Raw genomic sequence first — 56,442 nt, 5'->3', positions numbered from 1 at the left:
TTTCCCCACCGGAAGTTCGCGGCGCAAGCTTCGGACTGCGGCAATCTCTGGATACCGTCGGCGCCTTCCTCGGCCCCGTCCTCGCGCTGCTTTTGATGTGGTGGACATCCAATCGGTATGCCACGGTTTTCTGGATTGCGGTTATACCTGCCTTCGTAGCGGTCGGCCTCATCCTTTTCTTCGTCAAAGAACCTTCAAAATCCCCGAGCAATAGCGACGCGCGAGTTCCGTTACGGAAAGCCGATCTCTTGCGCCTCCCAAGCGCATACTGGCTTGTTACGGTGATTGCAGCGATTTTCACCCTCGCTCGCTTCAGCGAAGCTTTCCTGCTGCTCGATGCCCAGCGGCTCGATATTCCCGTCATGTTGGTACCGCTTGTGCTGATCGGCATGAATTTCGTCTATTCGATATCGGCATATCCGGTCGGAGTGCTTGCTGACCGGGTTGACCGCGTCACACTGCTTTTGATCGGCGTCGGGCTCCTGGTCGCGGCCGATCTGGCCTTGGCTTTCGTTCCTGGGCTCCCCGGCCTAGCACTTGGCGTTTTGCTCTGGGGCCTGCACATGGGCTTCACGCAAGGAATCTTTGCAACATTGGTTGCGGACGCCTCTCCGAGCGATCTGCGAGGAACGGCCTTCGGGTTCTTCAATCTCGTTTCCGGTATCGCCCTGCTATTTGCCAGCATCCTTGCTGGTGGACTGTGGGAATGGATCGGACCCGACAGCACTTTTGCCGCCGGCGCAGCGTTTGCATCCATAGCCGGCCTGACCTTGTTTGCTTTCAGAAAGCACCTCAAAAGCGCTTGAACTGTCTGGCCGCGATCACAATGCTGCCTTGATACTTCAGGCAGCTGTCAGTCGAATAAGGCATCCCGTCGCAAGACGACAGGAGACCAAATGTACAAACTCGACGCCGCCATTACCGGATGGATCAATAGCCTGTCCGGAAACAGCCTTCTCGACCATGCCTTGATCACCATCTCCAACCTCGGCGTCCCATTGCTCATACTGGCCGTGGCCGCCCAATGGTGGACCGGCCCCGAGCGGACGAAAACGCGCCACATCCTGATCGCTGCCGGCCTGACCTTTCTGATCGGTCTTGGGATCAACCAGGTCATTCTGCTTTTCGATCAGCGTATCCGGCCCTATGACGCCGGAGTCACTCGACTTCTGATCGAGCGCAGCAGCGATCCTTCATTTCCGTCGGACCATGCGACGGCGACCTTTGCGATCGCCGCGGCTTTCCTGATCCATAATCTGCCGAAACGCGGCCTTTTCTTTCTTGTGGCGGCAATTCTGGTGTCCTTGTCGCGCGTCTATCTCGGTACGCACTACATCAGCGACGTCATGGGCGGCGCGCTGACGGCGATCTTCGCGGCGGCCCTGGTCAAAGCCCTCTACAAGCCTGCGACAGGTGTCGACCGCTTTCTGACGAGTATCCTCTAACTGGAGGTCGGCGGCGGTCGGCGCTTGCCGGGAAAGGGACGCGGATCGGTTCGCCATCCGACGCCACTCTTTCAGGCTCTGCCGCAGACGCCCCATACGGACGTCTTCCTCAACTAGAGGCCTTGGCAATCCAAGATGCCAAATCCCAACAAGGCGGCATCGCGCAGCGCTTCTGCGTTCGCTGCGCTAATGCGGCCAGCACCACCGCCCCGCTTCCAGGTATCGTAACGCTGGCGACGAATGCGGCGGACATTGCCCTCTTCGCCGCGTTGCTTGCTGCAGCACTTGTTGCTTGCGGACGGATGGAGCGGAGCGAAGAGCGAGCACAGCTGACAGAATGATATCGAGCTCTAAGATGCGCGGTGAAAAACTTATGCGGCTTGATCGCAGCTCTGTTTCACGACCCGTTGCGAGCAATATTCAAGCTCGATCTCAAGAAGCCTCGTTGCCCGCGCCAGCGCGTCTTCCGCCTCGGCGAACAAATGTGACTTGTCGCCCATTCTGGCTGCGCCGTAATTTGTGGCGCGCAGCAAGACGAGATCAGCCAGATCGAGGCATTCCGGCGTTGGTTGGACGAGGTTCAGGCAATACCGCAAATTGATGGCCACCTCGAGGACGAATTCGGCGGCGGAAAAATCCAATACTGCGCCCGGCGGCGATGAGCGCGCCAGAAATATCCTCCAGTGTTGGGTCATCATAGTACCCCTCTCATCGGACCGAGCGCGCTGGTAGGGATGTATCGCGCGCGGCAATTTTTACAGAGACGTTATTGGGATCCGAAGCGCCGATTCTGCGTCGGCAAGACCCCGGCATGCCGCAGTCATATCGGCTGGAGGAGGACGCTTTCAATAATGAGATCATGCAATTGGGCTTCGGTCTGCCCCCATTTTCCGACGTTGGTCTGATCCTATGTCGGTAAAAGGTCCCGATCGTGATTGCTGAAGTCCAAGCCGGACATTATTCGTATGATAAAACTTGACCGCTCGCAGTCTTATGGCGATCTGATATTGAGATCAGAATCTCGTCAATCGGCGATGTAGAGCGGCACACTTTCGTGCCAGGGAACGATATCCGCTCGCCGCCAAATCCAGTTGGAGCCTCGGGAGGCTACAGGTGCAGTTGCGTCGAAAGCTTATTGCTGTCTTGCCATGTCTGTCGCTGACCTTGGTCAGCACGGCGCTCCCCTATACCGTGAAAATTCAAGGAGTATCCGCGAAAGTTGTACAGCAATTGGCGGAGGCCAAAGGGGGCAACGGCAATGGTGGCGGCAACGGGAACGGTGGCGGAAATGGAAATGGCGGAGGCAATGGAAACGGCGGTGGCAATAGCGGTAATGGCGGTGGCAACGGGAACGGCAGTGGTAATGGCAAAGGCAAGGGAAACGACAATGGCCAGTCGTCGAGCACCAAGAGCGTAACGCAAAGCCAGGTCGATTCCGATCAGTCTACCGATGAAGGCAATGGCTCCATGAGCGTCCGCCACAAAGATGGGATGAGCGAAAAAATACAGAGCGGACGCTACGTCATGCAGGATTCAAAGGGGCGTACGATCGTCAACCGCAATGCGACCATAGCCGACGAGCAGCGGCTCAAATCCTTCTTTCACTGACGGCGCTTTTCAAGCTCATCCCGGAAGGCCATCGCAGCTTCCGTTCGATTGCTTACTTCGAGCTTGGTGAAGATTTGCGTCATGTGATGCTTGATGGTTTTTTCATGTAGATCGAGTTTCAGGCCGATATGCTTGTTGCTCAGCCCCGCAGAGGCCAGTTCCAGCACTTCCCTTTCCCTGTCCGTCAGCGCGTTGAATGGATTGATCCGAGCGCGTGATCCGGTTTCCGAAATCAGACGAGCTGACAAGGTTGGCGCGACGTAGCTGTCACCGGCCGCGACGCTGCGAATGATATCCGCCAGCATCTGAGACCCAACGCCTTTCAGAACATAACCCTTCGCGCCGCTCTTGAGCGCAGCCATCACGTCATCGCTTGCCTCGGAGACCGTCAGCATCACGATCTTCTGATCGGGCATCTGTTCAAGTATGAGCGGGATAGCCTCCAGCCCTCCTCCCGGCATCGAGATGTCGAGAAGCAGTATGTCTGGATGGCACTCCGCGGCGATGCGCACCGCGTCTTCCTTGCTGCTACCCTCGCCGAGGACGCTAAATCCATCCATTTCAGTCAAGCTTCGGATGACGCCTTCCCTGAAAAGCGGGTGATCGTCTATGACTGCCAAACTGATTGCAGCTGTCATGCCTGCTCCATTTCTTCGATGTTCAAAGACATTCGAACGGTGGTTCCCCGGTTCGATGATAAAAGCTGAAAAGTACCACCAAGGCTTTCGACCCGATCCCTGAGGCCGGCAAGGCCCAGCTTTTGTGGGCCGACGTCTTTCGGATCAAACCCCTGCCCTTCATCGGCGACTTCGACGACGACCAGACCATCCTCGAAAGATTGCACGACCTTTTGCCCGATCCCGCCGGCATGGCGATAGCCATTGTTCAAGGCCTCCTGGACAAAACGATAAACGCATATCTTTGCGGAGGTGGATAGGTCAGCTGGTATATTGCCGGTGGAGAGCGCGACGTCGACACCGGTGCGCCGCTCGTGCGCGCGGATCGCGCGCTGCAGGAGATCGGCGAGGTTGTCCGTCTCGATGTGAGGGAGCATCAGCCCACTGCAGATACTCCTGATCTCGGTCATGGCGTCATCAAGGCTGGTCTTGATGGTGTGCAGCGACGCCTCACGCTCATTCGATGGGGTGGCGGGACTGGTCAGCGTCCGGCTGTCCAGACGCAGAGAGGCATAAGCGACCAATTGGGCTGGACCGTCATGCAGGTCGGCGCCGATACGGCGCAAATAGCTCTCGTTGAGTGCGGCTGAGCGCTGCGTTGCGCGTTGAACGCGGGCGCGAAGCGCCTTGTTCTGCTCCAGTAGCCTTGAGAGTTCTGCGATGCGGCCGTTAAGCGCCTTGCGCTGATTGTCTATGGTGCGACTGCCACGCAGGACGATGATCGATAGCAGGGCGAAGAATGTGAGCGTGAACAGGGCAACCACAAGCCAGCTCAACAGTCGGGCTTGATTGAGGCTCCCTTCGAAATCGTTGGCAACCTCGTAAAACTCGGAAACAGCGACGACCTTGCCGGACCAGGGTTGAAGCACCGGATTGTAGATCTCAAGGAGTGGCCTGCCGCTATCGCGCTCGGCAACACTTTCCACATCGTCGATCTGGTTGAACTTGGCAACCATTTGGCCTGAAAATGCAGTTTTGAGGCTGTCCGAAAGCGGGAACTGCTTGCCGGAGAGGTTTTTGTTGTTGGAGTAGAGGATCGTCCCGTCATCGCGCCATAATCGGAACGAAAACAACCGCTCACCAAGCGCTCCCTGGCCGAGCGTCTCGTCTAGGGCCCGCGTTACCGTGTCGTCGAGAGCCTTGGTGGTCTGCATATCGGGTAGTAGCGGGGCGATGACGCTATCGACGTAAAGCGCTGTCGTCGCCGCAGAATTGCGTGTCACGGCATTTTCGATCACACTGGCAACGATGGAGCCGACAACGAGCATTGCACAGATGGCGACGAAGCCGCCAGCCAGCAGGAACTGTCTCGCCAAGGATTGAGCGTTCCAACCTGCGATTAGACTTACCAGAGATAGCATGTGTTTACTGTTTGTCTGCAGAACTGGCATCGTCCGCACTGATCTCCCAACCCCCTATAGCTATCCCAGCAGGATGGGGTGTCAACTGCCGCAAGTCGGCATCACTCGTATCGTCACCGCAAGATGGCCTTGTTGCGCGGCACATACCATCTAGGAGACCATCGGGGATACTCAATCAGACTATGGTCCAAATAGGCAAGGCATAGGTCCGAGCGGTGTAGAAACCTGAGATTTCGGCAATATTGTAGTGCGCAGTGATTTGCTGGATACGCCCACCGCAACAGGTGGCGAGCTTTTTATGAAGGAAGTGCGCATGAAAATCCGTTCTGTCATTGGTGCTGCTGGCCTCGGTCTGGCGCTAGCTGTCGCTCCCATGGGAGGAGCCGCCGTTGGCTTCATACAAGCTGCTTTCGCAAAAGGTGGCGACGGCAACGGCGGTGGTAACGGCGGAGGCCATGGTGAAGGTCATGGCGAGGGAAAATCCGACCACGACAAGTCTGGCCGTGATCGCGACCGCGACGATGTAAGCAGCACTACCGCGAGCACGGCTACGACGCAGGGCACTTCCTCGCCGTTCACAACGCATCATTTTGACAGGGATTCCGATAGGCATTCCAAGGCCCATCATGCGAGCGCGAAGACACACACTGAAAAGTTCGAAGGCAGCCTCCATTCACTCAACAGGAACTACCACGCCTACTTGAACTCGAAGGATCCCAAGATGGCGGCTCTCTCGGCCTATGTGAAGGCATATGCCGAATTCGAAACGAAATACGGAACGACAGCCGTGCCCACAGATCCCGCGCTTAGCGACAACGCCTTGCGTTCGGCGCTGCAGCAGCTGTCGAACAAGCCGGTAACGAACCAGGAGCTCGCCGAAGCAAAGAGCATCCTCGGCGTCGGAACGAACACGGGAAAAATCGCGGAAGTTCGCGAGGCACTGGAAAGGAAAGCCGAAAATTCGGCCCCATCTCAGAGCGACACAGACGAGATTGAGACTGCCAACTAAGGCGCTGCAATAGCGGTTTCGGGGAGTGTGCCCATGGCGACAGTCCTCTGAGGCCACCCTCCAACGGACTGGCGTCGACGGACGCTACTCCATAGCCGGCCCGCCCGCCGGCTCTATCGCCGGGTCGGGCCTTTCCCCCCGGACCCCGCCCGATCCGGCGATAGCCTATGGTACTCTCTGCCGTTAGCAGCCTTGTTGCGCAGGCTCACGGCGATCAACACAGCCCCCTCGATTATCACGATTGCGATGGCAAGCCAGAAGCCAGTCTGGGTCACATCGCGTCCACTATGGCGCAAGACATAGCCGAGGCAGAGGAACGGCCCGTTCCACGTCAAACAACCAAGCGACGTCGCCGCGATGAAGGTCATGGGCTCGAGCCGCAGAGCACCAGCCGGCAGGGCCAGATAGATCCTGACAGCCGGGATGACCTGACCAGAAAATGTTACCCAGAAGTGGTTGCGGCGGTAGGCATCGGCCAGCCGGTCGTAGAAGGAGAGCTTGAGCAGCACGGATCCGCCATAGCTGGCGACGGCTCGCCTTACCCTATGCGGCCCAAACACCCAGCCGATACCATACCAGCCAAGCCCGCCGACGACCGAACCCGCCGTCACCGCCGCAATGGAGAGGGCGAGCATGGAGAGATCGGGCACCATCAGTCCCAGGAGCATCAAGAGGATGTACGACGGAAAAAGCGGGACGAATTTCTCGAGGATAGCGAGACAGAATATCCCTGCAAGTCCGAAGCTCATCAATAGCGTGACAGCGCCGGGCGCCTGTGCAATCAGTTCGTGCGCCGTCATGTGAGCGGTGCCCCCAGGGATCCGGCATCGCTCGGGACGCTGCAATCTCGCACTTTGGCGATCCGATGGACGGAAGCTGGCTGAAAAGTCCAGGCTGTGGGCATTGGTTTTTCCTCTCGAAATGAGGAAGTGAGGTCTTACACAGCCGGATTGCGAAAACCTGTCACGTAGAAAGACTTCTAAAATGAGCAAGGCGCGCTGCCTTCGGAGGCCTAAAAAACCGCGGCATCGAACCGGGTCTGCAAGGTTATCTCAATGGAGGGATGCTAATAGCGCGTGAATGCCCTATCGACGCGGGCAAGCGATGGAGTTCACTGAATGCGTGTGCTTTTGGTCGAGGACGAGAAACCTATGGCCGCTGTCTTGCGCAACGGGCTGGTGCGCCACGGCATGGTCGTGGACAATGTGGAGAACCTGGCGGACGCCGACACCGCCCTTTATGACGACGTTTACGACGCCGTGGTTCTGGATCGCAGATTACCTGACGGGGACGGCCTTTCGCTGGTGAAATCGCTGCGTGCGAGGGGCGATATCGTGCCGGTGCTGGTATTGACTGCGAAGGGCGACCTGCTCGATCGGATTGCCGGTCTCGACAGCGGCGCGGACGACTATCTTGGCAAACCCTTCGCCTTCGACGAGCTCTTGGCCCGGCTGCGCGCAATCCTGCGCCGTCCGACGCAACTGCAGCCCGATATCGTCAGACTTGGCCGCATGTCATTCGATTTCGCTCATCTTGAGGCGCATGTGGAAGATGTTCGCCTGCGTATGCCGCGCCGGGAATTGCTCGTACTTGAAGCTCTGATGCGACGCATGGGGCGCATGGTGCTGCGCGAGACGCTGATGGAGGCCGTTTTCGGCATGAACGATGAGATCGAGTCCAACGCGCTCGATACGCATATCTCCCGCCTCCGCCGCAAGCTCACCGACGCCCACGCCGGTGTCGCCATCAGCGGCATCCGCGGTGTCGGCTATCTCCTCAGTGAGACGACATGATGCGACAGCCTTCGCTGAAATGGCTGCTCGTCAGCAGGCTGGTGACGCTGCAGGCATGCATGATCGCGGCCGCCCTGCTCATCATCACGGCAGCGCTCTGGAGCACCGGCTATCTGCTCGATGATTATGAAGGTGCCAGCCTCGACGTACTGGCCGAGGCGACGGAGCGGGACATGGCTGGCGAATTGGTCCTGCGAGAGACCCCTGACCTCGTCAATCTTCGGACGGGGGCGCCCGACCTGTGGTTCGCGATCCGCGACAAACAGGGGCACCGTCTGCAAAAGGGCAGTATTCCGCCAGCCTATCTGCCTGCTATCGCGATGCTCGACCAGCTCAGCGACGCACGGCTGAGCAACCAGCCTGAATTGGCCGGTAAACCCGACGCGGTGATCAAATGGGTCGACAGCCCCGCGGGCCGGATCCAGATCCTGACGGGCACGAAAGGGCAGATGTCGGTGCAACGACTTGCAAGAGGTATTTCAGGCGGGCTCACCTCATTGATCCTGCCCGTCATCGTGTTGATGGCGCTCGCAACATCGCTCGCCACCCCGCTGGTGGTTCGCCGGGCGCTGGCCGGTCTCCGCCGGACCGTGGCACAAGCCGCTCACATCGAGTTCGACAAGCGTGGCACCCAACTGCAGGCGAGTGACGTGCCCATCGAGATCCGCGCGCTTGTGAGGGCAGTCAACGACGCGCTCATGCGCCTCGATGCAGGCTACGAGCGGCATCAACATTTTCTGGCCCAGGCAGCCCATGAACTGCGCACTCCGATCGCCATCCTGAATGCGCGCATTTCAGCTCTGCCCGCCGGCACGGACAAGCGCGACCTGTTGGAAGACGCCGCGCGGCTGACGACGCTCGCCGGTCAGCTGCTCGATCTTCAGCGCCTCGACCAGAAGCGCAATCACTTTCAACCGGTCAATCTGACCGCTATGGCCAAGCAGGTGCTACTTGACCTCGGTCCCCTGGCGCTGGGTGCCGGCTATGAGGTGAACTTCGAGCCGGAAGGCGACGAGGTGTTGGTGATCGGCGACCAGACGTCGCTGGAGCGGGCTTTGACCAATCTTGTCCAGAACGCCATCGATCACGGCGGACGCCACGGAACGATCACGGTGAGGGTGGGCAAAAGCCATTTCATCGAAGTTTCCGACGAAGGCAACGGCATTGCCTGGGACGCGCGCGAGCAGATCTTCGAACCCTTTAACCGCCTCGGCCCCGACGGACGCGGTGCCGGATTGGGGCTCAATCTAGTTCGGGAGATCATGCAGCTCCACGGCGGCGGCATTGCAGTCGTCAATGCCGGCTCCAAAGGCGCCTGCATGAGGATGACGTTTCCTTCCGAAAAGATTGCCGATGGCGGGGTGCGAGTGGCCTAAGGGGACGCGCAAATAGAACACCGCTGCCGCGCTTCTGCGTGAGATTGCATGCTATTCGGCGCCGATCAGAACCAGACATGGCGACGAAATCTTATGGATCGGAATGTTCGCGTGAGCCGGATCTCGCGCAACTTTCTCAATACAGGCAAAAAGATCCATCGCCTTGCCGACATCGCGCTTGGCCGTTCTCGCGAGTATGCTCTTCGCTAGATCCAACCGGGCATCCCTTCGGCTATTCTCCCACTCGGCAAGTGTCGATTGACTGGTCAAACGACCGGCTAAAGCCGACGTTGCGACCAGCGCCGCCAACCCCGCGATAACAAGCATTCTTTTTCTCACACGGTCCCCTTCCAGTTTGCGTTGGCCCAGGCAAACCGATTGCAAATCCCGAACAAGGATTGTGCGCCTTGGACGAAATCGAATCGGTGATCCATACATTCACCCCCAGCGTAGCGTGTTGGAACTAACGTGTTGAAATGTTTTCGTCCGCCGGCCGTCGCCTTCCGGTTCCTCAGCGAGGACACAACTCTGACGCTCATCCTGTGAATCGTTCCGCTTTCCTTCCAAAGTCAATCTATCCCAACCACTTCTGTCGGGTGGCTTGATTGCCGAATTCTGAACGGTTGACTAGGCTGTGGCCGAGATTGTTTCGCAAATCGGAATGCCATGGATCGCATCGATGCAATGAGGGTCTTTGTCGCGGCACTCGACGAGGGCAGCCTGGCGGGCGCTGGGCGCAAACTCGGCAAGTCGCCGGCCGCCGTGAGCCGGGCCATCGCCTTCCTTGAGGAGCGGGTCGGCACGGAGCTGCTTCATCGCACCACGCGCTCGCTCAAGCTGAGCGAGGCAGGGGAGCGCTATGCCGTCGCCTGCCGGCGCGTCTTGACGGACCTCGAGGAGGCCGACATCGCCGCGGCCGGTGAGCGATCCGCGCCGCGGGGATTGTTGACCATTACCGCCCCCGTCGCGGCCGGCGAGGAGATCCTGCGGCCGATCGTCGATGCCTTCATGGATGAGCATCCGGCTGTCAATGTCCGGCTTTACTTCCTCGACCGCCCCGCCAATCTGATCGACGAGGGCATCGATCTGGCGCTGCGTATCGCGCATCTTGCGGACTCCACGCTGGTGGCTCTGCGTGTCGGCGAGGTACGCCGCGTAGTTGCCGCCTCGCCGCGCTATATCGATGCCAATCCAGTGATCCGTGAGCCGGCCGATCTTGCCCGCCACCAGATCGTCGCCATGACGCATTTCGGCATCGATAGCTGGAGTTTTCCGCCCGCCCCTGGGTCGACGGTGCCGCGTGCCGTCCAATTTACACCGCGACTGATCGTCAACAGCATTCGTGGCGCGGTTGCAAGCACTGTCGCCGGGCGGGGTGTCACGCGTATGTTTTCCTATCATATCGCCCCGCAGCTGCGAGACGGATCGCTCAAGATCCTGCTTGCGAACGACGAGGCGCCGCCGCTGCCCGTGCATCTGATTGCGCCGCACGGTCGGCTTCAGGTGCCCAAGGTGCGCGCTTTCGCCGATTTCGCCATCGCGCGGCTCAAGGCTCATTTCGCACGCTTAAGCGTGGAGGCCGATCATGCCAGCATTCAACCGAATGGCGGAAGAATATCTTCCGAATAGTAGGTATTCGCTCGAATTCCGATGAGATGTAGATCTTTTGCGTCCGGTCAAGAACCGGGATCAACGCAAACATCGGAGTTCGAACATGAGCAAGGAACGCAAAGTCGCCGTCATCACCGGCGCATCGCAAGGCATCGGCGAGGCCCTGGTCAAGGCCTATCTCGACCGCAATTACCGCGTCGTCGCGACATCGCGGTCGATCAAACCGTCCAGCGATCCCGACGTTCTCACCATCGCCGGCGACATTGGCAATCCTGAGACCGGCCAGCGCGTCATCGCCGAGGCGCTTCGCCAGTTCGGCCGCGTCGATACGCTGGTGAACAATGCTGGCATCTTCCTCGCAGCACCTTTCACCGAGTATTCTCCTGAACAATATGCCCAGGTCGTCTCGACCAACCTCAACGGTTTTTTCTATATCACTCAGGCAGCCGTCGCAGCGATGGAGACGCAGGGCAGCGGCCATATCGTCAGCATCACCACGACGCTGGTCGAGCATGCGCTGTCCTCGGTTCCTTCCGTTCTCGCTTCGCTGTCGAAGGGTGGCATTGCTGCCGCGACCAAGAGCCTAGCTATCGAATATGCCCGTCGCGGCATCCGCGTGAATGCAGTCGCGCCGGGCGTGATCAAGACCCCGATGCACAAGCCCGAAACCCATGAGTTTCTCGGCGCGCTGCACCCGGTCGGCCGGATCGGCGAAATCACCGATATTGTCAATGGCGTCCTCTATCTCGAAGCCGCGCCCTTCGTGACCGGCGAGATCCTGCATGTCGATGGCGGCCAGAGCGCCGGCCACTGATCGAAAGTCCCAAAGGAGACACGTCAATGCCATTCGTTACTGTTAAACTAACCCGAGAAGGCACGGAGCCCGGCGTCGATCGCACGACGGCCGCGCAGAAGGCCGAGATTTACAAGGGCATCAGCCAGGTTCTGTTCGATGTGCTCGGCAAGCCGCCGGAATGGACCTGGGTGGTTGTCGAGGAAGTGGAGATGGAAGACTGGGGCTGGGGTGGCATGCCCGTTGCCGAGTATCGCAACAAGCTGGCCGCACAAGGTTCGGCTTCAAAGAAGCTCCACGAAGATGGCACTAGCAACTGAACTTGCCGGTGCATCCTGAGAAGCGGAGCCTCCTTTGAGGCTCCTAGCAAACGCAGCATGGGGCATGTCGTCGCCGGCAGTATCAATCGGGCGCAAGCCGAACGAGAACGACGGCAGAAAAGCGATTGGTCACTACCGCATCGAAAAACAACAGCGACTTTGGACCGGACACATCAGGAGGTTGAAATGAAAGTTCTCATGGTTTTGACGTCGCACGATCAGCTTGGCAGTACCGGTCGCAAGACCGGCTTCTGGCTGGAAGAACTGGCGGCACCGTACTATGCATTCAAGGACGCCGGCGCAGAAATTACCCTCGCATCGCCCAGGGGCGGCCAGCCGCCACTGGACCCGAAGAGCGACGAGTCTTCTTTCCAGACCGACTTGACCCGGCGCTTCAATGCCGACGAAGCCGCCAAGGCGCAACTCGCCGACACGGTGCGCCTCAGCAGCGTGAAGCAGGAGGACTTCGATACGGTATTCTATCCGGGCGGCCATGGGCCGATGTGGGATCTCGCTGAGGATCCGGACTCGATCAGCCTGATCGAATCCTTCGTCGCCGCCGGCAAGACCATCGCTCTTGTATGCCATGCGCCTGGCGTTCTGCATCGTGTGAAGAACTCCGACGGCACGCCCTTCGTAACCGGACGGAGCGTGACTGGCTTCACCAACGGCGAAGAGGAAGCTGTCGGCCTGACCGAGATCGTGCCGTTCCTGGTGGAGGACGAGCTGCTGAGCCTCGGGGCCATCTTCTCGAAGGTCAAGGATTGGGGTGTCCACACCGTCGTCGATGGCCGATTGATCACGGGGCAGAATCCGGCGTCTTCCGGCCCAGCTGCCGAACTTCTGATCGAGGCGTTGCGCAAGCAAGGCAAGTAGCGCCTGCGCACGGAACAAGCGAGGAGCTTGCCCGCGCCGAAATCGTTCGCAACTGCGAGTTCCAACCATCACAGCAGCATCAGAAAACAGGCCGGGGCGGCATCGACAGCCCCGGCTTCCCATTTGAAAGTCACGGCTACACAGCTGGAGGCCTTGGTTATCCCGGTTCATTCTTGACACGACAGTCAAACCTGGTGATCGTACCAAAGAAGGGCCACGGACGCTGCCGCTGAGGGCCAAAGAATGATCGACCTCCATTGCTCGAACACTTCGAACAGGCGGAAGATCACGGCCTCTCCAGAGAAGATGCGGCAGCATTATCGCGTCGCTCTGGTTACCGAGAATGGCAAGAAGGGCCTCTTCGCTCAGACGATAAAGACCGTTGGGGAGCAGTGACCATGGGCATGGTGCTCTATGAACTCGCCGGAAGCGATGACAATCTGCTTTTCAGCCCGCATTGCTGGAAGGTGCGCATGGCGCTTGCGCACAAGGGGCTTACAGCGGAAAGCCGGCCTTGGCGCTTCACGGAGAAAGACGCCATCGCCTTTTCCGGACAAGGCTTTGTGCCGGTGCTGGTCAATGGCACCGAGACAGTGAGCGATTCCTGGCACATCGCACAGTATCTGGAAGCGCGATATCCGAACACGCCCACCCTGTTCGGAGGCGACGCTGCCGCGCAACTCGCCGGCTTCATCAATGCCTGGGCCGATAAAACCTTGCTGCCCCTGATCGCCCGCATCATCCTGCGCGACATTCACGACTGTCTGGCGCCGGTCGATCAAGCCTATTTCCGCACATCGCGCGAAAAGCGTTTCGGCGAGAGCCTCGAAGCCGTCGTCACCGATCGGCCGGCTCATCTCTCGGCATTGCGGAGCGCCTTGTCGCCGCTGCGGCATGTCCTGAGGGAACGCGCCTACCTATGCGGTTCGGAGCCCGCTTATGCCGATTACTGCGTGTTCGGCATGTTCATGTGGGCACGCTGCTCGAGCCCGGCCGAGTTGCTCGCAGCCGACGATCCGGTCTTCCATTGGCGTGATCGCCTTCTCGACGCATTCGGCGGGCTCGCCCGCTCCGCCCCACATGTTCCCGCCGAAGAGGCACGGTCATGACAAGCGTCACAGGGATCGAAGACTTCCTCCGGCGGGCCACCGACAAGATCCGCTACGTGGCCTAAAACGAAACCGTTCCTGTTATGCAGGTACTCACGTTTCCGCCGATCCATATCGCATCGCTGTCCTGTACCACGCGGACGCGCCCTTCACGTCCAAGGACGGTCCCTTGGGCCGCAATGTATGCGGTTCCGGCGATGCCGCTGCCAATCAGCCAGCGCGCTATTCCCGCATTGAGACTGCCGGTTACGGGATCTTCGAAACCGGCCGCCGTGAATGCCCGAACCTCAAAATCCGCCTCCCGGCCATCCTCGTCCGGATGCCATGGGGCACAGACCCCAACTCGAATGCCGGAGATTGCCCGGAAGTCGGGCTTCAAAGCGAGAACATCCCTGCGGCTTTTGAGGAGCAAGGCCAGCCATCCCGGGCCGTTATCCACCCATTGCGCCGCAACGACATCTTCGGGCGAAAGATGGAGGCCACTCAAGATTTGCTTGAACAAGGCCGGTTCGAGGTCGCCTTGCCGCACGAGCGGTGGAGCTGCAAACGCCAGGCCATCCTCAAACTTTCGCACGCGAATGAGACCGGCCGCACATTCCTGAACGATATCTCCCTTCGCGCCCTCTCCCCGAGCGACGAGCCATGCGTGGCAACTGCCAAGCGTGGGATGTCCCGCAAACGGCAGTTCAGTCTGGGGAGTGAATATCCGAACGCGATAATCGGCTTCCGGATGCTGTGGGCGCAAGAGAAAGGTCGTTTCGCTCAGGTTGGTCCAATTTGCAAAGGCGGCCATCTGCGCATCCGGCAAATCATCTGCGTCCATGACGACGGCCAGAGGGTTACCCCGCAGGGGATGAGAAGAGAATACATCGACCTGCTGAAAGCTCAGCGTTCGTGTCTGTTTTCCTTGCATGGAATCCTACCTCGCTTGTATCTTTGACAGCGTACTTTGCCAAAGATGGCTGTGCAGCGTCGGCAAGTTTCCTATCCCGCCTGGCTGCCGCTTCGGAGGCAAAATTCCAAACTTAAGTTAAGCTTTCGTGACGGGTCGTTGCCGCAGGTTCCTTGTCGCCATCTGGTCGCGCCGCAGGCAATCAAGAAAGGTTCTCGGCAGTCTCCCACCTTTCCTGCGCGCGTCAGGCAGATCGACTGACAACACACAGTCATTATGAGGGTAGCGCCCAAAAGATCATGAAGTCCGGGCTCAGCAGCGATTCCCCCAGGTTTTGTCCAGATATTATGGCCAGATATCCGAGGGTTAGTGAAAGTACAATTACTAGCAGCCACTTAGACTGGAACGCCGCATTTTTTAGCTCACTGCTTGCGGCGAGGCTACCAACCAACAAACAGAGCAGGCCAGCTGCAGTCGTAGAACTGAGAAAGAAGGCAGAGCCCCACATCCCGACTTCGAGTAGATAGAACTCAAACAAAAATGAGATAGCGATAGACAGCAATACAGAAAAACCGAAGATAGCGGTATAAGTCAACCGTCTGCCACCTTTCGACTTTTGCAATTCCTGCCCGAAAATCGACCTGTAGGCACCCGTCATCGGCTATGGTTCCCCTCAAGAGATACACTGAAACGCTGTTGACGTGAAAGATAGATGGAACACATTCATGGTCTATAAGCCCTCTGCCTTACGCATGAGCTGCAATGCAGTGACAAGGCTCCATTCTCGTACAGCGACGAATAGATAGGGGCTATCACCTGCTGATATTTTAAGATGAATATGAAAACCGGGCCGCCAAGCAACGAGACCATGATAACGACAGCTGCAATAGACCTGAGAAAACGGGTTTTCAGCCTGTTAGACATGTTGCCTCGCTTGATACGGCGATCTTGCGGGAAGATGGCGCATACGTGAAAGCGAGGCTGACCAATATCCCGACAATGGGGCAGAAACCTTTTGAAAGTTGTCGCCGGCAATGTATCGTTGCTACTGATGACTGGGATCTTTCGCTGGAGCCGCGCCCGCGCGATCGGTCCAGGACGGCGGCGCTCCGAACTCGCCGGCCACCACACCGACAAGACCCTTCGTGCCGCCAAAAGCCTCACACGCGGCATATTTTGGCTTCCCGCCCAGTGTGGCTTTGATCTGATCCGAAGACGGCAATGAGAGCTTGAAGCCGCCAGGCTGCTTTCCGTCTTTGAGCATTTCTGCAAACTGATTGCCGAAACTGGATGCGAGGCTGTATGCGTCCCCCACATCCGACACTCGCGCGCCGGTCGTGAAAGAATTGGCTCCTCGCGCCCAAATTATTGCAGCGCGTTGAACGCCATACGCATCGACCGCCTCGCCTTCGACCGCCAATCCTCCGAACCCGATAGGAAGACGCGGTATTCCAAACCCTATGACGGCACTGGATCCAAGGGAGGCCGCCTTCGATATTCCGGCGACCTTCTTGTTCGTCGGAACCATATCGCTGATGACCGCTTTGACGGTCAGATCCGCCGGCTGGCCGAGTGGGACGATCTGATACTTGTTGCTCAGCGCGATACACAGGGCACGATTGATGGCATTGGAGACAAGTGCCCGATCCTGCGGATCCTTGATTTGAGCGCCGGCATTAAACCCATAGCTTGTCGGAAAAATCTTGACGGTGCGAACGTTGGCCAGTCCGTTCTTGTCAACGAAAGTTCGAGATTTGCTTGTGTTTCCCTTTGCTGGACCGAGATTTTTATAGGTTGTCAGCGTGCCGGCGTCCTTAAGGGGAATACTGCTGCACCCCACCATCACCATCGCTATAGGCAGGACAAAAAGGGGAGCTACCTTGAAGGACATCACCGCCCCCCTTTTGCGCCAGTGATGGTACACGGGTCCAGGCATCGTCAAATTCGGTTCCATTCGTTTCCCTGCAGCTATCGAAATGATGGAGACGATTTAACCGGGGATCATTGTGATAGTCTGACGTGAAGCCTCGGCGGCGGCGTTATGTGATAGGCTGGGCCGCGCTGCAGAGGTCCTTCCGCAGGTGTTTACGATGGCGACGGGGCTTCGATGATTGGTTGCCATCTGTCTCACCACCCAGGCCGCCCCTTGCGGCTTGGCACGACAAATAAGCATCAATTTTCTCTCATCAGAAAGCCGACACCTCTGATATTGCGGATCGTCACAGCCGATCCGGCATCAAGCAGCCTTTTTCTTAGTCTGGAGACATGAGCGTCCAGTGTGTTCGACTGTATCTCCTCCTCATAATTGTAGACCGCCGATTCGAGGACTGTGCGTGTCGTCGTCTTTCCCTGGCGCTTCGCCAATGTGAGAAGCACGAGGAGTTCTCGTCTCGGCAGTTCGAGCGCCACCCCTGCAACGGTGGCGCTGAAATGCAGTGCATCTATGGTTAGATCGCCGACCGTGATTTGCGGAGCCGCTATGTGCGGCGGGCGACGAATGACTGCGCGTAAGCGAGCCATAAGCTCGTCTACCAGAAATGGCTTTCCAAGATAGTCGTCGGCGCCAGCGTTGAGCCCGTCGATCCGCTCCTGCGGGTTGTTTTTAGCCGAAAGAACGATAACAGGTGTATCAGAGCCCCTAGCTCTCAGTCGCGGAATGATCGTCAAACCCTCGCCATCAGGCAGATGACGGTCCAAGAGAATAGCATCATAGACGTGTTGACACGTGAGCTCGAACGCATCCTCCAGAAACTTGGTATGATCTATGACAATGCCCTGTTTCGCGAGTACCGCCGCAAGGGCAGCAGCCATCTGCTCCTCATCCTCAACAAGCAAAATCCTCATTATGATCAGTTCCTGCCGATGGGGTGAACTGGTGCATTTCTCGCACGCTCCTAACGACGACAGCTACAGGATCTGCTGTCCTGTAAGCGCATTCCATTAGCTGCATCACATGAGATCATCGGATGATGATCGCATGTATATGGCAGGAAAGGAAATTCCCGATTGAAGGCATGCTGGCTTGTTGCTCGAACTACGTGCCATATTGGCCTATGGAAAGTGTATTGGCGGCAGCCCGCATATACGATCTTTGGCAACAGAGCATCTACCGTCCATTATCAAGAGATCGACATGTTAGACTCGACAGTTGTATCGCTTCCAATGGGCGTTCATGCGTATGTTCCGAAGTTTCAAAGGATCTAAGTCACTGTTCGTGTCTCGAAACTGCAACATTGGGCATATCTGTTGCGAAGCCAGAGAGCTTTTCACTATACGCATATGGAGGCGCTGCATGCACCAAACACAATTATGTCGACGGAACCAACGCTGTACTTAGTCGACTTCGATCGCATGAATCGATCAAATGAATACAAGATCAAACCTATTGCTCGTAATTCGATTATGAGGATGGCAAATCTAAGGCGCTAGACTGCCCGGCAGCCACACGGCTCACCTTGCCATAAGATGGACCGCATCAGCAAACCAGCCAATTGATTTCCATGGGGAATTTTCCGCTTTTCAGCCCTGTTCCAAACGCTAACGGCCGAGCTCGCCACGGCGCCTCGAGCGAAGGCCGTGACGGCATCTTGCTCTTTGGTAAGCATTGCCGGATCTGAGGTCACTCGCTACGCCGGAGGCTCATTCGACGGGATCGTCAGGGTCATAACGCAGAATGTCGCCCGGCTGGCATTCAAGAAAGCAGCAAATTCGTTCGAGCGTATCGAACCTCACTCCCTTGACCTTACCCTGCTTCGTCACCGGTTCGCATGCCGCGCCGAGCACATCGCCGGCTGACATCCCCGCGACCCCCATCATTGTCGAGGACATGTTTGCTCGCGCGGGCTGCCGCTTGGGTGGATAGGTGTCGTTTGGAGTGGGAGCAAAGGTGGGCAGGCACGCCCTCACCCATCATTCGCCGACCACATGACAACGCCGTCAATCATCAGGCGGCGCGGCCCAATGCGACATCTATTCTCGACGCCTAGTGGTTGGAGGTCGCTTCCCTTACCGCCAACTCGGCCATAGCGAGAGCAGCCTCACGGGTCTTGGCAGCCGCAATGAAACGGCCATTGTGGCAAAAGCTCGCGCCCTTTACGCCGCAAGCCGCCTCCAGGTCGCCATCGGTCAAACCAGCCCAGGCCGCAGGCAGATCGGCGCGCAGCTCAAATCCCTCGTCCGCGCGACGAATGCCGGTCAGGCACCAATCCTTTTCGCGCGGATGCACGACAAATAGCAGATGATCGGCGCCAGCCTTTACGATGGCGGGACGGAACGGCATTCCCATTCGCAGTTCCAGAATTCGTCCTTCACCCGCATCCCTGATCGCCTGATGCACAAGCGACTCGGCGCGCAGCTTTGCGGCACTTTGAGCAATCTTTGCCTCGACGAAGCTGCGGGCAATGGCGAGTGCGCTGTGGAAGCAGCGATCGTCGGCCTCCGGGTCGGTTTCGTCGAAAACAGGCTTTAGGGTTTCCAGCAATGCCGGCAGAGTGAGCCCGGCCAGCGGCCCCGCGATTGCGGGGCTGATTGCACCATTGTCCATCAGATCGACCGGCAGCACAAAGCTCGCATCGAAGGAGGCATGAACCGCCTCGATATGCGCTTCGGGAAGGCCGCTGGCGACGAGATAATCACGGCCATAGTGCTTCCAAATCAGGCCGAATGAGCTGAACGGCTGACCATCGTCCCGCAACGGCGCGCCGCGCTGATGGTGATCGAAGATCCGTTCTGCGGCATCATATTTTCCACCCACATCGTAGACGATGCGGTCCGCGCCGGGCATGATCCATTCCGGAGCCCTGCTGCGGACGAGGCGAGCCTGCGGGAACAGCCGGGTGAGGATGACGCTGGAAAGTATTTCATCAGCATGAAAGCCACCGGAGTGGGTGATAAGGAAATTTGGAATCATGCCGCGATAAACCTTAATGCTAGCGAAGAGCCCTTTCGGGGTTGGCACCAGATAGCCGCTGCACGATGTCAGCTCAACCCACCAAATTTGCATTTGGCCGCATTAGTCGCTGAGAACAGCCCTCACCACGCACAGGAGTTTCCCTCCGATGTGTCGGCTAGAGTGGCAAGGGATCGAAAAACAGATAGATCTCGGCGATCCTGCCTTGCCGAGCAACAATCACATCCGTGCCCGCATATGCCGGCGATGCGCCCGGGGCGCCTGAGACCCATTGGACGCGGCCCGCCCGATCATGCAGAACTTCGGGTGCCTTTAGGGCCGTGTACCGGAAGCTCGGATGAGTGGCGCGGATCACCCCGGCTATCCGTACGATCTCGTCGCGGCCGCGATAGACGCCGTTCGGTTCATAAAACACTGCGTCCTCCGTGAAAATTTCGTTCACTACCGCACGACGACGGGCATCATCGCCCTCGCCGAACACCTCGTGAAGATTGCGGGTAAGCAAGGTAGCAACGTCATAGGACATAATTGTTCTCCAATGTGAGGATGAAGCTGGATAGCGATCAGATCTTGGCCTCGCCGCCGTCGACGAAACGTTCGATGCGGTTGACGACGATCGAAGCGCCATTATTGGCGGAGGCCTTTGCTGCGGCCGGTCCGATACCGCTCGTGCCGCCTGGCGCAATCGCAGCCTTGTTTTCGAACCTCTTCATCATGGTCATTCTCCTTAATCGCGGTCTAATCGCCTGCTGATGAAGAGCATGCCAGGAGAACGATGATGCAAATAGTCAGTATATATGATATCCATCGTTCCAAATGAGGAACGATGGTGCGAACTGACCTGAACGATTTCGCGTATTTTGCCGAAGTGGTAGCGCATGGCGGCTTTGCGGCGGCAGGTCGCGCGCTGCGCGAGCCAAAATCAAAGCTTAGCCGCCGCGTTGCCGGTCTGGAGGCGCGTCTCGGCGTCCGCTTGATCGAGCGGTCAAGTCGGCGTTTCAGGGTAACCGACGTCGGCCAGAGCTTCTACAAGCACTGTAAGACCATGCTGGCGGAGGCCGAGCGTGCCGAAGCTTTGATAGCGGAAGCACAGTCGGAACCGCACGGTGTTGTACGCATGAGCTGCCCGACGGGGCTTATTGAAGCCATCTCGCCCCTCCTGACGCAGTTTCTCGACCGCTATCCGAAAGTTCGTCTTCAGCTCGTCGTCGCCGACCGACCGGTCGACCTCATCGAAGAGCGGATTGACGTTGCGCTGCGTGTCCGGACTTCGCTCGATAGCGACGCCTCGCTGACGATGCGGTCGCTCGGGGAGTCCGTTCGCATCCTTGTCACCAGTCCGCAGCTTGCAAGCAAGATGGCCGATATCGACGATCTCAAACATTTTCCAACTCTGGCGACCACGGAGGAGCAAGGGGAGATCGACTGGCACCTGACGACAAACGACGGTCGTACGCACATTCTTCGGCATGCGCCGCGAATGGGTTGTGCCGATTTCTCTGCGGTTCGTTCGGCCGCGATCGCAGGATTGGGCGTCGCCTTCCTCCCCGATCATACCTGTCGGCAGGCACTCGACGCTGGTTCGCTCGTTCGCGTCCTGCCGGCCTGGAGTGGGATGCGGGGATTGGTGCATCTGGTATTCACCACCAGACGAGGCCTCCCACCTGCTGTGCGAAAATTCATCGATAGCCTTGCCGCCGGATTTCCGCGTGATGCCCTGACGCGTTGACGGCGTGCCGGAATGCACGGCGATAGCCCTGTGGTTTCGTTGCACCTACAAGCAGCAAACAGCTTCACCGCCAAACCGCCGTCCATCAGCGATTGTTTTCGCTTCATGTAATCTTGTCGCAATTTTCAGCGCCATAGTGCGGCAAACCGGCTTTAGTCGGTGGAGAAGAATTTGATCATCCGAGATATTGGCGCAGTCTTCATTCCCGCCCCGAGATTATCGCCGCCCGAGCATGATATGCACGCCCGCTCGATACTGCACCGCAGGGCGACATGGTCTTCGGCCATCTCTGGACCGTCCCCATGGTCCGCGAGACGAAACTCGTTCTCGATGGCAAGGATTTTGCACCCCGCATGATGCCTATTTCAGCTTCGAGGATCTCGATAGCAACCTCTTGATGATAGCCAAAGTCGATTGACCTGAATTGATCGAGAGACAGTCCGAGGACGAGCGGAGGCGTTAGGCTGTCAGCGCCTCCGACAGATTGAGCTGGATTCGGACGGACGGACCGATGCGCCGATCAGGGTCTTCCGCCAAAGGGGGCTTCGACCCGCATTGCGGGTTCAGATGTGCAGGGCATGGCCAAGTGCTTTCAATGCGGCCTCCTGCAGGCCTTCGCTGCGGGTCGGATGGGCGTGGATGGTGCCGGCGATATCTTCCAGCCGCGCGCCCATTTCGAGCGCCAGCGAAAAGGCACTGGAGAGCTCCGAGACGCCGGCGCCGACAGCCTGCAGACCGAGCACCAGGCTCGTGTCCACGCGCGCCACGGCGCGGACGAAACCGTCTTCCGACTGGGTGGTCATCGCACGGCCATTGGCAGCGAAGGGGAAGAGGCCGACACGGATTTCGTAACCCTGGGCGCGGGCCTCGTCGGGCGAAAGGCCCGCGGTGACGATCTCCGGATCTGTGAAGCAGACGGCGGGGATCGCACGCTTGTCCCAGGCGCGCTTGCGGCCGGCAACGATCTCCGCAACCATCTCGCCCTGTGCCATGGCACGATGAGCGAGCATCGGCTCGCCGGTGACGTCGCCGATCGCATAGACGCCGCGCATCGACGTGCGGCAGCGCTCGTCGATGCGGATGAAGCGTCCGGTGCGATCGAGATCGAGTTCTTCAAGACCCCATCCTTCGGTACGCGGCTTGCGCCCGACGGTGACGAGCACCTTGTCTGCGGCGATCCGCTCTCCCTCGCCGGCGGCGGTCTCGATTACCAACGCCTCCCCGGAATAGCCCTTTGCCTTTGCGCCGGTCAAAACGCGCACGCCCAGTTCATTCAGGCGCTTTGCGACCGGCTTGACGAGCTCGGCATCATATTGCGGCAGGATCTGCGACATTGCCTCGACCACAGTGACATGCGCGCCCATTTTGGCGAAGGCGGTGCCGAGCTCCAGGCCGATATAGCCGCCGCCGACAACCGCAAGCGCGGCCGGAACGCTCGTCAGCGCCAGCGCTTCGGTGGAAGAGAGGACCGCGCCGCCAAAGGGCAGCGACGGCAGCTCGACCGGTTCGGAGCCTGTCGCGATCACAACCGTATCGGCGCGGATGATCTGGGTTCCGGTCTCGGTTTCAACCTCGACGGTTTTGCCGTCGCGGAACTTCGCCTGCCCGTGCACGATCTTGACCTTGGCCTTGCGCAGGAGGCCAAGCACGCCGCTATTCAACCGGCCGACGATGCCATCCTTCCATCGTATAGTCTGGGCGAGATCGAGCCTCGGCGCCTCGACCGTAATGCCGAGCGCATTGGCACTGGTCATTTGGCTGACTTTCTCGAACTCCTCGGCCGCATGGATCAGCGCCTTGGACGGGATGCAGCCGATGTTCAGGCAGGTGCCCCCGGCCTTCGTCGATTCGACGATGACCGTGTCGACGCCGAGCTGGCCGGCGCGAATGGCACAGATGTAGCCGCCGGGGCCGGCGCCGATGACGAGGAGCTTGCAGACGATTTCTTTCATGTCATCAACCTTCGATGAAGATTAGTGCGGGGGTTTCGAGCAGAGCCTTGATCCGCTGCACGAAAACCGCTGCGTCCCAGCCATCGACGATCCGATGGTCGAAGCTCGACGACAGGTTCATGATCTTGCGCGGGACGAACTGCGTGCCGTCCCAGACGGGCCGGGTCATGATCTTGTTGACGCCGACGATCGCCACTTCCGGATGATTGATGATCGGCGTCGTGACGATGCCGCCGAGCGCGCCGAGCGAGGTGATGGTGATCGTGGAGCCGGAAAGCTCCTCACGCGCGGCAGTGCCGTTGCGAGCGGCATCGGCGAGGCGCGTGAGTTCGGCGGCGACGTCCCAGATCGACCGGGCCTCTGCGTGCCGGACGACGGGCACCGTCAGGCCGGACGGCGTCTGCGTGGCGATGCCGATATGGACGGCACTGTAGCGGGTGACGACACCGGCATCGTCGTCGAATGTGGCGTTGACGCCGTGCTGCTCGCCAATCGTCTTGACGAGCGCGCGCATCAGGAACGGCAGGATGGTCAGCTTCGGCTGATCAGACTTGCGGCCGGCATTCATCGTCGCGCGCAGGTCCTCGAGGTCGGTAACATCAACCTCTTCGACATAGGTGATGTGCGGAATGCGCGAGCTTGCCAAACGCATCTTCTCGGCTATGCGGCGGCGCAAGCCGGTCACCTTGATCTCTTCGATGGCAGTCTTGCGAGCAAGCCCGGTTGGAGCAACAGCGGCGGACTGGGCGCCGCGCGCAATGAACTGGTCAAGGTCGTCATGGGTGATGCGACGGGCCGGGCCGGTACCGGTCACCTGGCGCAGATCGACGCCGGCCTCCTGGGCACGCAAGCGGACGGCAGGGGAAGCGAGCGGTCGCTCCGTCGGTTCGCGAGCGACAGCATGCTCGGCGAATTTTTCCGGCTCGGTGATTAAGGCTTCGACCAACGGTCTGGTCGAAGGCGACGGTGCCGACTTCGCCTCTGCGGGCTTGTCTTTGACTTCTTCCACCTTCACCGGCGGCTCAATCGTGGTGGCTCGAGCCTCTTCGGCTCCGCCCTCGCCGGCAACCTCGATGCGCAGCAAGGGTGCTTTGACGGCGACTGTGTCGCCGACCTCGGCGCCGAGCCAGAGGACGACACCATCGACCGGAGAGGGAATTTCCACCGTCGCCTTATCGGTCATGACAGCGGCGAGCACCATGTCCTCACGTACCGGGTCGCCCGGCTTGACATGCCATTCGACCAGTTCGGCCTCGGCCACGCCTTCGCCCACATCGGGCATCTTGATGACAAACTCGCCCATCCTCAGCCCTCCATCACTTCTTTCAACGCCCGGCCGACACGGGCGGGGCCAGGGAAATAGTCCCATTCCTGTGCATGCGGATAGGGCGTGTCCCAGCCGGTCACGCGCACGATCGGCGCCTCGAGACTATAGAAGCAATGCTCCTGAACCAGCGAAGCGATTTCGCCGCCGAAGCCGGAGGTGAGCGTCGCTTCGTGCACGACGACACAACGGCCTGTCTTCTTCACCGACTGGACGATGGTATCGAGGTCGAGCGGCAGGAGGCTGCGCAGGTCGATCACCTCGGCATCGATCCCCGTCTCTTCCGCCGCGGCGAGCGCCACATGCACCATCGTGCCATAGGCGATGACGGTAACCGCACTGCCGGCCCGGCGGACTTCCGCCTTGCCGATCGGGATCGTGTAGTGCCCCTCCGGAACCTCGCCGAGCTCATGTTTCGACCAGGGCGTAACGGGCCGCTCGTGATGGCCGTCGAAGGGGCCGTTATAGAGCCGCTTGGGTTCGAGGAACATCACCGGATCCGTATCCTCGATCGCCGCGATCAGCAGGCCCTTGGCATCGTAGGGGTTGGAAGGCACGATCACCTTCAGGCCGCAGACATGGGTGAACAGCGCCTCGGGGCTCTGGCTGTGCGTCTGCCCGCCGAAGATGCCGCCGCCCGTCGGCATGCGCACGACGATCGGGCAGGTGAAGTCGCCGTTGGAGCGATAGCGGATGCGTGCCGCCTCCTGGGTGATCTGGTCATAGGCGGGATACATATAGTCGGCGAACTGGATTTCGACGCATGGCTTTAAGCCATAAGCCGCCATGCCGATCGCGGTGCCAAGGATGCCGGATTCATTGATCGGCGCATCAAAGCAGCGGGTCTTGCCATACTTGGCTTGCAGCCCCTGCGTGGCACGGAAAACGCCGCCGAAATAGCCGACGTCTTCGCCGAAGACGACGACATTGTCGTCACGCCCCATCGAGACGTCCATGGCGCTGCGCACGGCCTCGATCATTGTCATTCTTGCCATGTCAGTATCCTGCCTTCTGCCGCTGGCGGCGGATATGGGCGGGCATTTCCGCATAGACGCCCTCGAAGATGTCCCGCACCGACGGCTTTCCGCCGGCATGGAGCGTGCCGTGGCTTTCGGCTTGCTTCTGTGCCTCGATGACCTCATCGAGGACCTCGGCCTCCGCCTGGGCGTGGCGTTCTTCAGACCAGACACCGCGCACGATCAGATGCTTCTTCAGCCGCAACACCGGATCACCAAGCGGCCAGGCCTCGGATTCGGTCTTCGGACGGTAGGCACTCGGGTCATCGGATGTGGAGTGGGCGCCGACGCGATAGGTAACATATTCGATCAGCGTCGGGCCGAGGTTGCGCCGTGCGCGCTCGGCAGCCCATTTGGCAACGGCATAAACAGCCAAATAGTCGTTGCCATCGACACGCAGCGCCGGGATGCCGAAGCCGAGACCTCGAGCGGCGAAGGTGCCGGAGCCGCCGCGGGCGATGCCCTGGAAGGTCGAAATGGCCCACTGGTTGTTGACGATGTTGAGGATGACAGGCGCTTTGTAGGTGGAGGCAAAGACCAAAGCGGAGTGGAAGTCGGATTCGGCGGTCGAGCCGTCGCCGATCCAGGCGGCCGCGATCTTGGTGTCGTTCTTGATGGCCGACGCCATGGCCCAGCCGACGGCCTGCACATATTGGGTGGCAAGGTTGCCGGAGATGGTGAAGAAGCCATGTTCCTTTGACGAATACATGATCGGCAGTTGCCGGCCACGCAGCGGATCCGCCTCGTTCGAATAGATCTGGTTCATCATCTCGACCATGGGATAGTCGTCGGCGATCAGCAGCCCCGCCTGCCGGTAGGTCGGGAAGTTCATGTCTCCCTTGTTCAGCGCCTTGCGGAAAGCGGAACTGACCGCCTCCTCACCAAGGTGCTGCATATAGAAGGAGGTCTTTCCCTGCCGCTGCGCCATCAGCATGCGGGCGTCGAAGGCCCTGAGCTTCATCATGTTGCGCAGCCCCGTCAGCAGCTCCTCATCGGAGAGCAGCCCGGCCCAGGGGCCGACCGCCTCGCCGTCGCGGTTGAGCACGCGGATGATGGAATAGGCGAGATCGCGAATCTCTTCCGGTGCCACGTCAATCGCCGGCCGCGGCACGGACCCGGCTTTTGCGATCTTGACGTTGGAGAAATCCGGCTGGCCGCCGGGCCGGACCGCCGGCTCGGGGACGTGCAGGCTCAGATTTGGAACCTCATTCATATCCTGTGATACCTCCCTTGTCGGCCGCCCTGCCCGTTGCTCCCCACGGCAAGCACGGCCGCAGATATTCTACAAATTGCGTGCGATAACGATGCGCTGGACGTCGCTCGTTCCCTCGTAGATCTGGCAGATGCGGACATCGCGGTAGATGCGCTCAACCGGATAGTCCGCCATGTATCCGTAGCCGCCATGAATCTGGATCGCATCGGAGCAGACCCTTTCGGCCATTTCCGAGGCGAACAGTTTGGCCATGGACGCTTCGGTGAGACAGGGTTGTCCTTCCTCCTTCAACTGGGCGGCATGCAGCACCATCTGGCGGGCCACCTCGATCTGCGTCGCCATGTCGGCGAGCCGGAAGGCAACCGCCTGATGGTCGATGATCGGCGAGCCGAAGGCCGTGCGCTCGCGGGCATAATCGCGCGCCGCCTCGAAAGCCGCGCGGGCCATGCCGACGGACTGCGATGCGATGCCGATGCGCCCGCCCTCCAGATTCGACAGGGCAATCCTGTAGCCGTCGCCTTCCTCACCAAGCCGATGATCTGCAGGGATGCGCATGTTGGTAAAGGCGATCTGACATGTGTCCGACGAGTGCAGGCCAAGCTTGTGTTCGACGCGCACGACCTCGTAGCCGGGCGTGTCGGTCGGCACGATGAAGGCGGAAATGCCCTTCTTGCCCGCATTCGGGTCGGTGACGGCGAAGACGATGATGATATTGCCGTTCTTGCCCGAAGTAATGAACTGCTTGGCGCCGTCGATGACATAGTGATCTCCGTCGCGGCGGGCGCGGGTCTTCAGGTTCGAGGCGTCGGAGCCGGCCTGCGGCTCGGTGAGGGCAAAGCCGCCGATCCATTCACCACTGGCAAGTTTCGGAAGGAAACGCTGCTTCTGCTCCTCAGTGCCGTATTTCAGGATCGGCACGCAGCCGACGGAGCTGTGGACGCTCATGATGGTGGAGCAAGGGCCATCACCGGCGGCGATCTCCTCGAGCGCCACGGCATAGGCGATCACGCCCGTTTCCGAGCCGCCATAGGCTTCGGGGACAAGCATGCCGAGGAAGCCGAGCTCACCCATTTCCTTCAGCTCTTCGCGAGGAAACCGGCTTTTCTCATCGCGCGCGGCCGCGCCCGGCGCCAGCCTTTCGCGCGCGAAATCGCGCGCCATATCGCGGATCTGGATCTGGTCTTCAGTCAGGATCATGTCGCGGTCTCCTCCTCGAAACCGTTCAATTCAGTTCGACGGCCATCGCGGTCGCCTCACCGCCACCGATGCAGAGGGTCGCCATGCCGCGTTTCATGCCGTAACGCCTGAGTGCGGAAAGCAGCGTAACAAGCACGCGGGCGCCGGATGCACCGATCGGATGGCCGAGCGCACAGGCGCCGCCATGAATATTGACCTTGTCATACGGCAAGTCGAGATCGCGCATCGCAGCCATGGCGACGACGGCAAAGGCCTCATTGATCTCGAACAGGTCGACATCCCCAAGGTTCCAGCCAGTGCGTTCGCCAAGCTTACGCAGCGCACCGATCGGTGCCGTCGCGAAGAGATTGGGCGCCTGCGAATGCGTGGCGTGGCCGACGATGGTGGCAAGCGGAGCGATGCCCTCGCGCTCGGCCTGAGAGCGCCGCATCAGCACCAGCGCGGCAGCACCATCTGATATGGAAGATGCGTTCGCAGCGGTCACCGTGCCGTTTTCGCGAAAGGCCGGCTTCAGCGTCGGAATCTTCTCGAGCTTCGCCTTGCCGGGCTGCTCGTCACGGCTGACGACCAGCTCGGACCGCCCCGCCTTTACGGTGACGGGCACGATCTCGGCGTCGAAGGCGCCCTCTTCAATCGCATTGCGGGCGCGGGTCAAAGATGTGACGGCGTAGTCGTCCTGCGCAGGGCGAGTGAACTGGTAGGCCTCGGCGCAGTCCTCCGCGAAGGTGCCCATGAGGCGTCCCTTGTCATACGCATCCTCCAGCCCGTCCAGGAACATATGGTCGATGACACGGCCGTGTCCGAGCCGGTAGCCGCTGCGGGCCCGGTCGAGGAGGTAAGGTGCATTCGTCATGCTCTCCATGCCGCCGGCGACGGCGATCGAAGCGCTGCCGGCGCCGATAAGATCATGTGCCAACATGACGGCCTTCATCCCCGAACCGCACATCTTGTTGACGGTGGTCGCCCCCGTGGCAAACGGCAGACCCGCCGCGATCGCGGCTTGCCTGGCCGGCGCCTGGCCTTGTCCGGCCGGAAGAACGCAACCGAAAACCGTCTCATCCACGGCGTCAGGGCTGATGCCGCTGCGCTCAAGCGCGGCGCGGATGGCAGCCGCGCCGAGTTCCGCTGCGGTCGAATCTCTGAAATCCCCCTGAAAACCGCCAATTGGCGTACGGGCCGAGCCAACGATGACGATCGGATCCTGTAGCGTCATATCAAAACCTCCCGTAATGAGCCTGTCTCAGTGCGGCGCCATGCGCAACGCACCATCGAGGCGGATGACCTCGCCATTCAGCATGACGTTTTCACAGATGTGGCGCACCAATCCGGCGAATTCCACCGGCCTCCCAAGACGCGTCGGAAAGGGCACGCTCTTGCCAAGCGATTCCCGTACCTCTTGCGGCATGCCGGCCATCATCGGCGTCTCGAAGATGCCTGGCGCGACCGTGACGACCCGAATGCCGCTGCGAGCCAATTCCCGGGCGATCGGCAGCGTCATGGCCGCAACGCCACCCTTGGAGGCCGCATAGGCCGCCTGACCAACCTGCCCATCGAAAGCGGCGATCGATGCTGTGTTGACGATGAGGCCACGCTCGCCCTCCGCATCAGGCTCATTCTTGGCGATTGCCGCTGCGGCGAGCCGGATCATGTTGAAAGTGCCGATGAGATTGATGCCGATCGTGCGAGCAAAGCTGTCAAGCCGGTGCGGGCCATTGCGACCGATCACCTTTTCGCCCGGAGCGACGCCGGCGCAATTCACCAACCCATGCAGATGGCCGAAGCGCTCCTGCGCCGTGTCGATCGCGGCCTGCGCGTCCCCCTCCTCAGTGACATCGGTCTTGATAAAGGCTGCGCCGGCTCCAAGTTCAGCGACAATGCCGGCGCCTGTGTCCGTATTGAGGTCGGCGATCACCACATTCGCGCCCTCGCCCGCTAGCATCCGCGCGACCGCTGCACCAAGGCCCGAACCGCCACCGGTGATGACGAAACTCTTCCCACGGATCAACATGGTCGCTCTCCTCCAGCGCCTTCGATTTCAATAGGGCGACCTCAAAGCACCGAACGCTCGCCCGCCGTATTGCATCCTCCCGGCAGGGCGCGATTTGCTTGGCGCCTTGCCCTACTCTATCTCCGTGCGATATTGCATACGATGACAGAAGCGTCTCAAACTATCGGCCAGTTTTACCATATTTCACAGGGCATGACGATGACGGAAGCCGCACGGCGGATGATATCACCCTTCTTCGTGAAAGAGGCGCTCGATTGCGTTCGACGACAGGGAAAATCGCCCGAGCGAGTGCTGACTTCGCTCGGCCTGTCTACCCGGATGGACGCGCCGATTTCGGCAGAAAGCTATGGTGCACTGTGGCTCGCGATTGCGGCCGAGATGGACGACGAATTCTTCGGCATGGGCAGCAGGCCGATGCGGCGCGGCAGCTTCACGCTGCTCTGCCACTGCGTGTTGCATGCCAAGACCCTCGACCAGGCTCTGCGGCGCGCGCTGCGATTTTTGAACGTCGTGCTGGAAGACCCGCAAGGGCATCTCGAAATTGCCGATGGGCTGGCGCAGATCGTGCTGACGGATTCGGCAAGCGCGCGCTCCGCCTTTGCCTACCGGACCTACTGGATCCTGCTGCACGGCATTACCTGCTGGCTCATCGGGCGCCGCATCCCCCTCCGGATGGTCGATTTCCGCTGCGCCGAGCCCGATCACGGAGCAGACTATCGACTTTTCTTCGGCGCACCCGTGCGCTTCTCGCAGCCGGTCAGCAGGCTCGCTTTCGATGCCTCCGTCCTGAAACTACCGGTGACACGCAACGAACAGGCTCTGAAACAGTTTCTGCGCAATGCTCCCGCCAACATCCTCGTGCGCTACCGCTATGACGCCGGCCTTGCCGCGAGCGTTCGCGAGCGGCTGCGGCAACTGCCGCCTGCGTCGTGGAAAGCATTCGATGATTTGGCTGCGCAGATGCGCATGTCACCCTCGACGCTGCGGCATCGCCTGCAGGCCGAGGGCCAGAATTACGCAGCCATCAGAGACGAAATCCGCCGCGATCTTGCAATCGAGATGCTGCAGACGACCGAGTTCGGAGTCGGAGAGATCGCGACACGCCTTGGCTTTTCCGAACCCAGCGCCTTTCATCGTGCATTTCGGAAATGGACAGCAAGAAGCCCGGCCGCATTTCGAAGAGAGACGACTGCGCGAGGCCCATGATCTCTGCGGGACTGCCGATGCGGATCGGCCATGCGCAACTCGTTATGAGGTCGGCATGGCCGAATTTTCGTTACCGCCGCGCTCTCAGGCCCAACAACTCTTCAGACGGGGCATTGATGGCCCGAAACAGCACCGCACCGGCGACTGCGACGCCATTGCGCAATTCCGGCGAAGCGACGAGATTGCGGCTGTCCTTGCCGGTTGGAAGGAACCTTAGTGCGGAAGTGGGCCGTTCGAAACCGGCAAGCAAGCGAAATGCGGGGATTCCACGCTCCGCAAAATTGACGTGAACTGACGGGACTTCACTCAACTTCAAGCCGAAGTCTGAATCCGGCCGAGCCTGACCCGTCAGTGAAAACATCGTTCCATTTGAAGGCTATATGAGGTTTGCCGGCTTCATCCTGCTTGGGCACGCGCGTCACGCCAAATGATGCGCGCGAGGCACCGCATGTTGTCCAAACCGCCTTGACGCCAGCCGGCATGAGACGTCATCGAAATGCTATTGGGCCTTCCCCATCGCCGCCAAATCCGGATCTCCGACGCTGATTACCGTCAATCGGTGTCGGTGTTCGTCACGGGCGGTCCAACTGATCGATTGACCAGCGGAAAGGCCGATCAGTGCCGTTCCGATCGGGGTTAGAATAGAAACCCTCCCAAGCGAAATGTCCGCCTCGCCGGGATAGACCAGCGACACGCGACGTTCCTGCCCGTCGTCCGAGTGATATTCCACCGTCGAGCCCATCCGCACGATACCTCGCGGCATGGCTTCGTCGCTGACCACATCAGCTCTGTCGAGCTCAACCAACAATTCCTCCGCGATGATCGGCGAACGATCGGAGATCGCTTCCGCGAGTTTCGTCAGCCTATCGCGATCCGTCCGACAGATGGCGATACTGGGTTTGCCCTGATGCAGGCCGATTTTCTGATCTTTTGCCATGGAGATGCTCAAGCTCTTGCCAATCGAATGTTCCGAAAAGCGCAGCTTTGCCGCGAGCTAAGACGGAACTGAAGGAGGGAGGACATTACGCAAGCCCCGCACTTGGAACAGAGGCCAAGCCGGGGCTAGTTTCCCGCGATGGGAAACGGCCGATGCGTTAGGCAAGACGCAAATATGCGGCGCGAGACGTTCATGCATGTATCGTTGGATTTAAAGGAACGTTTGTCAAGCCTGACCAATCAGGCGTATGCCATCCACCGACGACCGGTTGCAACGTCTGGCATTCGGGGGCAGACGATTTGGCTGTGAAATGACCAAAGGAGCGATCGGCCTCTTGTTGCCGCGTCACTCCTAAACTGGCGTTGTGTCGAGAGATACGGCGAGAATTAAACTTCGTCTCCCGGCATGATATCCATTGGGATGGGGCAGACATAAGGCTTGCCTTCCGTCTTCTCCAGCCACTCTGCTTTGGCCTGAGCCAATAGCGACGGTGACGTCATTAGCGAGAGGCCGGTTGTCGCAAGTGCCTTTGCAGCATGCGCCATAGCCTTGTGAGCGACAGCGCTCTTTCCCTGGGCTACGACCTGCCAAGTATGAGGGTTGGTGCCAATTGCCCAAGCCGGCGTCCAGCATTGCGCCGTCGGCACCACCCAGCTGACGTCGCCGACATCGGTCGATCCGGCGCGGAAATGCGACTGGCCTTCGAATTCGCGCAAGCCGAGATGCAGCGGCGTCGATCCGTCGATCTTCGCATTGGAAAAGACATCGCCCTTGATCTGGTAAAGCCGGATGCTGCTCTTGATCGCTTCCTCCGCAAAGGTTTGCTGGATCGACTTGGCGAAGGCAAGATCCGCTTCGTCGAAGGCGATCGGTCCCAACACCGTCATGTTCTCATGCATGGCGGTTTCGAGTGTGATGTTTGGCAAAAGATTGGTCGATGCAGTATCGAAGACGATCTCCACCTCCGTCTCCGTCATCATGGCAGCACCGCGCGCTACTTTTTCGACGCGTTTGGCAAGATCCAGCGCCTGCGGCATTTCCGGAGCGCGGATCAGATAGAGCACCTCGGCCTTTGCCTGAACGACATTCGCGGCCCTGCCGCCGGTATCGGTGATCGCATAATGCACGCGGCAGTCTTGCGGCATGTGCTCGCGCAGGAAGTTGACGCCGACATTCATCAGCTCCACCGCATCGAGCGCCGACCGGCCGAGATGGGCGGCATTCGATGCATGCGCGGCCATGCCCTTGAAACGATAGTAATATTCGATGACCGCAAGATTATTGGTCGAGCGGACGCCATTGAAAGGCGCGGGATGCCAGGTCAGAGCGGCATCGACATCGTCGAATAGACCTGCGCGCACCATGAAGGTCTTGCCCGAACCGCCCTCCTCGCCCGGGCAGCCGTAATAGCGGACGGTGCCGGGAAGATTGTTCGCCTTCATATGGCGGGCAAGTGCAATCGCCGCCATCAGCGAGCCGACACCGAGCAGGTTGTGGCCGCAGCCATGTCCTGTGGCGCCCTCTATTACGGCTTCGTGCGCGGCGACGTTCGCGATCTGGCTCATGCCGGCCAGTGCGTCGAACTCGCCGAGGAAGGCAACAACGGGCTTGCCTTCGCCAAAATCGCCGATAAAGGCCGTCTCCATACCTGCCACGCCATGCCGCAGTGAAAAGCCATTATCTTCCAGCGTCTTGGCAAGGAGTTCGGACGAACGCGTCTCTTCGAATTTCAACTCGGCGAAATCCCAGATGCTGTCGCTCAGCTTGGTGAAATCCGGTTTCATCACCTCGATCGCTGCGGCAATCGATTGTACGGCCTCTTGGTTCATCGCTCGTCCTCGTATCGTGTTTGCGCCTTCGAAGGGCGCAGAAAGCCGCTCGCCGAAAGGCACTGGCTTTTTCTGAAAAAATGAGCTGCCCGCGCCTCCATCCGCATCAGCGCGGGCAAGCCACTCAGTCGACCGACACTTCCCAGAGGCGAGCGTTCGATTGCCAGACCGGCCGGCCCTTCAGCGTCTTGGCAGCGCCCCAGACATCGACCATGTCGTAGAGGAAGATGCCTGGGATATTCTTCAGCATGAGTTCGTGGAACTCGTCGAAAATCTTCTGCCGCTTGGTCTGATCGGCCTCGACATAGGCAGCCTTCATCAGCTCGATCGCCTTCGGGTCATCCCACATCAGCGAGGCGTTCTTGTCCTTGTCTCCGACATAGAAGGAGTACATCAGCGCCGGATCGAGGCGTGGCGCAACCGACTGCGAAATGATCTGATAGTTGCCGGAGCGGCGGCGATCGACCTGGGTCGCGTAGTCGAGCACCTCGATCTGCACGTTGAGGCCGATCTGCTGCAGCATGGCCTGCGCCATCACGGCGACCGGAAAGCTCGGCACATTGCCGCGCTTGTTGGCGATGATCGAGATCGGCTCGCCCTTGTAGCCTGCGGCAGCAAGTTCCTTCTTGGCTGCTTCCAGATCATAGGGCAGACGCTTCTTCTGGGTTGCGTCGAAATAGACGGAATCCTGCGACACCATCGAACCATTGGCCTCACCCGTTCCGTTGGATGCGGCACCGACGAGTTCATCGAGATCGAGCGCCATCGCCATGGCGCGACGCACGCCCGGCTTGCTCAGCACCTTATCGCGCGTCTGAATGTAGAACAGGTTCTTACCGTTGTTGCGCGCCACGATGAGCTGCATCTTCGGGTTCGATTTGATTTCCGGGATGAGATCGGGCGAAAGTTCGGCCGTGTCGAGCACGCCCGATTCCAGACCGGCTTTCACGGTCGAAGGATCGGGAATGACCATGAACTTGATGCCGTCGGCAAGCGGCCGCTTGGAACCGACCATGCCGTCCGGCTTGCCGTCATTTGCCGGCGAGAGGTAATCGGCGAATTTCTTCAGGTGAATATATTCGCCCTTCTTCCATTCGTCCCACATGAAGGGACCGGTGCCGATGGGCTTGATAAAGCTGCCGTCTGCGGCAACGGAATCGGGCGAGATCATCCCGGTATAACCGCATTCCGGACGCGACATCAGGCCGAGGAAAACGGCTGATGGTTTTTCAAGCTTGATTTCGACCGTCGATGCGTCGACCGCCTTGACTTCAGTGACATGCGCAGCACCGCCGGCTGCAAAATCGGACAGGCAAGTCCATTTCGTCTCAGGCTTCAGATAGCGTGTCCAGTTCCACACCACATCGTCTGCCGTCAGCAGCTTGCCATTATGGAATTTGACATCGGTCCTGAGCTTGAACGTATAGGCAAGCCCGTCGGCGGAAGTCTCGAAGCTCTTGGCGAGCAGCGGCTTCACCTCGCCCGCGTTATTGTAGCCGACAAGCCCTTCAACGATGTGCAGGATCACGCCGTCGGTATTGCCGTCGCGGTTTACGCCGGGATTGTTGCTGCGCAGGTCCGAACTCTGCGCAATGGTGATATCGCGCGCTGCCGCGACATTTGCCAATGCAAGCAGGGCCGTGCCCGCGAGAAGAAACTTTTTCACTGTTCTACCCTCTTATCTGTCGTTGATCGTTATGACGCAAATCCATCCCAGCAAGCGCGCGACAGCCTGCCGATCGTCTCCAAGGCGATCGTATATCCCGGCGTACCGTCCGGCATGGCAAGCGGCACCTCATCGGTATAGGCGGAGATGATGTAGAACGGCGCGCCGTCACGGTAGACGATGCCGGCATTCATGCGACCGCGCTTGCCGGTGCCGCCCTTGTGGGCGACGACGGTACCGAACGGCAGTCGGGACGGGATCGCATAGCGCAGGATCTGGTTCTTCAGCGTCTGCAGTGCATAGGCGCAGAATTCTGCCGAGACGCCAAGCTTCTCCCGCATTGCCGCCGAGTTCTGCGCGTCGAGGATCATTTGCAAAAGCGTGGCCTGGTCGCGCGCCGTGGTCGTCGTCACCGACTTCAGTGCGTGATCCGGGGGCAGGGCCAGCGGCGGGATAAGGAACCGGTGGTGCGTGCCGGCAAGACCGATCGACTTGCAATAGGTGTCGACCTCTTCCAGCGTCAGGCGTTCGAACACCATCTTGGTACAGACATTGTCGCTGAGCACCATCATGCCAGTAACGGCATCACGCAGCGAAATGACGATGCCAGGGGTCAGATAGCGGAACATGCCGCTTGCCACTTCCTCGGCAAAGCGCGCTTCATAGGTGACCGGCTCGTCAAGATCGAGTCGACCTTCCTGCGCCGCCTTCAATGCCGCCATCATGATCGAGGTCTTGCGGGTGCTCGCCGAGGGAGTTTCTTCGTCGGCGCCGCGTTCGATCGTCTCGTCGGTCAAAAGGTTGCGAACGACGAAGCGGGTTACGAAGGGCTGCGCGTCGCAGATTTCTGCGAGCCGTTCGGCAACCGAAGCGGAATTGGGAAGACTTGCCACATCAATTCTCCAGGCGCCATTTGAGTGTGACGCCACCCTTTTCATTCAGGTCGAGGGCGGGAATGGCCGAAAGGAGCCGGCGCGTATAGGCCTCCTTCGGACTGTCGAAAATCGTATCGCGGTCACCTTCCTCGATGATGCGCCCGTCCTGCATGACGACGACGCGGTCGGCGACCTGTTCGACGACACCGAGATCGTGGCTGATGAACAGGCACGAGAAACCGTAGCGCTTCTGCAGGTTGGAGAAGAGCTCCAGGACCTGGGCCCTGACCGTCACGTCGAGCGCTGAGACTGGTTCGTCGGCAATGAGAAAACGGGGGCGTCGGGCGATGGCGCGGGCGATCGCCACACGCTGGCGCTGGCCGCCCGACAGCTCATGCGGGTAGCGGTGCGTGTAGTCGCCGCCGAGACCGACCTCTTCCAGCGTTTCCAGCGCCCGCTTACGCTTGGCATCGCTATCGAGATCCGGCACGAGCCTGAGCGCCTCCTCGACCAGCGCCTGGATCGTCATGCGCGGATCGAGCGAGGAATAGGGATCCTGAAACACCATCTGGCAGTTCAGGCGATAGTCGCGCCAGTCTTCATCGCGTGACCGACCCTGAAAGCGAATGTTGCCTCCGCTCTCCTTGACCAGACCGGCAATGGTTCGGCCGAGCGTCGTCTTTCCGGAACCCGATCCCCCGACCAGAGCGACAACTTCGCCTTCATGGATATCGACGCTGACGCCATGCAGCGCGCGCTTCGGGCTGCCCCTCTTGAGCAGCGACTTGCGGCTGGCATAATCGACCACGATGTCGCGGGCGGAGACCATTGGCGCTCGCGAAGTATCGATGCGGCGGGTCCCGGCGCGAAAAGGCAGCGAGGACAGGAGTTTCTTCGTATAGGGATGCTGCGGCGCCTCCAGCAGATCTTCTGTCCGCCCCTCCTCGACGACCGCGCCCTTTTCCATCACGACGATACGGTTCGTATATCGCGCCACCATCGGCAGATCGTGACTGATCAGCAGAACGGCCGTTCCTTCGGCCCGCGTCAATTCGACCATAAGCTCCATCACATCGCGCTGGATGACGGCATCGAGCGCCGTGGTCGGCTCATCGGCGATCAGAAGCGCCGGCTTCAGGAGCATGACGGAGGCGAGCATGATGCGCTGGCGCATGCCGCCGGAAAACTCGTGCGGATAGGAGGTGAGCGCCCCTTCCGGATCGCGGATCCCGACGCGCTTCAGCATATCGATGATGCGGACACGGCGCTCATCGGGCGAGAGCCTGGTGTGCAGAACAAGCCCCTCCTCCAGCTGCCGCCCAATCATCATCGACGGATTGAGTGAGGTCATCGGCTCCTGAAAGACGACGCCGATCTCCGCACCGCGCAACTCACGAAGCTCCCGGCCCTTCATCGACAGCACGTCGCGTCCCTTGTAAGTCACGGACCCGCTGACAACGCCGATCGCCTGCGGCAAGAGCGATATCAGCGCGCGGGTCGCCAGCGTCTTGCCGGAGCCGCTCTCGCCGACGATACCGAAGATCTCGCCCGCCGCGATATCGAAACTGACGTCTTTGACCACCCTGTGGCCGGATCTTACGACCTCGAGCGAAAGGTCGCGGACGCTGAGAAGAATGCTCCCTGCTGTTTCGGATGTCATTTCAGACCTCTCATGCGCGGATCGAGCCTGTCACGGAGGGCATCGCCCAGAAGATTGATGCCAAGCAGCGTCAACGCGATGCAGAGGCCGGGGAAAAGGCCAAGCCAGACGGCCTGCTGGATGAGCGGCCGGCCGGCGGCCAGCATATTGCCCCAGGTCGGCGCCGGCGGTGGCACGCCGAGACCAAGGAAGGACAACGCGCTTTCAGACAGAATGGCCCAACCGAACATGGAGGTCGCCAGCACCGTTATCGGCGCAAGGCAGTTGGGCAAAACATGGCGAAACATCGTGTAGAGCTCGCCATTGCCCATCACCCGCGAGGCTTCGATGAATTCGCGCTCGCGCAGGGAAAGAACAGCGCCGCGGACGACACGCGCCATGGACGGCGTATAGGCAATGCCGAGAGCGAAGATGATGCCGTATTGATTGGCACCGAAGACTGCGAGCAGGCCGAGCGCCAGGAGAATGCCCGGAAAGGCGAGCAGCGCATTGTTGACCGCCATGATCACGCCGTCTGCCCAGCCTCGAGCATAGCCGCTGACAAGCCCGATGAGGGTGCCGCAGACGGTTGCCAGGAAGACCGTAAGTGCCCCGATCCAGACGCTCGCGCGCGCCCCGACCATCAACCGGCTCAGCACATCCCGACCGAACTCGTCGGTTCCGAGCGGATGGACGGCGCTTGGTGCGGCAAGCCGCGCAGTGAAGGAGAGCTTTGTCGGATCGAATGGCGTCCAGAACAGTCCGACAGCGGCAGTGATAAGCAGGATGGCGACGAGAATGCCGCCGACCAGCCCGTTGAAAGCAAGCTTCTTCATTCGGCAACCACACGCGGATCAAAGAGAGGATAGAGAAGGTCGACGACGAGGTTAACCAGGACATAGGAGAGCGACACGAACAGCAGGCAGCCCTGAATGACCGGATAGTCGCGCGCGAAAATGCTGTCGACCATCAAGCGGCCCAGGCCGGGGATGGTGAACACCGTCTCGATCACGGCGATGCCGCCGAGCAGGTTGCCGAGGATGAGGCCGATCATCGTCCAGGTCGGACCGAAGGCATTCTTGAAGGCGTGGCGCCAAAGGACTGCGCTTTCCGAAAGCCCCTTGGCCCGTGCATGGATAATGTAGTCGAGACGCAGCACTTCCAGCGTCGACGCACGCGCCATGCGGATCAACACGCCCATCTCGTGAATGACAAGCGTCATGACCGGCAGCACGAGATAAAGCAGGCCACCCACGACATTATCGCCGATCGAGACGTAGCCCAAAACCGGCAGCCAGCCGAGCTTGAGACCGAAGAAAAGCAGGAGCAGCAGCCCGAGCCAGAAGGTGGGAATGGAGAGCAGCACAGTCGCGGTTCCGACCAGAGCCAAATCCGTCAAACCGTTCTGGCGCCATGCCGCAATCAGCCCGGCCGGAACGGCGAGCAAGCTGGCTAAGAAAACCGCGACGACGACAATCTCGGCGCTGACGAGAAAGCGCGATGCGACAAGCGGCAGAACGGATTCGCCGTTGACGATCGATTTGCCGAAATCGCCCAGCAGCACGTTGCCGGCCCAGATTACGAATTGCTGCGGCATCGACTTGTCGAGACCGAGTTCGGTCCGCATCGCAGCGATCTGATCGGGCTGCGCCATGTCGCCAAGCATCAGCGCGGCGGGATCGCCCGGAATGAAACGAATCAGCGCAAATACGGTCACGGCAACAAGCGCGATCGTCGGAAGCGCCATCACCAGGCGACTCAGGATAAATCTCAGCATTAGTTCCCCACGATTGGTGGCCGCTTTTCCTCGACCGCCATCGACTTCATTGCGCGAGACTATGACGGATTGCGGAAAGTGGCGCAATATTATGCGATTTTGTCATACACTTATGCAAAGTCTGGAGCATTCACGGTCTCAATTTCGAGCGGTAGAAAACACCGTCGGCGTCCCTATCGGTCCTTCTGGGAAAGCTGGATCTGCCTTTTCAGCGCGTCGCTCAGAGCCTGGGCGGCAATGGAGAGCGGAACACCGGCTGCCTTGGCCAGCCCGAACGCCTGTGTCGAACGCGGCACGAAGGGACGATGCACGACCGGAAGATGGCGGTAGAGCTTGGCGTAAAAGCTGCTGATGATGGTGACCCCCAGACCATGCGCCACATAGGAACAGGCGGAGCTATTGGTATGGGTTTCGATCTTGACCATCTGCTTCACCCCGGCCCGCGTGAACGCCTGATCGAGTGCCATGCGGTTCGGCCTCTGCCGCCCGATCAGAATGAGCGGTATGTTTCGCAAGTTCTTGACGGTGATTTCGTCGAGTTCTGCCAGCGGATGATCCTTGGGGACGACGCAGACGCTTTCACCGGTGGCAATCTTTTCGATGTCGATGCCCGGTCCCGTCTCGCCTTCCATCCTTAGAAATCCGAGATCGATGACCCGCTCCTCGACCAGCTTGTTGATCGCCGTCGTCGATTCGAAGAATGTTTCGATGCGCACGCCGGGAAAATCGCGGACGTAGTCGATCAGCATGGCGGGAGCGAAATTCTCCCACATGCTGCTCGGTAGTCCGATCCGGACGATTTCCGGCCCGGATGCGCCGTTGCGCAGATCTTCGGCATGGCCGGCCATGCGCTCGACGGCGAGAAGCACATTTTCTGCATCCCGCGCCAGAACCGCCGCTTCCGGTGTTGCGATCAGCCGCCCACGGTCACGGACGAAGAGCGTGATGGCAAGATCGCTTTCCAGCTGCTGCAACATGCGGCTCACGCCCGATTGGCTGAGCCCCATGGCTTTTGCCGCCGCGATGGTCGAGCCGGTGGCGAGAAGCGTGCGAAGCACTTCCAGTTGCTTGATATTCATCAGCCGTTCCCCCCGATGGCCAATCGGCGCTGTTGTGAAGGAAGAGGCCAGCCGCCTTCGCCAAAGGATGCGTTTCACCGCAGACGAGGCAGTAGATCACCGGCGATTCCGGCTCAAACGCAGCGGCAGGCCTGTATATTGCCGCGCGATGAGATCGTCCAGAGCCACTCAGCTCTGGATAGCAGCCTGAGCCAGGCACGCCGACAAGGCTGCTCTTTTCGACCCAGCCTGACATCAATTTCTGACCGACTCAGGCTTGAATAAATAGGAATCCTATGTATATTGAAATCATGGAAACACCGAAGAACCCAGTGTCGATCGACTACCGCATCCGCGAGGGCCTAGCCCGCATTGCGATGGCGATGCGTCTCGACGATTGGAATAAAGCCAAAGGAATGGGCCTGAACCCGACGCAACTGGCAATCCTCAGCTTGTTGCTGGGACGTGAAGCGGGGCTCGGCGTGAAGGATATTGCCGCACATCTTGGGGTGTCGCAGCCAACGGCGACGGATTCGATCAACGCACTGGAGCGTAAAGGTTATCTCGAAAAGCAACCCGGTCAATCCGACCGACGGGCCGTGATCGTCGCGCTGACGGCCGAGGGCCTGGCCGCCGCAAGGGTTGAGGACAGTGAACCTGGCCTTGCCGAGCAGGCTCTTAAGGCGCTGGACGGCGGCGAGCAGGAGGCCTTGCTCCTCACCCTCGTGAAGATGATCCGGCAATTGCAGGAAGCAGGCGAAATTCCCGTCCAGCGCATGTGCCTGACCTGCCGATATTTCGCTCCTTTCATGCATGCCGATGCGGCCCGGCCTCATCACTGTCATTTCGTGAACGCGCCCTTCGGCCAGCGTGAGCTCCGTGTCGATTGCCGCGATCATCAACAAGCCGATCCCACATCCCGGGCTGCCACCTGGGAAACGTTCCAAGCGGGATAAACCAACCCTCCAGGCAAAACGAAAGGAAGATCTCCCTATGTTCAGAGCATTCATAGCCGGCACGCTTGTCGCCGGAACGGCCTTGCTGTGCCATGCGCCGGCGAACGCGCACCCGGTGAAGGCCGAGCCGAACCAGGCTGTCCAGGCATCCTTCGATATCATCGAGACGAAAATCACGACCAAGGGCGACACCGCCGTCTTTTCGACGCGGGTGCGCGGCGAGGCCGGCAAGGACAAGCCCGATGCCGCCGGCAAGTTCGAAGGTTCCAGCGTCTACGCCTATGTCTGGCCGACCAGCCTCGACAGCGGCGAGATTGGCTTCGACCAAAAGCAGGGTATCGTGGCGCTGGCCGTCACCTTCCATCCGGATTTCGACGACGCCGCCAGCGGCGGCAAGAACCGCCACATCTGGCATCCGCACTGGGTCGTCTTGGCCAAGGACAAGGCCTGCGGCGGCGGGCTCAAGGTCGTGGACATTCCGGCGGGCGCGAAGCCCAAGGTTCCGAAGACATGGCCGGGCGTGCCGCTGTTGATCGATAGTCCGGAATATCCGACGACCTTCACGGGCGACACGGTCAATGTCGAAATCCCGCTTTCGCTGATCGGCGCCATCAAGGGTGCCTCCTTCGACGGCGTCGCCGCGGGCCTCAAGGTCAACGGCAACCTGCATGCGCCGCTCTTATGCGTCGACAACGTCTTCAAGGTCGCTTCCGGAAGCCTCAGCCTTCCCGGCAAGGTCGAGCCGGCCAAGTGATCTTGTCGCGCCGGTTCGCCAACTGCCATCGGCGAACCGGCATATTCTCCCCTCCAGGCTAATAGAGAGAAAGAACATGAGCAGAATTACCCTTATTGATCCCAGCAATGCAACAGGAGCGGTCGAAAGGCACTTTGGCCAGATCAAATCCGCCTTCCGCACCGTGCCAAACGTGTGGTTGTAGTCTATCCATCAGCGCGGCAAATGTTCCGGTGAAATGAAAGACTTGCATCGGCCAATGAAATAACATTGAGCGCAGACTGAGACCTACGCCTTCATACAGGCGTATAAATGCAATTTTGTTGCAGAAAGCGCTTTAGACATGACCGAAAAGCCGAAACATGGCTCCGCCGAGCTGGACCGGCTGGACCTGAAGATTCTCGACGTTCTGCAGCGCGACAACAAGACGCCGCAGCGAACCATTGCAGAGATGATCCATCTCTCCGCGCCAGCCGTTCAGCGCCGCATCAAGCGCATGGAGGAGTTTGGCGTCATCCAGGCCAATGTCGCACTCGTCGATCCCGCGAAGGTCGATCAATCGATCACGCTCTTCGTCGAAGTGGAGATGGAAAGCGAGCGGGCGGAGCTTTACGAGGCCGCCAAACGCTCCTTCTCCGCGGCACCGGAGGTGCAGCAATGCTACTATGTCACCGGCGAAGCTGATTTCATCCTGATCATCATCGTGCGCACCATGCCGGACTATGAGGCGCTGACGCGAAAGCTGTTCTTCGGCAACAACAACGTGAAGCGCTTCCGGACTTTCGTCTCCATGGAACGCGTCAAGGTGGGACTGAGCGTTCCCTTGGAGTGAGATCGCATTTCCGCTTGCGAGATGCGCACTGCGCCGCGAACCAAAAGTCAGCCAGACCAGCCAGAAACGAGACAAAATTGCATCGAAATCACTGAAATACAGCGCCTCTCTCGCCTCTCTTGAAATATTGTTCAATCAGATGTCCGGACCGAGGAGATGCCGATGCGTGCCACGCCCTATCTGACGAACGCCATGCCGGCATACCGGCAGCCTCTGGATGCGCGCGATGCTGAAACACTTGGCCTTGCAGCGGCAGACCGGGTGGCGCAAGTTCTTGCGCTCCGCGAAAACAATGATGCAACGCCGCTTCATGCCCTTCCCGGCCTTGCCGAGGAACTGGGGCTCGGCTCGTTGCATGTCAAAGACGAGGGCTTTCGCCTGGGGCTGGGTTCGTTCAAGGCGCTGGGCGGTGCGTACGCACTGATGATCCTGGTGCAGGAAGAAGCCGAGCGCCGCCTTAAACGCAAGGTCACTATCGACGAGCTTATGTCGGAGGAGGTCCGCGCCATCGCCGCCACCATGACTTTCGCCTGCGCAACCGACGGCAACCACGGCCGCTCTGTTGCCCAGGGCGCTGCGCTCATGGGCGCACGCGCCGTGATCTTCGTCCATTCCGGCGTCAGCGATGCGCGCGTTCAGGCCATCGCGCGCTTCGGCGCTGAAATGGTGCGGATCGACGGCAATTATGACTTTTCCGTAGCCGAGGCGGCGCGCGTCGCCACTGAGCAGGGCTGGACGATTCTCTCCGACACCTCCTGGCCCGGCTACGAATACGTCCCCGGTCTCGTTACGCAGGGCTACACGGCGATGGTGCGAGAGATCTGTGCCGCGCTACCGCAACCACCAACCCACGTCTTCCTGCAAGCCGGCGTCGGCGGTTTTGCCGCTGCCGTTGCCGGACATACGGCAATCGCACTCGGCGACAAACGCCCCCATGTTACGGTGGTTGAACCGGCCCGTGCCGCCTGCCTCTATGAAAGCGTCAAGGCCGGCCATACGGTCAAGGTGGAAGAGACAGAGCCGACCGTCATGGCAATGCTGGAATGCTACGAGCCCTCGATCGTCGCCTTCCGCATCCTCGAACGGGTGGCTGATGGCTTCATGACCGTCGATGAAGATAGCGCGCCGGAAGTGATGCGCCTGCTGGCCTTGCCCGTTGCGGGCGACCCGCCCGTGGTTGCAGGGGAAAGTGGGGGCGCGGGTCTGGCCGGCGTCCTGACGGTCCTTCGTGATCAAGAGCTTGCGGCAAAGATTGGCCTCAACTCGCAGGCGCGGGTTCTCGTCGTCAACACCGAGGGCGCCACAGACCCTGCACTTTACGAGAGCATTGTCGGACATAGCGCGGAAGCCGTCCTGAAAGGAGCCCCGTATGACGATCGCAATTGACGCTGCACGTCTGCTCGCCCGTCTCAAGGAGCTTGGAGCCACCGGACGCGACGAAGCCGGCCGCCTTTGCCGCATTGCCGCTTCCGATGCCGACCGCGCGGGACGCAATCTCCTCTGCGGCTGGCTGAGGCAAGCGGGACTGAGGATCGAGATCGACCGTATCGGCAATATCTACGGCATCTGGGAGCCGGACGGGGTCTCTGGCAATCCCATGGTTATGGGATCACACATCGATACAGTTATTGATGCCGGCATCTACGATGGCTGCTACGGCGTCTTATCGGGCCTTGCCGTCATAGAGGCCATGCAACAGGCTGGCCTGCGCCCTTCGCGCCCGCTGACGGTCGTCGCCTTTACCAATGAAGAAGGGGTGCGCTACGCACCTGATATGATGGGCAGCCTCGTCGCCGCTGGCGGCCTTGCGACGGACGATGCGCTTGCCATTGTTGGCACCGACGGCACGACACTCGGTGCGGAACTGCACCGCATCGGCTATGCAGGAAGCCGCGAACCGGGCTTTCTCAAGCCCCATGCCTATGTCGAGTTGCATGTCGAGCAAGGGCCGATCCTCGAGGCCGAAGGCCAGCCGATCGGCGCTGTCGAAAATCTCCAGGGTATTTCCTGGCAGAAGGTGACCATCGGCGGCATGGCAAACCACGCAGGCACCACGCCCATGGTGATGCGCCGCGACGCAGGCGTCGCCGCCGCACAGACGCTTGCCTTTCTCGACAGGCTTGCCCGAGATACGCAAGGCGCGGTCGCGACCGTCGGCACCATCCGCTTCGAACCCAATGCGATCAACGTCATTCCGTCGAGCGCAATCTTCACTGTCGATCTCCGCAATCCCGATGAGGAGCGGCTCAAAGGCCAGGAAGTTGCCCTCGATACTTTCTTGAATGGGCTGCGCAGCGAAGGCTTCGAGGTGACGACCGAGCGCCTGGCCCGCTTCCAACCGGTGACCTTTGCGCCGGAAATCGTCGCCGCTATCGAGACATCCGCGGCTGAACGCCAGCTCGTGTGCCGGCGCATGACGTCGGGGGCCGGTCACGACGCGCAGATGATCGCCCGTATCGCTCCCGCCGCCATGATCTTCGTACCCTCAAAGGGCGGCGTCAGCCACAATCCGGCCGAATACACCGCCGACGCCGATCTGATTGCAGGCGCCAACGTGCTCCTCGACGTTGCAAGGAAACTCAGCCGATGACCGACCTCAAAAACCTTCACGCGCAGATGACCGAGTGGCGACGTGATCTTCATCGCCATCCGGAGTTCGGCTTCGAGGAAAACCGGACCGCAGCCTTCGTCGCCGAAACCCTGCGAGCTTTTGGCATCGATGTTGCGGAAGGTGTCGGCGGCACCGGCGTCGTCGGGACACTACGGCGCGGAACGTCGAACCGCGCGATCGCGCTGCGGGCCGACATGGATGCTCTGCGCATCACCGAAGCCACAGGCGCGGCCTGGACTTCGACCAAGCCCGGCACCATGCATGCCTGCGGGCATGACGGACACACGGCGATGCTGCTCGGCGCCGCGCAACTCCTCGCCGAAGAAGGCGGCTTTGACGGAACGGTCCGCTTTCTGTTCCAACCCGCCGAAGAATGGGGCCAGGGCGCACGCGCCATGCTGGACGACGGCCTGATGGAGCGCTTCCCGTTCGACGAAGTCTATGGCCTCCATAATATGCCCGGCCTGCCGGTCGGACATTTCGAGACGCGGGCCGGTGCGATCATGTCGGCGGAAGACATTTTCGAGATCACGCTGAAGGGCAAGGGCGGCCACGCCTCCCGGCCGGACTGGGGACGCGAGGTCATGGTCCCGGCCTGTTCGCTGGTCCTCGAGTTGCAGACGATTGTCGCCCGCCGCCTGAGCCCCGCGGAAATCGCCGTCGTTTCAGTCACGGAACTGCTGACGGACGGAACGCGCAATGCCTTGCCGAGCAAGGCTCGCGTCTTGGGGGACTGCAGGAGTTTCCATCCCGAGGTCTCGGCGCGCATCGAGGCGGAAATGCGCCGGATCGCACGGGGCGTCGCCGAAGGGCATGGCGTGGAGGTCGAAGTGGAATACACAAGGGAATTTGTTCCGACGATCAATGACGCCAGCCTTGCCGCCGAGATGATGGCCGCAGTCAGCTCGATCTCGCAGGCGGTGGCAACCCGCCCGGAACCGATGACCGGCTCCGAGGACTTCGCGCGGTTCCTCGCCCACGCTCCCGGTTGCTACGCATTCATCGGCAACGGCGAAAACTGCCCGCCCCTCCACAATCCCGGCTATGACTTCAACGACGCAGCCTTGATCCACGGCGCGCAAGTGCACGCCGCAACCGTGAGACGCCGCCTGCCGATGCGGTAGCAGAGCCGAGCCCTGCTGATCCGCCGCTTCCTCGAGATCCAGCACAGCTGGCGCCTCGCCAAGACGCACGGCCGTGTCGAGGCCAACTCCCCGCATCTCGTGAAAAATTCGCGCTGGCCGGCAACTACGTCACCTTCATCTGTGAACCGGATGCCGCCGCTTACGATCGCTGATGAAAAAACCTGCCTCAGATCATCCGCGCACCGGATCGCCCCAATAGCTTTTTTTGCAACAGAGCTTTTTCATCTTCCATGCGCGCCGTCGACATCTGGCGGCGCGCATGGAAATGCTTAATAACTATCCGTCAGGCGATATGCGCCAAACAGTCCATGAGGGGAGAGACTACGAAATGACACTTTCCAGAACTCTTAAATCCGCCCTGTTGGGCGTAGCCGCATTGGGTCTGACTGCGCCGGCCTTGGCCGACCAGCTTTCCGACGTGAAGGCTGCGGGCAAGATCACCACGGCAACCGACATGCACTACGCGCCGTTCGACATGTTGGTGGACGGCAACTATCAGGGCATGACGAAGGACCTCTTCGATGGCGTGGCCAAGCAGATCGGCGCAGAGCCTGTCTATCAGGACATTCCCTGGACCGCCGAACTGCCCGGCCTCGAGGTCAAAAAGTTCGACATCGTGATCGCTCCGGTGACCATCACGCCTGAGCGCCTGCAGCGCTACGCCTTCAGCCTGCCGATCGCCGACGCGACGGTCGCGCTGGTCCATGCCGCCGGCAACACCAGCCTGAAGAAGCCCGAGGACATCAAGGGCAAGACAGTCGGCGTCCAGCAGGGCACCGCGCAGTTCAAGCAGCTGCAGGCCTTTGGCGAAAAGCTGGGCGGCGTGACCGTCAAGGAATACGGCACCACCGACGAGGCCTATGCCGATCTCGCTGCCGGCCGCCTCGACGCCGTCGCCGGCTCGCTGCCGAACCTCGCCTATCTGGTGAAGGCCCGTCCGGAGACCTTCGCCCTGTTCGAGCCCGCGACCTTCGGCCAGCCGACCTATTTCGCTTGGGTTCTGCGCAAGGACAAGGATAGCGAAAGCTATGTCAAGGCCATCAACGACGCGCTGCTGAAGATGACGGATGACGGCCGCGTCAAGGCCATCCAGGAGAAGTGGCTGGGCACCTACACCGCGCTGCCGCGCGAAGTCCCGACCAAGTAACGACATGCCGCGGGCGGGAGCGATCCCGCCCGCGCGCCCCGGCCAAACGGAACCTTGATGTTCTCTATCTCGACTTTTGTAGGCAGCTTCGGGCCGCTCTTCTGGGCGGCGCGCTATACGCTGCTCGTTTCTCTGCTGGGCATTGGGCTCGGGCTGGTCATTGGCGCGCTCATCTGCGCCGCCGGCCTCTCGCGTTCGGTTTGGCTGCGCCGTTTCGCGGCGCTTTGGGTCAGTTTCCTGCGCGGCGTTCCGCTGCTCGTGCAGCTTCTGCTTTGCTATTATCTTTTGCCCGTCATCGGCATCAACGTACCGGCCATGGTCGCCGCCGTGGTCACGGTCGGCATCTGTTCCAGCGCCTATGTTTCCGAAATCTGGCGCGGCGCCATCATGGCCCTACCGCCAGGGCAGTCCGAGGCGGCCACCGCCATCGGCATGGGGCCGCGCGACATCTGGACCCGGATCATCCTGCCGCAGGCAGTCAAGATCTCGCTGCCGGCACTGGTCAATGAGATGATCCTGCTGGTCAAGGCATCCTCGCTGGTCTCCGTGGTCGGCATACTCGAGGTGACGCGCGCCAGCCAGGCGCAGGCCGGGACGACCTTCCGCCCGCTCGAGGTCTATCTCGCGGCGGCTTGCATCTACCTGGTCATCAACCTCTGCCTCGCGGCATTGGGGCGCTATCTCGAACACAGGATGACCGTGTAATGGACTTGAGCATCCTGTTGCAATATTGGCCGATCCTGCTGAACGGCTTCAGCCTCACCATCCTATGCTGGGCGCTGGGCACCATCTTCAGCATGGCACTGGGGCTGGCCATCGCGCTGATACAGCGCTACGGACCGCGCCCGCTCGGCTGGCTGATCCAGGCCTATATCGAGATCATCCGCGGGACGCCCTTCCTGGTGCAGCTCTTCGTGCTCTATTACGGCGGCCCGCTGCTCGGGCTGCGGCTGGAAGCGCTACCCGCCGGACTGCTGGGATTGACCATCTACGGCAGCCCGTATTTCGCGGAAATCTTCCGCTCGGGCTTCAACGCCGTGCCGCTGGGCCAGCTCGAGGCAGCCCGTGCAATCGGCATGTCGGAGCCGAACATCGTGCGGCGGATCCTGCTGCCGCTCGGCCTCGTCTCGGCGCTGCCGGCTCTCGTCAACTTCTCGATCATTCTGACCAAGGAAACGGTGATTTTGTCGATCATCACCGTGCCGGAGCTGATGTATTCGGTGCAGCGCATGTCCACCGAGACGTTCCGCTACCTCGAGGCAAACCTGGTGCTGGCGCTGTTCTTCTGGGCGCTGGTCGAAATCATCTCGCGCTTTGGTCGACTGCTGGAAGCGCGCATCACGAAACATCTGATCGAAAGGACGTAAGATGCTTGCCGCGTCATCCGTCGAGATCCGCAAGATCAATAAGTATTACGGCCCTTTCCAGGCGTTGAAGGACGTGGATCTCTCTATCCCGCCGGGCAAGGTCACCTGCCTGATCGGGCCGTCGGGCTCGGGCAAGTCCACGCTGCTGCGCTGCATCAACTTCCTCGAGGAATATGATTCCGGCGAGATCACCATCGACGGGCAGTTGATCGGCTACGTTGCTCCAGGTGGTGCCAGGATGCCGGGGCGCAAGCTGCGCGAAATGCGCCGTTCTATCGGCATGGTGTTCCAGCAGTTCAACCTCTGGCCGCACATGACTGCGCTGCAGAACGTGGCCGAAGGGCTGATGCGCGTGCGTGGCCTTCCGAAATCCGAAGCCGAGGGGCGTGCCGCCGAGGCGTTGAAGAAGGTCGGGCTCAGCGACAAGATGGCCAACCACCCCTCGCGCCTGTCGGGCGGCCAGCAGCAGCGCGTGGCGATTGCCCGCGCGATTGCGATGGAGCCGCGCCTGATGCTGTTCGACGAACCGACCTCGGCGCTCGACCCGGAGCTGGTGGGCGAGGTGCTGAGCGTCATGAAGACCCTCGCCTCCGAAGGCATGACCATGGTCGTCGTCACCCATGAAATGGGCTTCGCCGCACATGTCGCCGATCAGGTCGCCTTCATGGAAAAGGGCGTGCTGGTCGGGGTCGACGCCCCTTCCCGGATACTGCATCAACCCGAGGACGCACGCATACAGGCCTTCCTGCGCACGTATCACGAACGCAACAGCTTCTGAGCAAGGTTTACGATCGGCCGACGCCGATCCGCTATGGACATCGCTTGGCGGACCGGCACGCCGACTGAGCTTTTCGCTATACGTTCAGCACCGGCATGGAAGCGTGACACCGGAGCGTAAAGTCGGCGGCTGCCAGGTACCCATTCTCGCGTGAACATCAGCCAGGATGCCGGCAGCACTATAGCTGCCGCCGCAGGCCGGTGACGTTCTGAAGATCATTTTCCCTCCGCCCGTTGCAGCTTGAGGGTAAAGATCGCAGCGATGGCGGCGGCGATGGCACTCGCGGTGATCGGGCCGAGATAGGTGCCCGTGCGGTCGAAGACGAAGCCGGCTAGGGTGGGGCCGAGCAGTGCGGCGATTCCGACGCCGGTGTAAAGATAGCCAAGCAAGGCGCCGATATTCGGCGTACCGAAAAGTTCGGCGGCGACGGCTGGATAAAGACCGACGCATCCGCCGTAGGCGGCGCCGAAAATAACGGCGAAGATGGCGAGCATCACGAAATTGGCGGCAAAGGCCCAGAGGATAAAGGAACCTGCTACCACGGCGGTGAGAAGCGCAAGCAAGCGCACCGAGCCGATGCGGTCACCGAAACCTGCGAGGACGAAGCGTCCAAACACATTGCCTACGCCGATCAGCGCAATCAGCGCGGTTCCTGAGTCGAGTGACAGTCCGAGGTCGTGTGCTGCCGGCACAATGTGAACATAGGGGATGAAGATGCAGAAGGAACCAAGGACGATCACGAGATAGAAAAGAGGGAAACCAGGCTTGCTCCAGGCAGTCAATGGACTGAGGAGCGCGGGCGGCAATGCATTCGCTCCGCTGTTGGCCAGACGTCGGCGAACCAGCATCATGGCTGGAGGACCTATTACGGCGATCACCGCCGCGAGCATCAGAAAAGAGCCACGCCAGCCGATCACCGGGATGAGCTTGGCGACGGCGAAAGGCAGCAGCAGCGTGCCGAGCCCGAGGCCGGCCGTAGCGATGCCGGAAGCTTTCGCGCGTTTTGTCTGGAACCACGATTGGACGGCACCGATCACCGGTACATAGGAAAGTCCTATGCCGAGGCCAACACCGACCCCGTAAGCGATATAAAGTCCGAGGAGAGAAGTCGCCTGACTGGCAACGACATAGCCCGCGGCCATTGCGATGAGACCTGCAGCAACGAGCCGGCGGGTAGACCAACGATCGGCAAGTGGGCCGGCAATGGCGCCCAGCGCGTAAAAGAGAAATGCGGCGATCGAGAAGACAAGCGCGATCTCGCCTCGCGATGCATTGAACTCAGCCGACAAACCCGGAAACAAGGCAGAGAAAGCGTAGGCGGAGCCGAAGGTAATGGCCGTAATAGCGTGCGCTCCGCCAACAACCCGCCAGCCATGTCGAGAGTCGAGAGCGTCTTCGTTGGATTGCAGCATGTATGAACTCCGATGATCATGCGTATTTCGCAGTAACCTGGAAGCCGGTTGGCAAAACGCGTGCTCTATGCATGTCTAGCATCGCCGATGATGTATATACATATACACATCAAGGTAAGATGCTCGTCAAGCGCGAAAACCGGTCTTGTCAGATGAAGGCAGGCAATATCGGCTGCTGCAGCAACGACCGTATATTTGGACCAGCGCGGTAGAGAGAATGTTAGCGCCGTGATCTCCCGAGCCGATACCGTTTAAAGCCTTCCCGATCAGAAGCTCGCTTCCTGGGGAGCCCTCGCATTCGCCTGTCGCTGCAGATGGCGGGCTGCGAAATCCATGAAAGCTCGGACCCTTGCCGAGACCATGTGCCCCTCGCCGTGCACGAGATGAATCGGCACCGGCTCCCGCTCGTATTCTGCCAGAACGATCTTCAGTCTGCCCGCCTTCACGTCATCCGCCACCTGATAGGACTGGAACCGCGACAACCCGACGCCCGCGACCGCAGCCGCAATCGCTGTGTCATTCGTATTGCAGATCAGGGAAGCGTTGATCGGAACACGAATATTGTGAGCTCTTCCAAATAGCCATTCCGCCTGGCCGAATAGACCGTCGCGACCGATGAATTTATGGTGCCGCAAATCTTCTGGAGTTTGCGGCTCGCCAAAAGTGGCAAGATAGTCCGGGGATCCGCAAATTACCTGCCTGATGGAGCCAACGCGACGAGCGATCAACCCTGAATCGGGCAGCGCTGCGATACGAACGGCGATATCCAAGCCCTCCTCGACCAGATTGGTCACTCTGTCGACGAAAATGGTTTTGACCTGCATGTTCGGATGGAGCCGAAGGAAATCGAGAATGACCGGAAGCACGTGAATTCGCCCGAAAAGCACCGGGGCGGTCACCGTCAGCACCCCAGCCGGCTGGGTGTAGCTCCCGGCTGCATTGGCTTCCGCTTCGCTAATCTCGGCAAGGATTCGCCGGCAGTCAGCCGCATATCCTTCGCCGGCCGAAGTTAGCTTCATCGAACGGGTTGTTCGCACCAGAAGACGGGTGCCGATACTATCTTCCAATTGGGCGACTGCGCGGGTCACCGATGGCGCGCTCATATGCAACATCTTGGCAGCGGGTGCAAAGCCGCCACTCTCCACGACCTGCGCAAAAATGCGCATTGCCTGTAACCGGTCCATGCGAACAACCTCATTCCTATTATTTCAGATTATGAAATGGTCACCTGCTTATTTCAATGGTTATCGTCAAGCCTGTTAACAGTCATGATGCCTTCAATCATTTCTCAGGAGGCAGGCATGAAGCTCTACTACCACCCACTTTCCGGTCATTCGCATCGCGCCCGACTGTTTTTGTCGCTGCTTGGAGTCGAGCATGAACTTGTGATGGTCGATCTTCTGGTCAAGGCACACAAGCAACCGGATTTTCTTGCGCTCAATCCCTTTGGGCAGTTGCCTGTTCTCGATGACGAGGGAACGATTGTCTCGGACTCCAATGCCATTCTTGTCTATATCGCCAAAAAGATGGGACGGACCGACTGGTTGCCCGAAGATCCGATTGGCAGCGCAGCCGTTCAGCGCTGGCTGTCTGTCGCGGCTGGCCAGATCGCCTATGGCCCGGCGATGGCACGCCTGATCAATGTCTTTAACGCGCCGCTTCGCGCTGAAGAAGTCATTCCGCGTGCCCATGCCATCCTGACGCTAATCGAGGCTGCTCTCAGTGGCCGCGACTGGGTCGCCACACATAGACCGACAATCGCCGATGTCGCGCTTTACAGCTATTTGGCCCGCGCGCCGGAGGGAGATGTCGACTTGGCGCCGTATCCGCACATCCGCGCCTGGCTTGCGCGAGTAGAGGCGCTGCCAGGTTTCATCGAATTCCAGAAGACACCGGTCGGGTTGGCGGCATGACAGACTTATCGACAAGTGACACCTCTTCCCTACCCTCTCCTTGGCATGATGGCGAAATCCGTTTGCAACGATCGGTCGGTGTCGAAGCACGCATGAACGAGATCGGCCGGAAAGTGATCCGCGATCACTTGATCGACCAGCATCGCGAATTCTATCCGCTCCTGCCCATGGTCGTCCTCGGCGCGGTCGATGCAAAGGGCGATGCCTGGGCGACGCTGCGCGCCGGACGCCCTGGCTTTCTATACACGGATGATCCGTATCGGCTCAATGCCACTCTTGTCAGAGAGATAGCCGACCCTGCCGAAGCGGGAATGGAGGATGGCCAAGAAATCGCAGTTCTTGGCATCGATCTAAGCACGCGCCGCCGGAACCGGCTGAATGGTACGTTACATCGACGCGCCGATGGATTTGATCTGATGGTCGGTGAGAGCTTCGGCAATTGTCCGAAGTATATCCAGACCAGAGACGTCCGTTTCACCCGGGAGCCAACGCAGGTAACGATCGCTCCGCCGCATCTCAGTTCGACGCTCGACAACACTGCACGTACTCTCATCGAACAGGCCGACACTTTCTTTGTGGCATCCTACTTCGAAGATCACGGCAAACGGCGCGTCGACGTCTCCCATCGCGGTGGGCAAGCTGGCTTCGTGCATGTCGGTGGAGATGGCTCGCTGACAATTCCCGATTTTATTGGGAATCGCTTCTTCAGCACCCTCGGGAACATCGCCGTGAACCAAAAAGCCGGCCTAACATTCGTGGACTTTGCCTCGGGCGGTCTCCTGCAGATGACCGGCGATGCCGAGATTCTGTTCGATCGCGCATCGGACCTCTCCCTTAAGGGTGCCGAACGCTATTGGCGTTTCCGACCGCGACGCGTGATCTGGCGGCCGGATGCCCTCCCGATCCGATATGAAATGACCGAGTGGTCGCCATTCACTCTGGAGACAGGTATTTGGGACCATCCGGATCCGAGATCCTAGGTCGACTGCGGCAACCTGAAAACGCGCTAAACAAGGCTATCGCCGTCTGGGATCGCGCTGAGACGCACTCGCTCAAACATCATCACTCGAAGGCAACGCCGATCAAGACCAGCATGACACCTTTCTGTAGGATCTTGATGTGCCGATGGACCAGGAGAAGGGCCAAGGTTGTGCCTCCGCAATCCCAGGCGGAGGCGATCCTGGTGTGTGTTCGTGTTTGCGTGCGTCTCCGACTACGTTGGCGCCCGTGCCTGCTTTAGAACTTCTTTGCAGCGGCGACTTTTGCGCCGACGGATTTCTGGCCGTCGCCCTCGATGTTGAGGAGGATGCTGGTGTCGAGCATCCAGAAGTTGGCGGTCTGCAGCGTGAAGCCGGCGGTGAGAGCGCCGAAGGCGCCGGAGCCGTCGAGGCCGGAGAAGCCGCCGGTGATGCCGAGCTTCGGCGTCAGCTTGGCGCCGCTTTCGAGCAGGAAGGACCGGGCGATCTCGGCGCCGAGGCTGACGCGGAACTGCTCCTCGTCGAAGCCGTTGATGGTGATGGCATCGCCGGCGCCGTTCTTGACCGTGTAATCCGCGACCGTTTCGGAGAAGTAGATCATCCGCAATTTCGGCGAGATCGTCGTGTCCTCGTCGAGGGTCCACTGCCCGTCGATCGAGGTATCGGCCATCCAGCGCGTCGTCTTGAAGCTGCCGTTCCAGAACTGGGTGTTGATCGTGTTGTTCGAGCCGCCATAGCGCAGGCTGCCGTTCCAGAACACGCCCTTGCCGATCTCGATCGAGGCATAGGGGCCGGCAAGCCAGCCATTGCCCGTCAGTTTGGCATCCTGATCGGCCGGATCCGTCATCCGGTCATAGTGGAACGACAGCCCGATCAAGGCCCGGTCGGAGAGCAGATAGTCCGCCCCCATGTTGATCATGGCAAAGCTGCCCCACTTGCTGGTGCTGTCGTTCCTGTTCTTGTCGTTATGGGTCAGGAAGGCGCCGCCGATCCAGACGTTGAAGGGAGCGGATGCCGCATCCGCATCGCCGCCGGCCGCCCGTATCTGCGACAGGCTGGTCGAGAAGCCGAGCGTCATGCCCTCTTGCGACGGCATCATGCGTGCGGTGATCGGATCGGTCGCCTTGAGCATCTGCCGGCGCTGCAGCAGGCCCGGCACCTCGATCGTGTTGGCGATCATGTTCTGCCGGGCCTGGACGAAGCCATGCACGAGCCCGTCGATATCCTCGGCAACCTTGCCGGCGTCATAGCTGATATTATAGGTGACCGTGCCGGTGTTGGAGGCTCCGAGCGCGCTGACGAGCTTGTAGCCGACGCGGACCTGGCCGGAATAGGCCGGGTTCGGCGTATAGTGCAGTAGTGCAGA

General features: G+C 60.1%; 56 protein-coding genes (1 of these 56 only partly in view). 26 read left to right on the top strand and 30 right to left on the bottom strand.

The genetic code is table 11. The features are described from left to right. A protein-coding gene (locus QD409_RS22730; RefSeq protein WP_245298103.1) for an MFS transporter crosses the window boundary here: on the top strand, window positions 1–806 show its 3' portion. It extends 403 nt beyond the left edge of the window; only the last 806 of its 1,209 coding nucleotides appear in the window; its start codon lies off the left edge, out of view; it ends in the stop codon at window positions 804–806. A 90-nt stretch (window positions 807–896) separates the two neighbouring features. Further along, complete coding sequence (locus QD409_RS22725) at window positions 897–1,445, top strand: phosphatase PAP2 family protein (RefSeq protein ID WP_092853070.1); 549 nt, start codon at window positions 897–899, stop codon at window positions 1,443–1,445. 371 nt (window positions 1,446–1,816) lie between these two features. Here the strand turns inward: QD409_RS22725 and QD409_RS22720 are convergent, their stop codons facing one another. Beyond that, entirely contained in the window at window positions 1,817–2,140 is a 324-nt protein-coding gene (locus tag QD409_RS22720; protein ID WP_092853181.1) for a hypothetical protein, read from the bottom strand. 418 nt (window positions 2,141–2,558) lie between these two features. On the opposite strand from QD409_RS22720, the gene QD409_RS22715 reads away from it, so the two are divergent. Then, on the top strand, window positions 2,559–3,053 hold the full coding sequence (locus QD409_RS22715; protein ID WP_092853072.1) for a hypothetical protein: 495 nt from the start codon (window positions 2,559–2,561) through the stop codon (window positions 3,051–3,053). Here the strand turns inward: QD409_RS22715 and QD409_RS22710 are convergent. Together QD409_RS22710 and QD409_RS22705 are read right to left on the bottom strand one after the other, a co-directional pair. Then, a complete protein-coding gene (locus QD409_RS22710; protein WP_092853074.1) occupies window positions 3,047–3,691 on the bottom strand; it encodes a response regulator in 645 nt (214 codons plus the stop codon). The genes QD409_RS22715 and QD409_RS22710 overlap by 7 nt on opposite strands. Next, window positions 3,688–5,121, bottom strand: a complete 1,434-nt coding sequence (locus QD409_RS22705) for a sensor histidine kinase (RefSeq protein WP_208858685.1) — start codon at window positions 5,119–5,121, stop codon at window positions 3,688–3,690. The genes QD409_RS22710 and QD409_RS22705 overlap by 4 nt, the downstream gene beginning before the upstream one ends. A 283-nt stretch (window positions 5,122–5,404) precedes the next feature. Here QD409_RS22705 and QD409_RS22700 point away from each other — a divergent pair, with 283 nt between their 5' ends. Continuing rightward, window positions 5,405–6,100, top strand: coding sequence for a hypothetical protein (locus tag QD409_RS22700; protein ID WP_092853185.1), 696 nt, complete (start codon window positions 5,405–5,407; stop codon window positions 6,098–6,100). 113 nt (window positions 6,101–6,213) lie between these two features. Here the strand turns inward: QD409_RS22700 and QD409_RS22695 are convergent, their stop codons facing one another. Next, a complete protein-coding gene (locus QD409_RS22695; RefSeq protein ID WP_430763719.1) occupies window positions 6,214–6,900 on the bottom strand; it encodes a DedA family protein in 687 nt (228 codons plus the stop codon). 318 nt (window positions 6,901–7,218) lie between these two features. On the opposite strand from QD409_RS22695, the gene QD409_RS22690 reads away from it, so the two are divergent. The 8 genes from QD409_RS22690 to QD409_RS22655 all read left to right on the top strand — a co-directional run bounded on the left by QD409_RS22690 (window position 7,219) and on the right by QD409_RS22655 (window position 13,978). Further along, window positions 7,219–7,893, top strand: coding sequence for a response regulator transcription factor (locus tag QD409_RS22690; RefSeq protein ID WP_092853078.1), 675 nt, complete (start codon window positions 7,219–7,221; stop codon window positions 7,891–7,893). Continuing rightward, on the top strand, window positions 7,893–9,269 hold the full coding sequence (locus QD409_RS22685; protein ID WP_430763723.1) for a sensor histidine kinase: 1,377 nt from the start codon (window positions 7,893–7,895) through the stop codon (window positions 9,267–9,269). The genes QD409_RS22690 and QD409_RS22685 overlap by 1 nt, the downstream gene beginning before the upstream one ends. Window positions 9,270–9,935: 666 nt before the next feature. Next, the gene (locus QD409_RS22680) at window positions 9,936–10,898 is read left to right on the top strand and encodes a LysR family transcriptional regulator (protein ID WP_092853082.1); all 963 of its coding nucleotides are present in this window, start codon (window positions 9,936–9,938) and stop codon (window positions 10,896–10,898) included. Window positions 10,899–10,983: 85 nt separating this feature from the next. After that, window positions 10,984–11,694: an SDR family NAD(P)-dependent oxidoreductase gene (locus QD409_RS22675; protein WP_430763718.1), complete on the top strand. Its 711-nt coding sequence runs from the start codon at window positions 10,984–10,986 to the stop codon at window positions 11,692–11,694. Window positions 11,695–11,720: 26 nt separating this feature from the next. After that, entirely contained in the window at window positions 11,721–11,993 is a 273-nt protein-coding gene (locus QD409_RS22670) for a tautomerase family protein (RefSeq protein ID WP_092853086.1), read from the top strand. 186 nt (window positions 11,994–12,179) lie between these two features. Beyond that, window positions 12,180–12,869 (top strand): type 1 glutamine amidotransferase domain-containing protein, encoded by a 690-nt coding sequence (locus tag QD409_RS22665; protein ID WP_092853088.1) that lies wholly within the window; start codon window positions 12,180–12,182, stop codon window positions 12,867–12,869. Between the two features lie 243 nt (window positions 12,870–13,112). Continuing rightward, window positions 13,113–13,265: a hypothetical protein gene (locus QD409_RS22660; RefSeq protein ID WP_159432195.1), complete on the top strand. Its 153-nt coding sequence runs from the start codon at window positions 13,113–13,115 to the stop codon at window positions 13,263–13,265. Between the two features lie 2 nt (window positions 13,266–13,267). After that, a complete protein-coding gene (locus QD409_RS22655) occupies window positions 13,268–13,978 on the top strand; it encodes a glutathione S-transferase family protein (RefSeq protein WP_430763717.1) in 711 nt (236 codons plus the stop codon). Window positions 13,979–14,039: 61 nt separating this feature from the next. On the opposite strand, the gene QD409_RS22650 is transcribed toward QD409_RS22655, so the two are convergent. From QD409_RS22650 to QD409_RS22615, 8 genes are all read right to left on the bottom strand, one after another. Further along, window positions 14,040–14,891, bottom strand: a complete 852-nt coding sequence (locus QD409_RS22650; RefSeq protein ID WP_092853092.1) for a PhzF family phenazine biosynthesis protein — start codon at window positions 14,889–14,891, stop codon at window positions 14,040–14,042. A gap of 253 nt (window positions 14,892–15,144) precedes the next feature. Further along, window positions 15,145–15,528, bottom strand: coding sequence for a hypothetical protein (locus QD409_RS22645; RefSeq protein ID WP_092853094.1), 384 nt, complete (start codon window positions 15,526–15,528; stop codon window positions 15,145–15,147). Window positions 15,529–15,915: 387 nt separating this feature from the next. Then, a complete protein-coding gene (locus tag QD409_RS22640) occupies window positions 15,916–16,761 on the bottom strand; it encodes a DUF3313 domain-containing protein (RefSeq protein ID WP_430763716.1) in 846 nt (281 codons plus the stop codon). 281 nt (window positions 16,762–17,042) lie between these two features. After that, the gene (locus QD409_RS22635; RefSeq protein ID WP_092853096.1) at window positions 17,043–17,714 is read right to left on the bottom strand and encodes a response regulator transcription factor; all 672 of its coding nucleotides are present in this window, start codon (window positions 17,712–17,714) and stop codon (window positions 17,043–17,045) included. Window positions 17,715–18,509: 795 nt separating this feature from the next. Further along, the gene (locus QD409_RS22630; RefSeq protein WP_425348557.1) at window positions 18,510–18,668 is read right to left on the bottom strand and encodes a helix-turn-helix domain-containing protein; all 159 of its coding nucleotides are present in this window, start codon (window positions 18,666–18,668) and stop codon (window positions 18,510–18,512) included. A gap of 184 nt (window positions 18,669–18,852) precedes the next feature. Beyond that, window positions 18,853–19,779 carry an MYG1 family protein gene (locus QD409_RS22625; RefSeq protein WP_092853099.1) on the bottom strand — a complete coding sequence of 309 codons (927 nt, stop codon included), beginning with the start codon at window positions 19,777–19,779 and terminating at the stop codon, window positions 18,853–18,855. Between the two features lie 157 nt (window positions 19,780–19,936). Next, window positions 19,937–20,305: a nuclear transport factor 2 family protein gene (locus QD409_RS22620; RefSeq protein WP_092853101.1), complete on the bottom strand. Its 369-nt coding sequence runs from the start codon at window positions 20,303–20,305 to the stop codon at window positions 19,937–19,939. 37 nt (window positions 20,306–20,342) lie between these two features. After that, on the bottom strand, window positions 20,343–20,495 hold the full coding sequence (locus tag QD409_RS22615) for a hypothetical protein (RefSeq protein ID WP_159432196.1): 153 nt from the start codon (window positions 20,493–20,495) through the stop codon (window positions 20,343–20,345). Window positions 20,496–20,605: 110 nt separating this feature from the next. On the opposite strand from QD409_RS22615, the gene QD409_RS22610 reads away from it, so the two are divergent. Then, window positions 20,606–21,508, top strand: a complete 903-nt coding sequence (locus QD409_RS22610) for a LysR substrate-binding domain-containing protein (protein WP_092853103.1) — start codon at window positions 20,606–20,608, stop codon at window positions 21,506–21,508. Window positions 21,509–22,071: 563 nt separating this feature from the next. Here QD409_RS22610 and lpdA read toward each other — a convergent pair. From lpdA to QD409_RS22575, 7 genes are all read right to left on the bottom strand, one after another. Then, window positions 22,072–23,460 carry a dihydrolipoyl dehydrogenase gene (lpdA, locus tag QD409_RS22605; protein WP_092853105.1) on the bottom strand — a complete coding sequence of 463 codons (1,389 nt, stop codon included), beginning with the start codon at window positions 23,458–23,460 and terminating at the stop codon, window positions 22,072–22,074. Window positions 23,461–23,464: 4 nt separating this feature from the next. Further along, window positions 23,465–24,763, bottom strand: a complete 1,299-nt coding sequence (locus QD409_RS22600) for a dihydrolipoamide acetyltransferase family protein (protein ID WP_092853107.1) — start codon at window positions 24,761–24,763, stop codon at window positions 23,465–23,467. 2 nt (window positions 24,764–24,765) lie between these two features. Beyond that, window positions 24,766–25,779 carry an alpha-ketoacid dehydrogenase subunit beta gene (locus tag QD409_RS22595; protein WP_092853109.1) on the bottom strand — a complete coding sequence of 338 codons (1,014 nt, stop codon included), beginning with the start codon at window positions 25,777–25,779 and terminating at the stop codon, window positions 24,766–24,768. Between the two features lies 1 nt (window position 25,780). Continuing rightward, the gene (locus QD409_RS22590) at window positions 25,781–27,013 is read right to left on the bottom strand and encodes a 3-methyl-2-oxobutanoate dehydrogenase (2-methylpropanoyl-transferring) subunit alpha (protein WP_092853110.1); all 1,233 of its coding nucleotides are present in this window, start codon (window positions 27,011–27,013) and stop codon (window positions 25,781–25,783) included. A 69-nt stretch (window positions 27,014–27,082) separates the two neighbouring features. Continuing rightward, complete coding sequence (locus tag QD409_RS22585) at window positions 27,083–28,210, bottom strand: acyl-CoA dehydrogenase family protein (RefSeq protein ID WP_092853112.1); 1,128 nt, start codon at window positions 28,208–28,210, stop codon at window positions 27,083–27,085. A 25-nt stretch (window positions 28,211–28,235) separates the two neighbouring features. Further along, window positions 28,236–29,423 carry an acetyl-CoA C-acyltransferase gene (locus QD409_RS22580; RefSeq protein WP_092853114.1) on the bottom strand — a complete coding sequence of 396 codons (1,188 nt, stop codon included), beginning with the start codon at window positions 29,421–29,423 and terminating at the stop codon, window positions 28,236–28,238. Window positions 29,424–29,450: 27 nt separating this feature from the next. After that, on the bottom strand, window positions 29,451–30,218 hold the full coding sequence (locus tag QD409_RS22575; protein WP_092853116.1) for a 3-hydroxyacyl-CoA dehydrogenase: 768 nt from the start codon (window positions 30,216–30,218) through the stop codon (window positions 29,451–29,453). Window positions 30,219–30,359: 141 nt separating this feature from the next. Here QD409_RS22575 and QD409_RS22570 point away from each other — a divergent pair, with 141 nt between their 5' ends. Beyond that, window positions 30,360–31,424 (top strand): AraC family transcriptional regulator, encoded by a 1,065-nt coding sequence (locus QD409_RS22570; protein WP_425348556.1) that lies wholly within the window; start codon window positions 30,360–30,362, stop codon window positions 31,422–31,424. Between the two features lie 499 nt (window positions 31,425–31,923). Here the strand turns inward: QD409_RS22570 and rnk are convergent, their stop codons facing one another. The 8 genes from rnk to QD409_RS22530 all read right to left on the bottom strand — a co-directional run bounded on the left by rnk (window position 31,924) and on the right by QD409_RS22530 (window position 41,226). Next, window positions 31,924–32,361 (bottom strand): nucleoside diphosphate kinase regulator, encoded by a 438-nt coding sequence (gene rnk / locus QD409_RS22565; RefSeq protein WP_092853124.1) that lies wholly within the window; start codon window positions 32,359–32,361, stop codon window positions 31,924–31,926. Between the two features lie 386 nt (window positions 32,362–32,747). Next, window positions 32,748–34,190 (bottom strand): M20 family metallopeptidase, encoded by a 1,443-nt coding sequence (locus QD409_RS22560; RefSeq protein ID WP_092853126.1) that lies wholly within the window; start codon window positions 34,188–34,190, stop codon window positions 32,748–32,750. A 124-nt stretch (window positions 34,191–34,314) separates the two neighbouring features. Then, on the bottom strand, window positions 34,315–35,856 hold the full coding sequence (locus tag QD409_RS22555; RefSeq protein ID WP_092853128.1) for an ABC transporter substrate-binding protein: 1,542 nt from the start codon (window positions 35,854–35,856) through the stop codon (window positions 34,315–34,317). A 29-nt stretch (window positions 35,857–35,885) separates the two neighbouring features. Beyond that, window positions 35,886–36,749, bottom strand: coding sequence for a serine hydrolase (locus tag QD409_RS22550; RefSeq protein WP_092853130.1), 864 nt, complete (start codon window positions 36,747–36,749; stop codon window positions 35,886–35,888). Between the two features lies 1 nt (window position 36,750). Continuing rightward, window positions 36,751–38,391 (bottom strand): ABC transporter ATP-binding protein, encoded by a 1,641-nt coding sequence (locus QD409_RS22545; RefSeq protein WP_092853132.1) that lies wholly within the window; start codon window positions 38,389–38,391, stop codon window positions 36,751–36,753. Continuing rightward, complete coding sequence (locus tag QD409_RS22540; protein ID WP_092853134.1) at window positions 38,388–39,206, bottom strand: ABC transporter permease; 819 nt, start codon at window positions 39,204–39,206, stop codon at window positions 38,388–38,390. The genes QD409_RS22545 and QD409_RS22540 overlap by 4 nt, the downstream gene beginning before the upstream one ends. Beyond that, window positions 39,203–40,147 (bottom strand): ABC transporter permease, encoded by a 945-nt coding sequence (locus QD409_RS22535; protein WP_092853136.1) that lies wholly within the window; start codon window positions 40,145–40,147, stop codon window positions 39,203–39,205. The genes QD409_RS22540 and QD409_RS22535 overlap by 4 nt, the downstream gene beginning before the upstream one ends. A gap of 173 nt (window positions 40,148–40,320) precedes the next feature. Continuing rightward, window positions 40,321–41,226, bottom strand: coding sequence for a LysR family transcriptional regulator (locus QD409_RS22530; RefSeq protein ID WP_092853137.1), 906 nt, complete (start codon window positions 41,224–41,226; stop codon window positions 40,321–40,323). A gap of 311 nt (window positions 41,227–41,537) precedes the next feature. On the opposite strand from QD409_RS22530, the gene QD409_RS22525 reads away from it, so the two are divergent. From QD409_RS22525 to QD409_RS22480, 10 genes are all read left to right on the top strand, one after another. Continuing rightward, window positions 41,538–42,161, top strand: a complete 624-nt coding sequence (locus QD409_RS22525) for a MarR family winged helix-turn-helix transcriptional regulator (protein WP_430763715.1) — start codon at window positions 41,538–41,540, stop codon at window positions 42,159–42,161. Between the two features lie 37 nt (window positions 42,162–42,198). After that, entirely contained in the window at window positions 42,199–42,915 is a 717-nt protein-coding gene (locus tag QD409_RS22520; protein ID WP_092853141.1) for a hypothetical protein, read from the top strand. Window positions 42,916–43,237: 322 nt separating this feature from the next. Then, window positions 43,238–43,726 carry an Lrp/AsnC family transcriptional regulator gene (locus QD409_RS22515; protein ID WP_092853143.1) on the top strand — a complete coding sequence of 163 codons (489 nt, stop codon included), beginning with the start codon at window positions 43,238–43,240 and terminating at the stop codon, window positions 43,724–43,726. Between the two features lie 162 nt (window positions 43,727–43,888). Further along, on the top strand, window positions 43,889–45,112 hold the full coding sequence (locus QD409_RS22510; protein WP_092853145.1) for a diaminopropionate ammonia-lyase: 1,224 nt from the start codon (window positions 43,889–43,891) through the stop codon (window positions 45,110–45,112). Further along, window positions 45,096–46,316 carry a Zn-dependent hydrolase gene (locus QD409_RS22505; protein WP_430763714.1) on the top strand — a complete coding sequence of 407 codons (1,221 nt, stop codon included), beginning with the start codon at window positions 45,096–45,098 and terminating at the stop codon, window positions 46,314–46,316. Before QD409_RS22510 ends, QD409_RS22505 begins: the two co-directional genes overlap by 17 nt. Then, window positions 46,313–47,461 carry a M20 aminoacylase family protein gene (locus tag QD409_RS22500; protein ID WP_430763713.1) on the top strand — a complete coding sequence of 383 codons (1,149 nt, stop codon included), beginning with the start codon at window positions 46,313–46,315 and terminating at the stop codon, window positions 47,459–47,461. Before QD409_RS22505 ends, QD409_RS22500 begins: the two co-directional genes overlap by 4 nt. A gap of 349 nt (window positions 47,462–47,810) precedes the next feature. Next, on the top strand, window positions 47,811–48,629 hold the full coding sequence (locus tag QD409_RS22495; RefSeq protein WP_430763712.1) for a transporter substrate-binding domain-containing protein: 819 nt from the start codon (window positions 47,811–47,813) through the stop codon (window positions 48,627–48,629). Window positions 48,630–48,686: 57 nt separating this feature from the next. Beyond that, window positions 48,687–49,334: an amino acid ABC transporter permease gene (locus QD409_RS22490; RefSeq protein ID WP_092853153.1), complete on the top strand. Its 648-nt coding sequence runs from the start codon at window positions 48,687–48,689 to the stop codon at window positions 49,332–49,334. After that, complete coding sequence (locus QD409_RS22485; protein WP_430763711.1) at window positions 49,334–49,996, top strand: amino acid ABC transporter permease; 663 nt, start codon at window positions 49,334–49,336, stop codon at window positions 49,994–49,996. The genes QD409_RS22490 and QD409_RS22485 overlap by 1 nt, the downstream gene beginning before the upstream one ends. Before the next feature lies 1 nt (window position 49,997). Next, window positions 49,998–50,774 (top strand): amino acid ABC transporter ATP-binding protein, encoded by a 777-nt coding sequence (locus QD409_RS22480; protein WP_430763710.1) that lies wholly within the window; start codon window positions 49,998–50,000, stop codon window positions 50,772–50,774. A gap of 215 nt (window positions 50,775–50,989) precedes the next feature. Here the strand turns inward: QD409_RS22480 and QD409_RS22475 are convergent, their stop codons facing one another. After that, window positions 50,990–52,186 (bottom strand): MFS transporter, encoded by a 1,197-nt coding sequence (locus QD409_RS22475; RefSeq protein WP_430763709.1) that lies wholly within the window; start codon window positions 52,184–52,186, stop codon window positions 50,990–50,992. A 266-nt stretch (window positions 52,187–52,452) separates the two neighbouring features. Further along, complete coding sequence (locus QD409_RS22470; protein WP_430763708.1) at window positions 52,453–53,370, bottom strand: LysR family transcriptional regulator; 918 nt, start codon at window positions 53,368–53,370, stop codon at window positions 52,453–52,455. Between the two features lie 117 nt (window positions 53,371–53,487). On the opposite strand from QD409_RS22470, the gene QD409_RS22465 reads away from it, so the two are divergent. Continuing rightward, complete coding sequence (locus QD409_RS22465) at window positions 53,488–54,099, top strand: glutathione S-transferase family protein (protein ID WP_430763707.1); 612 nt, start codon at window positions 53,488–53,490, stop codon at window positions 54,097–54,099. Next, window positions 54,096–55,079, top strand: a complete 984-nt coding sequence (locus QD409_RS22460; RefSeq protein ID WP_430763706.1) for a pyridoxamine 5'-phosphate oxidase family protein — start codon at window positions 54,096–54,098, stop codon at window positions 55,077–55,079. The genes QD409_RS22465 and QD409_RS22460 overlap by 4 nt, the downstream gene beginning before the upstream one ends. 256 nt (window positions 55,080–55,335) lie before the next feature. On the opposite strand, the gene QD409_RS22455 is transcribed toward QD409_RS22460, so the two are convergent. Further along, window positions 55,336–56,442 (bottom strand): autotransporter outer membrane beta-barrel domain-containing protein (locus tag QD409_RS22455; protein ID WP_430763705.1); only part of this gene is annotated, 1,107 nt, incomplete at its 5' end.

The sequence above is a fragment of the Rhizobium sp. BR 315 genome, assembly GCF_050577975.1.
In the GTDB taxonomy this organism is placed as follows: domain Bacteria; phylum Pseudomonadota; class Alphaproteobacteria; order Rhizobiales; family Rhizobiaceae; genus Rhizobium; species Rhizobium miluonense.
This window is presented reverse-complemented; position numbering and strand designations above follow the sequence as displayed.

Excerpts from the sequence above, each read along its gene's own strand:
- QD409_RS22485 (WP_430763711.1), top strand. The coding sequence starts at position 49,334 with ATGGACTTGAGCATCCTGTTGCAATATTGGCCGATCCTGCTGAACGGC.
- QD409_RS22475 (WP_430763709.1), bottom strand. The coding sequence starts at position 52,186 with ATGCTGCAATCCAACGAAGACGCTCTCGACTCTCGACATGGCTGGCGG.
- QD409_RS22620 (WP_092853101.1), bottom strand. The coding sequence starts at position 20,305 with ATGTCCTATGACGTTGCTACCTTGCTTACCCGCAATCTTCACGAGGTG.
- QD409_RS22635 (WP_092853096.1), bottom strand. The coding sequence starts at position 17,714 with ATGAGGATTTTGCTTGTTGAGGATGAGGAGCAGATGGCTGCTGCCCTT.
- QD409_RS22705 (WP_208858685.1), bottom strand. The coding sequence starts at position 5,121 with ATGCCAGTTCTGCAGACAAACAGTAAACACATGCTATCTCTGGTAAGT.
- QD409_RS22535 (WP_092853136.1), bottom strand. The coding sequence starts at position 40,147 with ATGCTGAGATTTATCCTGAGTCGCCTGGTGATGGCGCTTCCGACGATC.
- QD409_RS22700 (WP_092853185.1), top strand. The coding sequence starts at position 5,405 with ATGAAAATCCGTTCTGTCATTGGTGCTGCTGGCCTCGGTCTGGCGCTA.
- QD409_RS22665 (WP_092853088.1), top strand. The coding sequence starts at position 12,180 with ATGAAAGTTCTCATGGTTTTGACGTCGCACGATCAGCTTGGCAGTACC.
- QD409_RS22720 (WP_092853181.1), bottom strand. The coding sequence starts at position 2,140 with ATGACCCAACACTGGAGGATATTTCTGGCGCGCTCATCGCCGCCGGGC.
- QD409_RS22615 (WP_159432196.1), bottom strand. The coding sequence starts at position 20,495 with ATGATGAAGAGGTTCGAAAACAAGGCTGCGATTGCGCCAGGCGGCACG.
- QD409_RS22575 (WP_092853116.1), bottom strand. The coding sequence starts at position 30,218 with ATGTTGATCCGTGGGAAGAGTTTCGTCATCACCGGTGGCGGTTCGGGC.
- QD409_RS22685 (WP_430763723.1), top strand. The coding sequence starts at position 7,893 with ATGCGACAGCCTTCGCTGAAATGGCTGCTCGTCAGCAGGCTGGTGACG.
- QD409_RS22470 (WP_430763708.1), bottom strand. The coding sequence starts at position 53,370 with ATGGACCGGTTACAGGCAATGCGCATTTTTGCGCAGGTCGTGGAGAGT.
- QD409_RS22650 (WP_092853092.1), bottom strand. The coding sequence starts at position 14,891 with ATGCAAGGAAAACAGACACGAACGCTGAGCTTTCAGCAGGTCGATGTA.
- QD409_RS22640 (WP_430763716.1), bottom strand. The coding sequence starts at position 16,761 with ATGTCCTTCAAGGTAGCTCCCCTTTTTGTCCTGCCTATAGCGATGGTG.
- QD409_RS22610 (WP_092853103.1), top strand. The coding sequence starts at position 20,606 with ATGGTGCGAACTGACCTGAACGATTTCGCGTATTTTGCCGAAGTGGTA.
- QD409_RS22680 (WP_092853082.1), top strand. The coding sequence starts at position 9,936 with ATGGATCGCATCGATGCAATGAGGGTCTTTGTCGCGGCACTCGACGAG.
- QD409_RS22480 (WP_430763710.1), top strand. The coding sequence starts at position 49,998 with ATGCTTGCCGCGTCATCCGTCGAGATCCGCAAGATCAATAAGTATTAC.
- QD409_RS22520 (WP_092853141.1), top strand. The coding sequence starts at position 42,199 with ATGTTCAGAGCATTCATAGCCGGCACGCTTGTCGCCGGAACGGCCTTG.
- QD409_RS22660 (WP_159432195.1), top strand. The coding sequence starts at position 13,113 with ATGATCGACCTCCATTGCTCGAACACTTCGAACAGGCGGAAGATCACG.
- QD409_RS22465 (WP_430763707.1), top strand. The coding sequence starts at position 53,488 with ATGAAGCTCTACTACCACCCACTTTCCGGTCATTCGCATCGCGCCCGA.
- QD409_RS22725 (WP_092853070.1), top strand. The coding sequence starts at position 897 with ATGTACAAACTCGACGCCGCCATTACCGGATGGATCAATAGCCTGTCC.
- QD409_RS22625 (WP_092853099.1), bottom strand. The coding sequence starts at position 19,779 with ATGATTCCAAATTTCCTTATCACCCACTCCGGTGGCTTTCATGCTGAT.
- QD409_RS22645 (WP_092853094.1), bottom strand. The coding sequence starts at position 15,528 with ATGACGGGTGCCTACAGGTCGATTTTCGGGCAGGAATTGCAAAAGTCG.
- QD409_RS22655 (WP_430763717.1), top strand. The coding sequence starts at position 13,268 with ATGGGCATGGTGCTCTATGAACTCGCCGGAAGCGATGACAATCTGCTT.
- QD409_RS22675 (WP_430763718.1), top strand. The coding sequence starts at position 10,984 with ATGAGCAAGGAACGCAAAGTCGCCGTCATCACCGGCGCATCGCAAGGC.
- QD409_RS22570 (WP_425348556.1), top strand. The coding sequence starts at position 30,360 with ATGACAGAAGCGTCTCAAACTATCGGCCAGTTTTACCATATTTCACAG.
- QD409_RS22515 (WP_092853143.1), top strand. The coding sequence starts at position 43,238 with ATGACCGAAAAGCCGAAACATGGCTCCGCCGAGCTGGACCGGCTGGAC.
- QD409_RS22490 (WP_092853153.1), top strand. The coding sequence starts at position 48,687 with ATGTTCTCTATCTCGACTTTTGTAGGCAGCTTCGGGCCGCTCTTCTGG.
- QD409_RS22505 (WP_430763714.1), top strand. The coding sequence starts at position 45,096 with ATGACGATCGCAATTGACGCTGCACGTCTGCTCGCCCGTCTCAAGGAG.
- QD409_RS22540 (WP_092853134.1), bottom strand. The coding sequence starts at position 39,206 with ATGAAGAAGCTTGCTTTCAACGGGCTGGTCGGCGGCATTCTCGTCGCC.
- QD409_RS22530 (WP_092853137.1), bottom strand. The coding sequence starts at position 41,226 with ATGAATATCAAGCAACTGGAAGTGCTTCGCACGCTTCTCGCCACCGGC.
- QD409_RS22690 (WP_092853078.1), top strand. The coding sequence starts at position 7,219 with ATGCGTGTGCTTTTGGTCGAGGACGAGAAACCTATGGCCGCTGTCTTG.
- QD409_RS22595 (WP_092853109.1), bottom strand. The coding sequence starts at position 25,779 with ATGGCAAGAATGACAATGATCGAGGCCGTGCGCAGCGCCATGGACGTC.
- QD409_RS22600 (WP_092853107.1), bottom strand. The coding sequence starts at position 24,763 with ATGGGCGAGTTTGTCATCAAGATGCCCGATGTGGGCGAAGGCGTGGCC.
- lpdA (WP_092853105.1), bottom strand. The coding sequence starts at position 23,460 with ATGAAAGAAATCGTCTGCAAGCTCCTCGTCATCGGCGCCGGCCCCGGC.
- QD409_RS22590 (WP_092853110.1), bottom strand. The coding sequence starts at position 27,013 with ATGAATGAGGTTCCAAATCTGAGCCTGCACGTCCCCGAGCCGGCGGTC.
- QD409_RS22630 (WP_425348557.1), bottom strand. The coding sequence starts at position 18,668 with ATGTCAGCCGGCGATGTGCTCGGCGCGGCATGCGAACCGGTGACGAAG.
- QD409_RS22560 (WP_092853126.1), bottom strand. The coding sequence starts at position 34,190 with ATGAACCAAGAGGCCGTACAATCGATTGCCGCAGCGATCGAGGTGATG.
- QD409_RS22510 (WP_092853145.1), top strand. The coding sequence starts at position 43,889 with ATGCGTGCCACGCCCTATCTGACGAACGCCATGCCGGCATACCGGCAG.
- QD409_RS22695 (WP_430763719.1), bottom strand. The coding sequence starts at position 6,900 with ATGACGGCGCACGAACTGATTGCACAGGCGCCCGGCGCTGTCACGCTA.
- QD409_RS22585 (WP_092853112.1), bottom strand. The coding sequence starts at position 28,210 with ATGATCCTGACTGAAGACCAGATCCAGATCCGCGATATGGCGCGCGAT.
- QD409_RS22495 (WP_430763712.1), top strand. The coding sequence starts at position 47,811 with ATGACACTTTCCAGAACTCTTAAATCCGCCCTGTTGGGCGTAGCCGCA.
- rnk (WP_092853124.1), bottom strand. The coding sequence starts at position 32,361 with ATGGCAAAAGATCAGAAAATCGGCCTGCATCAGGGCAAACCCAGTATC.
- QD409_RS22670 (WP_092853086.1), top strand. The coding sequence starts at position 11,721 with ATGCCATTCGTTACTGTTAAACTAACCCGAGAAGGCACGGAGCCCGGC.
- QD409_RS22580 (WP_092853114.1), bottom strand. The coding sequence starts at position 29,423 with ATGACGCTACAGGATCCGATCGTCATCGTTGGCTCGGCCCGTACGCCA.
- QD409_RS22710 (WP_092853074.1), bottom strand. The coding sequence starts at position 3,691 with ATGACAGCTGCAATCAGTTTGGCAGTCATAGACGATCACCCGCTTTTC.
- QD409_RS22460 (WP_430763706.1), top strand. The coding sequence starts at position 54,096 with ATGACAGACTTATCGACAAGTGACACCTCTTCCCTACCCTCTCCTTGG.
- QD409_RS22500 (WP_430763713.1), top strand. The coding sequence starts at position 46,313 with ATGACCGACCTCAAAAACCTTCACGCGCAGATGACCGAGTGGCGACGT.
- QD409_RS22545 (WP_092853132.1), bottom strand. The coding sequence starts at position 38,391 with ATGACATCCGAAACAGCAGGGAGCATTCTTCTCAGCGTCCGCGACCTT.